General features: G+C 48.3%; 46 protein-coding genes (1 of these 46 running past the window's edge). 35 read left to right on the top strand and 11 right to left on the bottom strand.

Annotation, left to right across the window (positions count from 1 at the left end; translation table 11 throughout):
* Positions 1–760 precede the first annotated feature (760 nt).
* Positions 761–1,642, bottom strand: coding sequence for a TetR/AcrR family transcriptional regulator (locus G358_RS0122720; protein ID WP_019639553.1), 882 nt, complete (start codon positions 1,640–1,642; stop codon positions 761–763).
* Positions 1,643–1,828: 186 nt separating this feature from the next.
* On the opposite strand from G358_RS0122720, the gene G358_RS0122725 reads away from it, so the two are divergent.
* The 7 genes from G358_RS0122725 to G358_RS0122755 all read left to right on the top strand — a co-directional run bounded on the left by G358_RS0122725 (position 1,829) and on the right by G358_RS0122755 (position 11,131).
* On the top strand, positions 1,829–3,313 hold the full coding sequence (locus G358_RS0122725; protein WP_019639554.1) for an MDR family MFS transporter: 1,485 nt from the start codon (positions 1,829–1,831) through the stop codon (positions 3,311–3,313).
* Positions 3,314–3,554: 241 nt separating this feature from the next.
* Entirely contained in the window at positions 3,555–5,393 is a 1,839-nt protein-coding gene (locus tag G358_RS0122730) for a UbiD family decarboxylase (RefSeq protein WP_019639555.1), read from the top strand.
* 224 nt (positions 5,394–5,617) lie between these two features.
* On the top strand, positions 5,618–6,244 hold the full coding sequence (locus G358_RS0122735; RefSeq protein ID WP_019639556.1) for a DUF1796 family putative cysteine peptidase: 627 nt from the start codon (positions 5,618–5,620) through the stop codon (positions 6,242–6,244).
* Between the two features lie 219 nt (positions 6,245–6,463).
* A complete protein-coding gene (locus tag G358_RS0122740) occupies positions 6,464–7,219 on the top strand; it encodes a CDP-glycerol glycerophosphotransferase family protein (protein WP_157274458.1) in 756 nt (251 codons plus the stop codon).
* Between the two features lie 46 nt (positions 7,220–7,265).
* Complete coding sequence (locus G358_RS0122745) at positions 7,266–7,982, top strand: phosphocholine cytidylyltransferase family protein (RefSeq protein ID WP_019639558.1); 717 nt, start codon at positions 7,266–7,268, stop codon at positions 7,980–7,982.
* Positions 7,983–8,100: 118 nt separating this feature from the next.
* Positions 8,101–9,207 carry a DNA alkylation repair protein gene (locus tag G358_RS0122750; RefSeq protein WP_019639559.1) on the top strand — a complete coding sequence of 369 codons (1,107 nt, stop codon included), beginning with the start codon at positions 8,101–8,103 and terminating at the stop codon, positions 9,205–9,207.
* Between the two features lie 346 nt (positions 9,208–9,553).
* Positions 9,554–11,131 carry a YcdB/YcdC domain-containing protein gene (locus tag G358_RS0122755; RefSeq protein ID WP_019639560.1) on the top strand — a complete coding sequence of 526 codons (1,578 nt, stop codon included), beginning with the start codon at positions 9,554–9,556 and terminating at the stop codon, positions 11,129–11,131.
* Between the two features lie 64 nt (positions 11,132–11,195).
* Here the strand turns inward: G358_RS0122755 and G358_RS0122760 are convergent, their stop codons facing one another.
* A complete protein-coding gene (locus G358_RS0122760; RefSeq protein WP_019639561.1) occupies positions 11,196–11,768 on the bottom strand; it encodes a GNAT family N-acetyltransferase in 573 nt (190 codons plus the stop codon).
* A gap of 254 nt (positions 11,769–12,022) precedes the next feature.
* Here G358_RS0122760 and G358_RS0122765 point away from each other — a divergent pair, with 254 nt between their 5' ends.
* From G358_RS0122765 to G358_RS0122835, 15 genes are all read left to right on the top strand, one after another.
* On the top strand, positions 12,023–12,892 hold the full coding sequence (locus G358_RS0122765; protein ID WP_019639562.1) for a LysR family transcriptional regulator: 870 nt from the start codon (positions 12,023–12,025) through the stop codon (positions 12,890–12,892).
* Positions 12,893–13,039: 147 nt separating this feature from the next.
* Positions 13,040–13,873, top strand: coding sequence for a transporter substrate-binding domain-containing protein (locus tag G358_RS0122770; protein WP_019639563.1), 834 nt, complete (start codon positions 13,040–13,042; stop codon positions 13,871–13,873).
* Between the two features lie 47 nt (positions 13,874–13,920).
* Positions 13,921–14,751 (top strand): amino acid ABC transporter permease, encoded by an 831-nt coding sequence (locus tag G358_RS0122775; protein ID WP_019639564.1) that lies wholly within the window; start codon positions 13,921–13,923, stop codon positions 14,749–14,751.
* Positions 14,748–15,458 (top strand): amino acid ABC transporter permease, encoded by a 711-nt coding sequence (locus tag G358_RS0122780; protein WP_019639565.1) that lies wholly within the window; start codon positions 14,748–14,750, stop codon positions 15,456–15,458. The genes G358_RS0122775 and G358_RS0122780 overlap by 4 nt, the downstream gene beginning before the upstream one ends.
* Positions 15,455–16,207, top strand: coding sequence for an amino acid ABC transporter ATP-binding protein (locus G358_RS0122785; RefSeq protein WP_019639566.1), 753 nt, complete (start codon positions 15,455–15,457; stop codon positions 16,205–16,207). The genes G358_RS0122780 and G358_RS0122785 overlap by 4 nt, the downstream gene beginning before the upstream one ends.
* A gap of 11 nt (positions 16,208–16,218) precedes the next feature.
* Complete coding sequence (locus tag G358_RS0122790; protein WP_019639567.1) at positions 16,219–17,238, top strand: LLM class flavin-dependent oxidoreductase; 1,020 nt, start codon at positions 16,219–16,221, stop codon at positions 17,236–17,238.
* A 67-nt stretch (positions 17,239–17,305) separates the two neighbouring features.
* Positions 17,306–18,481, top strand: a complete 1,176-nt coding sequence (locus G358_RS0122795) for an amidohydrolase (RefSeq protein WP_019639568.1) — start codon at positions 17,306–17,308, stop codon at positions 18,479–18,481.
* Positions 18,478–19,632 (top strand): N-methyl-L-tryptophan oxidase, encoded by a 1,155-nt coding sequence (gene solA / locus G358_RS0122800; RefSeq protein WP_033404342.1) that lies wholly within the window; start codon positions 18,478–18,480, stop codon positions 19,630–19,632. The genes G358_RS0122795 and solA overlap by 4 nt, the downstream gene beginning before the upstream one ends.
* Before the next feature lie 21 nt (positions 19,633–19,653).
* Positions 19,654–19,872: a DinB family protein gene (locus G358_RS34630; RefSeq protein ID WP_019639570.1), complete on the top strand. Its 219-nt coding sequence runs from the start codon at positions 19,654–19,656 to the stop codon at positions 19,870–19,872.
* A gap of 316 nt (positions 19,873–20,188) precedes the next feature.
* The gene (locus tag G358_RS0122810; protein ID WP_019639571.1) at positions 20,189–21,526 is read left to right on the top strand and encodes an LLM class flavin-dependent oxidoreductase; all 1,338 of its coding nucleotides are present in this window, start codon (positions 20,189–20,191) and stop codon (positions 21,524–21,526) included.
* Between the two features lie 214 nt (positions 21,527–21,740).
* Complete coding sequence (locus G358_RS0122815) at positions 21,741–23,594, top strand: sensor histidine kinase (RefSeq protein ID WP_019639572.1); 1,854 nt, start codon at positions 21,741–21,743, stop codon at positions 23,592–23,594.
* Positions 23,569–25,077, top strand: coding sequence for a response regulator transcription factor (locus G358_RS0122820; protein ID WP_019639573.1), 1,509 nt, complete (start codon positions 23,569–23,571; stop codon positions 25,075–25,077). The genes G358_RS0122815 and G358_RS0122820 overlap by 26 nt, the downstream gene beginning before the upstream one ends.
* Before the next feature lie 187 nt (positions 25,078–25,264).
* On the top strand, positions 25,265–26,239 hold the full coding sequence (locus G358_RS0122825) for an ABC transporter permease (protein WP_019639574.1): 975 nt from the start codon (positions 25,265–25,267) through the stop codon (positions 26,237–26,239).
* A gap of 11 nt (positions 26,240–26,250) precedes the next feature.
* Positions 26,251–27,120: a carbohydrate ABC transporter permease gene (locus tag G358_RS0122830; RefSeq protein WP_019639575.1), complete on the top strand. Its 870-nt coding sequence runs from the start codon at positions 26,251–26,253 to the stop codon at positions 27,118–27,120.
* Between the two features lie 109 nt (positions 27,121–27,229).
* Positions 27,230–28,885, top strand: coding sequence for an extracellular solute-binding protein (locus G358_RS0122835; protein ID WP_026342414.1), 1,656 nt, complete (start codon positions 27,230–27,232; stop codon positions 28,883–28,885).
* A gap of 110 nt (positions 28,886–28,995) precedes the next feature.
* On the opposite strand, the gene G358_RS0122840 is transcribed toward G358_RS0122835, so the two are convergent.
* Positions 28,996–29,364: a RidA family protein gene (locus tag G358_RS0122840; protein ID WP_019639577.1), complete on the bottom strand. Its 369-nt coding sequence runs from the start codon at positions 29,362–29,364 to the stop codon at positions 28,996–28,998.
* 307 nt (positions 29,365–29,671) lie between these two features.
* On the opposite strand from G358_RS0122840, the gene treC reads away from it, so the two are divergent.
* From treC to treR, 3 genes are read left to right on the top strand one after another with little or no spacing between them, the layout of a single operon-like run.
* Positions 29,672–31,390 (top strand): alpha,alpha-phosphotrehalase, encoded by a 1,719-nt coding sequence (treC, locus tag G358_RS0122845; protein ID WP_019639578.1) that lies wholly within the window; start codon positions 29,672–29,674, stop codon positions 31,388–31,390.
* A gap of 52 nt (positions 31,391–31,442) precedes the next feature.
* Positions 31,443–33,518 carry a PTS system trehalose-specific EIIBC component gene (gene treP / locus G358_RS0122850; RefSeq protein WP_019639579.1) on the top strand — a complete coding sequence of 692 codons (2,076 nt, stop codon included), beginning with the start codon at positions 31,443–31,445 and terminating at the stop codon, positions 33,516–33,518.
* A gap of 58 nt (positions 33,519–33,576) precedes the next feature.
* A complete protein-coding gene (gene treR / locus G358_RS0122855; RefSeq protein WP_019639580.1) occupies positions 33,577–34,305 on the top strand; it encodes a trehalose operon repressor in 729 nt (242 codons plus the stop codon).
* 128 nt (positions 34,306–34,433) lie between these two features.
* On the opposite strand, the gene G358_RS0122860 is transcribed toward treR, so the two are convergent.
* A complete protein-coding gene (locus G358_RS0122860; protein ID WP_019639581.1) occupies positions 34,434–36,224 on the bottom strand; it encodes a hypothetical protein in 1,791 nt (596 codons plus the stop codon).
* A 1,223-nt stretch (positions 36,225–37,447) separates the two neighbouring features.
* Here G358_RS0122860 and G358_RS0122865 point away from each other — a divergent pair.
* The 4 genes from G358_RS0122865 to G358_RS0122880 all read left to right on the top strand — a co-directional run bounded on the left by G358_RS0122865 (position 37,448) and on the right by G358_RS0122880 (position 43,240).
* On the top strand, positions 37,448–38,887 hold the full coding sequence (locus tag G358_RS0122865; protein ID WP_019639582.1) for a 6-phospho-beta-glucosidase: 1,440 nt from the start codon (positions 37,448–37,450) through the stop codon (positions 38,885–38,887).
* Positions 38,888–39,156: 269 nt separating this feature from the next.
* Positions 39,157–39,987: a BglG family transcription antiterminator LicT gene (gene licT, locus G358_RS0122870; protein ID WP_019639583.1), complete on the top strand. Its 831-nt coding sequence runs from the start codon at positions 39,157–39,159 to the stop codon at positions 39,985–39,987.
* Between the two features lie 235 nt (positions 39,988–40,222).
* On the top strand, positions 40,223–42,109 hold the full coding sequence (locus tag G358_RS0122875; protein ID WP_019639584.1) for a beta-glucoside-specific PTS transporter subunit IIABC: 1,887 nt from the start codon (positions 40,223–40,225) through the stop codon (positions 42,107–42,109).
* A 279-nt stretch (positions 42,110–42,388) separates the two neighbouring features.
* Positions 42,389–43,240 carry a PhzF family phenazine biosynthesis protein gene (locus tag G358_RS0122880; RefSeq protein WP_019639585.1) on the top strand — a complete coding sequence of 284 codons (852 nt, stop codon included), beginning with the start codon at positions 42,389–42,391 and terminating at the stop codon, positions 43,238–43,240.
* Between the two features lie 8 nt (positions 43,241–43,248).
* On the opposite strand, the gene G358_RS0122885 is transcribed toward G358_RS0122880, so the two are convergent.
* A complete protein-coding gene (locus G358_RS0122885) occupies positions 43,249–44,442 on the bottom strand; it encodes a M14 family metallopeptidase (RefSeq protein ID WP_019639586.1) in 1,194 nt (397 codons plus the stop codon).
* Between the two features lie 152 nt (positions 44,443–44,594).
* Entirely contained in the window at positions 44,595–45,560 is a 966-nt protein-coding gene (locus G358_RS0122890) for an arsenic resistance protein (RefSeq protein ID WP_019639587.1), read from the bottom strand.
* Positions 45,561–45,773: 213 nt separating this feature from the next.
* Here G358_RS0122890 and G358_RS0122895 point away from each other — a divergent pair, with 213 nt between their 5' ends.
* Positions 45,774–46,754 (top strand): aldo/keto reductase, encoded by a 981-nt coding sequence (locus G358_RS0122895; RefSeq protein WP_019639588.1) that lies wholly within the window; start codon positions 45,774–45,776, stop codon positions 46,752–46,754.
* A 130-nt stretch (positions 46,755–46,884) separates the two neighbouring features.
* The gene (locus G358_RS0122900) at positions 46,885–47,997 is read left to right on the top strand and encodes a tetratricopeptide repeat-containing glycosyltransferase family 2 protein (protein ID WP_019639589.1); all 1,113 of its coding nucleotides are present in this window, start codon (positions 46,885–46,887) and stop codon (positions 47,995–47,997) included.
* Between the two features lie 13 nt (positions 47,998–48,010).
* On the opposite strand, the gene G358_RS34305 is transcribed toward G358_RS0122900, so the two are convergent.
* Positions 48,011–48,784: a collagen-like triple helix repeat-containing protein gene (locus tag G358_RS34305; RefSeq protein ID WP_019639590.1), complete on the bottom strand. Its 774-nt coding sequence runs from the start codon at positions 48,782–48,784 to the stop codon at positions 48,011–48,013.
* 5 nt (positions 48,785–48,789) lie between these two features.
* Positions 48,790–49,056 (bottom strand): hypothetical protein, encoded by a 267-nt coding sequence (locus tag G358_RS30710; protein WP_019639591.1) that lies wholly within the window; start codon positions 49,054–49,056, stop codon positions 48,790–48,792.
* 269 nt (positions 49,057–49,325) lie between these two features.
* Between G358_RS30710 and G358_RS0122910 the strand changes: the two genes are divergently transcribed.
* A complete protein-coding gene (locus G358_RS0122910) occupies positions 49,326–50,837 on the top strand; it encodes a glycoside hydrolase family 43 protein (protein WP_019639592.1) in 1,512 nt (503 codons plus the stop codon).
* Here G358_RS0122910 and G358_RS0122915 read toward each other — a convergent pair.
* A complete protein-coding gene (locus G358_RS0122915; RefSeq protein WP_019639593.1) occupies positions 50,834–51,694 on the bottom strand; it encodes a helix-turn-helix domain-containing protein in 861 nt (286 codons plus the stop codon). The genes G358_RS0122910 and G358_RS0122915 overlap by 4 nt on opposite strands.
* A gap of 144 nt (positions 51,695–51,838) precedes the next feature.
* Between G358_RS0122915 and G358_RS0122920 the strand changes: the two genes are divergently transcribed.
* Positions 51,839–53,536 (top strand): ABC transporter substrate-binding protein, encoded by a 1,698-nt coding sequence (locus G358_RS0122920; protein WP_026342416.1) that lies wholly within the window; start codon positions 51,839–51,841, stop codon positions 53,534–53,536.
* A 573-nt stretch (positions 53,537–54,109) separates the two neighbouring features.
* Here G358_RS0122920 and G358_RS0122925 read toward each other — a convergent pair.
* Positions 54,110–54,970: a hypothetical protein gene (locus G358_RS0122925; RefSeq protein WP_019639595.1), complete on the bottom strand. Its 861-nt coding sequence runs from the start codon at positions 54,968–54,970 to the stop codon at positions 54,110–54,112.
* 132 nt (positions 54,971–55,102) lie between these two features.
* Complete coding sequence (locus tag G358_RS0122930; protein WP_019639596.1) at positions 55,103–56,008, bottom strand: LysR family transcriptional regulator; 906 nt, start codon at positions 56,006–56,008, stop codon at positions 55,103–55,105.
* A 203-nt stretch (positions 56,009–56,211) separates the two neighbouring features.
* On the opposite strand from G358_RS0122930, the gene G358_RS0122935 reads away from it, so the two are divergent.
* Together G358_RS0122935 and G358_RS0122940 are read left to right on the top strand one after the other, a co-directional pair.
* Positions 56,212–57,219, top strand: coding sequence for an ABC transporter ATP-binding protein (locus tag G358_RS0122935; protein WP_019639597.1), 1,008 nt, complete (start codon positions 56,212–56,214; stop codon positions 57,217–57,219).
* Positions 57,220–57,221: 2 nt separating this feature from the next.
* Positions 57,222–57,671: the start of an ABC transporter substrate-binding protein gene (locus tag G358_RS0122940; protein WP_019639598.1), read on the top strand. 612 nt of this gene lie beyond the right edge of the window; only the first 450 of its 1,062 coding nucleotides appear in the window; the start codon lies at positions 57,222–57,224; its stop codon lies off the right edge, out of view.

A 57,671-nucleotide genomic window follows, 5' to 3' on the forward strand; every position in this document is an offset into this window, starting at 1 on the left:
AAGGCACTTGACAAGCTCACGCCGGAGCACGAGGCCCGGGAGCAAACGAAGGTTCGGGAGAGAATATGCGTGATTCGTTTGCACTAGGTTTGCCAAGAACTGAACGTGCGTTTCTAGCTTGCAAAAGCTCTCCTTGACGAAGGCATAACATGTGGTACCCAACCCACGGATAGCAGCGTGCCGACCGTCGCCCGCATTTTTGCTCTCGCGCCACGTGCTCAGGCAGAAAAAATAGAGGGTTTGACAAAAACGTTCATAGCAACGAATCTCAGACACTCTATTTGCGGTTTTTCCTCTGTTTGAAGCAGTAAAGACTGAAATAACGTTGCCCAGCTTCGTTACATTTTGAGAAGGGTTATTTTTACACAGATAGCGATCATCAGCTTCGTTATAAAATTTCGTTCACGTTCTGAGTCACATTTTCGATCTAAGCCCTGGGAAAGGAACAGTCTTGGATAAGAGCTATAGCTTAGCTTACACAAAGTGGATGTGCAAATACCACATTGAAGATCCGTTATGCAGCAACAAGAGCAAAAAGAAATAAACCAGTTTAACAGGTAAGTGAAAGCGACAAATAACACTGAGCCTGATCAGATTTGTGGTCAGGCTAGCATTTTTAGGCGCAGTTTGGCAACAGGGGGTTATACCCCAACAGCAAACCACCCGCCCAACGGGTGGTCATGATTCCGTTCGATATAGAGATACAGAGATATGGGGATATGGAGATTTCGATATGGAGAAATGGAGATAGGGAGAAAATTTAGCTCCCGAAAACGAGCTTTTCGATTTGCTTCAGCACCTGGCGAAGACTGTGCTCCTTTTCCATGAATCCGATCAGTGAGCGGATCAATACCGGCTTGTGCTGCTCCGCCTGCAGGGCTTCCTGGAGCAGTTCGGCGGCTTCCTGCAGCTCGGCTTTTTTGAAATTTGTAATCTGCAGCTCCGGAATGGTGGTCATAAGATCATTGAGAAGGTCAGGCAGTCTGCGGCGGGTACAGAGAGACTCTCCCTGGAGTGCTGATTGCATGTACGTATCCATATCTTCTTTTTTGAGCAGCGGAGGTCTGCTGGCCGCCTGTGTATTCGTAGCCATATCTTCCATGCAATGAACGATAAATTCTGCCACGTCGCGAAGCAGCAGCAATCTATTTTCGAATACCATCAAGAAGATGATTTCGCGAATGATCCCGTTGTAAATGAAGACAAGATCCCAGACGTTGGGTCGGACTCCTTCACCAAAAACCCGAATGAGGCTCTCGATGTTGCTTTTGAGCAGGATCGCTCTCATTTGATATAAAAATGGAGCGACCTTGCCATCAGGCGTCGAGAATTTCTTCATTTCCTGCATCATGTAATTGTTATTCAAGAAAAATTCGCATTGGCACTCCGTTTCGCGGATAAAAATTTCCTTCGAGGACAGCGATTTGTCGCTTTGGATTTGCTCCTTCCGCTCAATCATGCTTTCTTGCTGCGATATTAAAATTTCAATCAGGATGTCTTCCTTCGAGCTGAAAAAATTATACAAGGAGCCTTTGGCTACGCCGCAGTCGTCGGCAATGTTCTGGATCGAGGTAGCAAGATAGCCTTTCTCTAAAAAGAAACGCATGGCCGAATCCAAAATTTTCTGCTTGGTTACACTCAAAACCCTCACTCTTTTCTCTAAAAAATGTTTGACATTGCTTCAAATTTAAGTAGAATTATTGTATTCAATGACCAGCTGGTTTTTTTAAAAACCATGTAGTCATGAGGAGTTATTTTGTTTTCCGTATATATCCTAACATATATTTAGGGAAACCATTACAGAGAGAAATGGAGAGAAAACAAACCCATGTCCAAAGACGCCGTCAATGAACCGGCAGAGTTCTCAATTAAGTCGTTAATAGCGCCTCTGCTGGCTGTTATTCTAGGAATGATCATGGTTATTCTCGATAGTACAGTCATAAATGTAGCGATACCGAATTTGCAGGAATTTTTCGACACCTCGCTAAAGGCCATCCAATGGACGATTACAGGGTATACTCTGGCGTTGTCCGCCGTTATTCCGCTAGCGGGCTGGATGACGGATAAGTTTGGGGCGAAGAAGGTATTCCTCATTACGATTACGTTGTTTACGCTAGGCTCAGTGCTGTGCTCCTTGGCTCAGACGTCCGAGCAGCTCGTCGTTTTTCGGGTTATTCAAGGACTAGGCGGGGGGATGGTTGCCCCGATCGGCATGGCGATGGTGTTCAAGCTGGCTCCACCCGACAAGAGAGGGGCTGTTATGGGAATGCTGGGTATTCCGATGCTGCTTGCGCCAGCTTCGGGACCGATTTTATCGGGCTGGTTAATAAAGATCGCTTCTTGGCATTGGATTTTCCTGATTAACCTGCCGATTGGCATCGCCGCGATTATTGTCGGCATAAAATTCCTGCCCAAGTTTGAGAGCAAGAAGGTTCCAGGACTGGACATCCTTGGAATGATCCTGGCACCGATTGCGTTTGCCACGCTGGCTTTTGGTGTAAATGAAGGGGGAACGGACTGGTCTTCCCCGGTGACGTTAACGGCACTTCTTGTCGGAGGCATTGCGCTCATTATTTTCATCATCGTAGAATTGAATAAGAAGGAACCGCTGCTCGAGCTGCGTGTCTTCGGGTCTTCTGATTTTACCAGGGGTGTGCTTTTGTCCTGGATTGTGCAGGTCGCGCTGTTCGGAGCGATTTTGATGGTCCCGCTCTATTTGCAGAACGTAAGGGGATTTACGCCGCTGCAGAGCGGGTTCACGACGCTGGCCCAGGCGCTGGCTTCGATGATCATGATGCCGATTGGCGGAAGATTGTTTGATAAATGGGGTGCGCGTCCGCTCGCCATGACTGGCCTTACTTTGATTACCACGGCGCTGTTCCTGCTCTCGCAAATCAAGGTGGATACCTCGTTGATCATGGTTGTAGTGCCACTTATCCTCATGGGGGCAGGCATGGGCATGACGATGATGCCGCTGAATACGCATATTCTTAATTCGGCGCCGCGCAGACTCGTGAATCGGGTAACACCGTTAACCTCGGCGACGCAGCAGGTCGTTACTTCCTTTGCTATCGCCGGCTTGACGGGCTATTTAACATCTAAAATAACGACGCATATGACTGCTCCAGATACAGCCGGAGATGTCATGGCGAGCTCGACATTAGCCTTTGGCGATACTTTCTTTGTGACGGCATGCATTGCGGTCTCCGGGCTGCTTCTCAGCATTCTGCTGCGCAAGCCGCGGAACAAACCGGAAGATGCAGTAACCGAGAATGAGACGATGCCGGATGCCAAAGCGATGATTTCACATTAAGCAACACTATGCAACACTAGGCAATAATCGAACTATCGGCCCTCAAACTTTCTATCTCATAGAAGGTTTGAGGGCTTTTCTTTTTTTCGGCCCGTGTTATTTTGACATTGTTCACAAGTGAATCGGCTATTAAACTACTCCAGCCCGCTTCTGATATGTTATCATGAGGGAAGTATGAATGTTGACGCTAAAACAGCACTTGTAAGAACGAATATCTCTGGAGAATGGATGGAGTATACATATGAAGTATCGCAATTTGGAAGAATGCGTCGTTGATTTGGAAAGGCACGGACATTTGGTCCGTATTCGCGAGGAAGTAGACCCTTATTTGGAAATGGCCGCGATTCATTTGCGCGTCTATGAAGCAGGTGGGCCGGCACTATTATTTGAGAACGTCAAGGGCACGAAGTACCGGGCTGTCTCTAATCTTTTCGGAACGATCGAGCGGAGCAAATTCATTTTCCGCAACACGTGGCAGGCCGCAGAGAACGTCATCGCTTTGCGCAATGATCCAATAAAAGCTTTGAAAAAGCCGTTTCAAAGCATGAGCTCAGGCTTGGCCGCGCTTACGGCGCTGCCGTCCAAGAAGCCAGGCGGCCTGCCGTCCGGCATGCAGGAGATACAAATTTCGGATCTGCCGCAAATTCATCACTGGCCGATGGACGGGGGCGCGTTCATTACGCTGCCGCAGGTATATACAGAAGATCCGGACAAGCCGGGCATCATGAATTCCAATCTGGGCATGTACCGCGTGCAGCTTAGCGGCAACGACTATGAGATCAACAAGGAAGTCGGCATGCATTATCAAATCCACCGCGGCATCGGCATTCACCAAGACAAAGCGAATAAGCACGGGATACCGCTGAAGGTAAGCTGTTTTGTCGGCGGGCATCCGGCGCATTCTCTAGCCGCCGTCATGCCGCTGCCGGAGGGGATGAGCGAGCTGACGATTGCGGGAATGCTCTCCGGGCGGCGTTTTCGCTACGGTTATGTCGACGGCTATTGTATCAGCCATGACGCGGATTTCGTCATTACGGGCGAAATCCATCCCGGAGAGACGAAGCCGGAGGGACCTTTTGGCGATCATCTGGGCTACTACAGCCTAATTCACCCGTTCCCCGTCATGAAGGTACACAAAGTATACGCCAAGCCAAAAGCCATCTGGCCGTTTACAGTTGTCGGACGGCCTCCGCAGGAGGATACGGCGTTTGGCGAACTGATCCATGAGCTGACCGGCGATGCCGTTAAGCTGGAGGTTCCGGGCGTGAAGGAGGTACAGGCAGTTGACGCAGCGGGCGTGCATCCGCTCCTGTTCGCGATCGGCAGCGAGCGATATACGCCGTATCAGCAAGTGAAGCAGCCGGCCGAGCTGTTGACGATTGCCAATCATATTCTAGGAACGAACCAATTAAGCTTAGCGAAATATTTGTTTATTACCGCGGAAGAGAAGCAGCCGCTCAGCACATATCGCGAAATCGAATTCTTGAGCTATATCCTGGAGCGCATTGACCTTCACCGGGATATCCATTTTCATACGAATACGACGATCGATACATTGGATTATTCTGGCACGGGACTGAATACCGGGAGCAAGGTTGTTTTTGCAGCATACGGAGACAAGAAAAGGGAGCTGTGCACGGAAGTGCCGGACGGGCTGAAGGAAATTCGCGGCTACGAAAACGTCCGTTTCGTCATGCCGGGTATCGTCGCTATGCAGGGACCTGCATTCCGAGATTATACCAGCGTGAATCAGGAAATGAAGGAGCTTGCCAAGGCGATCGCGGCAAAAGGAGAATTCCCTTCCTGCCCAATGATTATTCTATGCGACGACAGCGAGTTTCTGAGCGCATCCCTGAGCAATTTCATGTGGGTGACCTTCACGCGCAGCAATCCGTCTCATGATATATATGGAGTAAACAGCTACTACGACAACAAGCATTGGGCTTGTGACAACGTCATTATCGATGCCCGCAGCAAGCCACATCAAGCGCCGCCGCTTATTCCCGACCCGTCGGTGGAGAAAAATATTGATCGCTTGTTTGTTAAAGGAGCGAGCCTTGGCGAAATAAAGATAGGATAGATTTCAGGTTGTTAATGAGCTCCCGTCTCTTTAGAGACGAGAGCTGTTTTTTGTTATGAAAGATAGGATTATATAAGATGAACTAAGAAACAACATTGTTTCAACTAATAAAGTCATGAATCTATTCTTCAAAAATATTTGTTTGCCACCCTACTAATATCTAGTTCATAGTGTGAGGCGTGCATATGATACTAGTAAGCATCATTCATAGGGAGGAATAGAAAATGAGACTTTCCGAATTACAGCGTCCATATGATATGATTATGAGCCTTGGCTATAATTGCATGACAGCGTACCAGTTGAAGAGATTATCGCTCAGAAATTTTTCGGGCCCAATCGATTGGGTAATTATCCATGAAGCAAAAGATCTTATTCGTTTATTGGACCATCGTTTTCAGGGATATATGGAGCAACAGAATTTAAAGATACTAGGCACCCATAATGGATTTTTTTCGGTTCAGGACACGGAATACAAAGCGCATTCCTTTCATGATTTTCCGTGCTCTGGCGATAATCCGGCGATTACGAATTATTATGAATTTAAAGAGAAATTGGACAGACGCACCAGCCGCTTTATGAGCTTAGCTGCCCAAGCAGATTCGGCTTTGTTTGTTCGCGAGCGCTGCAGTTATGAGGATGCGGTACGTTTGAGAGACAGCCTATCTTCCTTGGTCAAAGGCAAGACACATCTATTAATTATCAACTATACGAGGGAAGGAAGACTTGTTGAGCATAATTGGATAGATGACGGCATTTGCAGCGTAGATGTGAATCTCGATGTCGATGATGAAATTTTTCGTGATTCGTATTGGAATGATGCCTTTCGCGGTATGTCATTAATTTGTAAATGATAGGGGATTTGCCCAAGCAAAAGGGATATTCGCCAAATACGATGAATTAACACGAAGGATGTGCTGCCGTGGAGCAAAGGATCAGGGAGATGATACAATTTGCCCAGACCAATAAACTTTATAACCGTTGAAAGCGAAAGCTATACCCGTATCATCACAAGTATCGTAGAGCCGATTCGAAAATACCTGCCGGACAGTTTGATTTCGGATCGCCGGGGGTTGAAGGACGCGGTAAACGTTCATTTTTTTAACGAAGAGGAATATAGGAATGAGGTTGCCCACACTGGCATTAATGTCAGTATGTTTCATGGGATTGCAGATAAACAGATCCGTACAGGGGAACAAGTCGATTTTCATGATTATGTGTTTGTTCCGGGTCCGCTATGGGTAAACAAACTGGTGCGTGACGGAGTGGCTAGGAGCAAATTGTTTATAGTAGGTTATCCTAAGCTAGATATTTTGTTTACTACCCAGCCACCAGCCGAATCAACCAAGAAAGCCGTGTTGTATGCACCAACCCATTCTAAATCCTGTTCCTCCTATCCTGCATTCAAGGAATTTCTTAACCGCTTTCCTCCACATATTCATTTTGGTGTTTCTTTGCATCCCTATGATCAGGTTAATCCTAAAACAACCATGGAAGAGCTTCTGTCAGCTGATGTAGTTATTTCGGACACCAGCAGCATTGTTTATGAAGCCTGGGCCTTGGGAAAACCCGTCATCTTTCCTGATTGGCTTGTCAAGGAGAAAGTCATGAGGGATTGGCCAAACTCCATTTCCGCCAAAATTTATAGCGAGAAAATCGGCTACCATGCGTATAACTTTGATCATATGGTTGAACTGATAGACCTTGCTTTGATAAAAGGATTAGACGGAAGAACCAAGCAATTCATGAGGCAGATTCTCCCTCAGCAGCTAAGAGGAAAATCCGGAGAAGTCACAGCAAAGATTCTTCAGAAAATAGCTATGCTATAAATCGATGCTGTAGGGGATGGTCCTAAACATTAAGAGGAGGATACCCATGAAGGTGATCATACTTGCTGCGGGAATGGGCTCAAGGTTAAAACCGTTAACGAATCATATGCCGAAGACAATGATTACGGTAGGCAATCAAACGATGATCGAAAATATCATTCAGGGGCTAGTGGACCTTCAGCTCTCGGTAATGGCGATTATAACGGGTTACCAGCACGAAGTACTTGAGCGTTTTTTGAGGCGAAGATTTCCTAAAGTGCGGCTGCAGTTTATATATAATGATCAGTATTCAGTAAAAGACAACATTTATTCTTTTTCATTAGCGGAGGAATACGTCGGCAATGAAGAGATGTTGTGTATATGCTCGGATATATATTGTGAGCCAAAACTGCTGCTAAGAGCGGTTCAAGCGCCGTTCGATATTCTCATGGTGGATGATAAGAAAGAAATTCCTAGTGGAGCAATGAAGGTTAGCGTGGATCGTAACGGATTTATCACTAAAATCAGCAAGAAGCTCATGGTAGAAGAAAGCATGGGGGAAATCGTCGGTATTTCCAAAATATCGGCTTCCAATACGGCTTTCATTTTCGAGCGGGTCGCGACCTTTTTAGACAGAGGGATTGTAAACGTCTGGTGGCCTTATGCTATAAATGACGTCCTGGATCAAATCAAACTGCGTCCATGGTCTACAGATGGCATAGGCTGGGTAAATGTGAATACCTTCGATGATTTGAATGAGGCCATGAATATTGCTATCTATTAGGAAGAGAGCAGATGCTATATCGGTCTCTTTTTTTTGCCATCTTTTTAGTAGCAATCTGTACAGTTGTTGCTTTAATATGGTTGGAGGAACATGCATTTAGACAGGGGGGAAGTAAAGGATGGCTGAGCCGTTAAAATTAGTGTATAACGAGGAGTTTCTAAGCGGTTTCGCCGAAAAGGTGAAGCGAGTCTATAGCCCGTTTGAGGGATCTTCATTTATCGCGGATGTACTGTCTGAGCCATGGGATGAGCTAGAACTAAAAGCCAGAATACGAAAAATCAGCTCTACACTAGGACGGCATCTTCCTGGCAATTATGGAGAGGCGCTTAACGTACTGTATAAAATTGATGAGGAGTGCGTAGGGTTTCCGTATTTGTTCTTTCCCGACTTTATAGAGGTATATGGTCAGGCGGGGGAGCATTGGGAGCTCTCTATGCAAGCATTGGAACGGTTTACTTCGAAGTCGTCCGCTGAATTTGCAGTTCGCGTATTTTTGCTGCGCGAGCCCGAACGAATGTTGCGGCAAATGATGGCGTGGGCCAAACATCCCGACGAGCACGTACGCCGTCTTGCCAGCGAAGGCTGCCGGCCTCGTTTGCCGTGGGGACAAGCCTTGCCGATGTTTAAGCGTGACCCTGGCCCGATGCTTCCTTTGCTGGAGAAGTTGAAGGCCGATCCTTCATTATATGTGCGTAAAAGTGTTGCCAACAATTTGAATGATATAGCCAAGGATCATCCTTCGGTCGTTATCCAGCTGGCTCGGGAGTGGCTGGGAGACAATCCGGATACCGATTGGATCGTACGTCATGCTTGCCGCACCTTGATTCGTAAAGCGGATCCAGAAGTGATGAAGTTATTTGGTTATACGGAATCGGTGGATATAGCAGAGCTAATCACTACTGCTGCTTTGTCCATAAACGAAAATATATTGTGTATCGGCGAGGGGAGTGAGCTAAGTTACGACATTCAATTTCGTGAAGGTGAGCCAGTGCGAGCACGTGTCGAATACGGAATCGACTTTGTCAAGGCGAAGGGACAGACTTCACGCAAACTGTTCCGTTTGGTCGACAGAACCTTTCCTGGGGGAAGCCATCTAACAGGCACTAGAAAACATAGTTGGAAGGATTTAACGACCCGCCGGCATTATCCTGGGGAGCATCGAATTATACTGCTGGTAAATGGACACGAGGTTGCTTCTACGAACGTCAAGCTGGTATCAGAATAGCAGAAGGATACAATAGCCGAACGAAATTGAGCGAACCCTGTTGCTTTAGTTTTTCTGAAGTGGCGGGGTTTTTATTTTGTTCATTTTTCATGGAAAGGAGTGAGAGCAAGCCCCTAGGTCTTATTTTAGAAAAATGGGGTGTAAAAAATGATGGGGAGCTTAAAAATGTGAAAGTACACGGCATAATAAAAAGCTAAATAGTTGCAAATTTAATAGTTTGCAAGTAACATTTCTATAAAACACCAAATTACGATAAATATGCCATGCATGATAATATGTTTCGGTGTTACGGCTAAGCAGTATATTCTCAACTATGCAATAGAAATAGAAAGGAGTGCGTTGGCGAATGGATAAACATAAGCTGCGAAAAATCGCCACCAATATAATTTCCGTTCCTGAGCATTACCGGCTTGTGATGGAGGACAGCATTCCCCAAGGGAATGAGCAGGACCGCTGTTTTATTTGGGAAGATCCCGGGCAAAGTGACGATAAAATTGAAATCTCACTGGATCTGGGTAACGGAGAGCTTACAGCAATTGGTATCGATTACGCAGCAGCAGAAACGGAAGAGACGGCAAGTTCGGGTTTAATGGTAGAATGGGAGGAGACGGCAAGGCGGGGTTTGATCGCTGAAGCGGAAGCGGCTGCAGATGCTTTTGTAGCCAAGCATGCGCCGGATCCTGCTGAATATACGTGGAAATCTGTAATCGGGAAGTGTGGAAAGTTCGAGATTACATACTGCAGGGAAGCAAGCGGGCTGCCGCTCCCCGGTACGGGCTGCAAGCTGATTGTGGACGGGGCGGGGAACGTTATCGGGTATCGATTGAAAGAGCGCAGCTCCCGTAAGGTCAGCGAGCCGAAATGGCCTGCGGCGATTAAAGATAAAGAAGCTGTGCGGCAGCAAATCATAGAACAATGTCAATTGAGGCTATCGATTGTTTGTTTACATTCATCCCTGTATGAATTTGCTAGCTCTGATGTTGAACAGGACTACAGACTTGTGTACGAGCCAATCACGAGTCAGCGCTGGATAGATGCGGTTACGGGCCATGATTTGTATGAACCCGAGCATTACGTTATGCCTCCAAGCCATCCTATTGTTCCTTCGGAATCCGATTTTAATGAAATTGGGGTTGAAGATGACGTTGCGTTAAATTCCGTGAAGCCATCATGGGAACAGTTGGCGGGCGTACAGTTAGAGCATTACGAGCTCGTTAAGGAGTCGGATGATGGCGAGCGTGTGAAGTATTTGTATCAGCTGCAAAAGCAGGAGGAAGAACAGCTAGAAAGCGATGAGTTATCCGTTGATGCTTATATGAGGCGAAAATGGGGCGATTCGCTGCAAGCCTTCAAGCCATCTTCAATCATCGTTCAAGTAGAAAAAGCGACGGATCGTCTGGCAGGATTTCATCGGATGGACAGTACGAAAGAAGGCCAGCCTGCTCTTAGCAGGGAGCAATGCTGGAAGCGGGCGGAGCGGTTTTTAAACCGTGTATTTCCGGATTATAGAGCATATTTTCAACTCGAAGTCGACCAGAAGCAAGGAGAAAAGGAACTGCGGGAGCGTGAATTTTTCTATTTGCCTGTTTATATTGCCGGAATTCCGGTGAGCCATGAGCGGGCGATGATTAGTGTTAGTACGGTGTCAGGCGAAATATGTTCTTACATGGGCGTTTCCTATGAAATGATTCAGCAGTTAGCCAGTCGTCAATTTCAGCCGCTGATTTCGCCGGATGCCGCTTTAGCCCGCTATATTGAACAGTTGAAGTTGAAGCTTAAATGGCACCTGGATGATTCTGATCCAGAGGCACCAAGATTTCGCCTGTTGTATGAGCCTGCGGCCCACATTACGGACGAGCAGGGAGAGGAAAAGCCATTGCGTTTTATCGATGCGGTAACAGGCGAATGGATCTGGGGGAAGTAGCGATTAGTAGAGGGTAGGGGATTTGAGCAGATTGAGCAGATTGATGATCAGTTAATTTGGGGGATCACGGCTGGGCTAAGTCGGCAGACGCAGGAAATCCCGGGCTTTGCGTCAGCAGTGATCCAGGCAGTCCAATCCGGTACCCTTTGACAAGCGTAACTCCATTGGACGTGTCTGTTTCATAAGCACGCACAAAGCCGAGCCTTTCATACAGCTTCACAGCGGAGGACATCATGTCGGAGGTGTGAAGGTGGAGTGCTTCCGCTCCTAACAGGAACGATCTGCGGGCCGCTTCTTGAATAAGAAGCGTGGCTACCCCGCGCCCGCGGGTGGATGGCGATACGGCAAGCAGCCGCATAATCGGGGAGTGGATCCCCAATTCCGGCTTGCCGTAAGCTGCCGCCGAAGAAAGAAATAGTTGAACACTGCCGACGATTTCACCCTTGTATTCAGCCACGATGCGGGCATAAGGAGCGTTGCCGTATACCGAATTTCGTATCGAATCCCGGTACTCCTCCCACCGGGCCTGCGGCAGTTCAGGGGCATACTGCTCATATGCTTCGAGCATGACCTTCGCAACTTCCTCTCGTTCCCATTCCTGTGCATCTCGTATGATCACTTCTTCTGTGGAATTCATTTCAACCCCTCCTTGGTTTACACTCGATCGTAGTGAATGTATGAATGCCTAACGTAAAGTGAAATCAGTATACCAGCCAATTCAAACTAAACATATATGAATTTAATTATTTAAATATGAAAATTAAAATAATTTATAACGATTGACAATACAATTCAGGCTGCATAGTATTAAAATAATTTATGTCTAATTGCTGACATAAAACCATCTATATTTATTGGAATAGTAAGTTTATTGCTCGTGGGGGTGTTACTTTGAACATCGATAACATTGAGGCTTTTGTCTACATTAACCACTACGGAAGCTTTAACAAAGCAGCCGACGTTCTTTTTCTATCACAGCCAACTGTGTCAGCCCGCATCCAGTCGCTTGAGCGCGAGCTCGATTGCCGGTTGTTTGACCGTCTGGGCAAACAGGTTGTTTTGACGGACAAGGGCAGGCAGTTTCTTCCCTATGCTCAGCAAATTCTCCAAACCTATCAAAAAGGGAAGCACCTGCTTCAAACGAAACGAGCGATTTCCCACGAACTGCGAATTGGCAGCACCGTCATAGTATCCAATTATTTGATCCCCCGGCTTCTTATGTTGCTCACTCATCGCTTTCCGGATGTCAAGTTCAAGCTGGTTACAGCCCCGACCAATGAACTGGCCAACATGCTGGCGGCCAAAGAGATTGATCTTGCTTTCGTCCGCAAGCTGATGAACCCTGCCTTTCAATCTTATCCTTTCTTTGAAGACCCCATCCGTCTGTATGTGTATGAAGATCACCCGCTGGCTCTTACCGGCAGAGCATCGATTCGCGATATCCGGCGCGAGAGACTTGTATTTTTCGAGTGCGGTTCACTGGATTGGCTGCGGATACACCGGGTGTTTGAGAGTCTGGAACAGCCGCCAAACATTGTGTTCCAGGTTGATAATGCCGAAATTGCCAAGAAGCTAGTGCTGGGGAAGGCAGGAATTTGTTTTCTTCCGGAGTTATGCGCTAAGCAGGAGGCGGAAGAAGGCCGTTTGATTCCAGTGGATATTATCGAAACAGCCGGCGTTTCCCTGCAAACAAATTTGATCTCCCTTGCGGGGGAACATCATGAGTTGTTACAGTCTCTGCTGGAATTGGGCAGACAATGATCCGATTGATGAATTGCATAAATGTATAGAAAAACTCTATTAGACGCGTTTGAATAAACGCGGTAAAGTAATTGACAATATAATCCTCACTAAACACATGGGAATTATACAATTGGCAAAAAAGCGGAGAGCGAAGGGGTGGAGGTCATGAAAAAAATAAGGCTATTGGCAATTTTAATTGTTTTGGCAGTGGGGATTTCCGGATGCCAAGCAGGCACGAAGTCCGAGGTGGCAGTAACCGGCAATTCGGCCGGATCCGCCGAAGCAAAGATCAACAAAGTGGTGGTGGGTACAGGCACGGGTTTCCCGAAAGTATGCTTTGTAGATGAAAACGGAAAGTTGACGGGTTTTGATGTCGAGCTCGTTCGGGAAATTGACAACCGTTTGCCAGAGTATGAGTTTGACATCCAGACCCAGGAGTTTTCCAATCTCCTGCTTAGCCTGGAGACGAAGAAGATCGACTTCATCGCTCACCAGATGGAGAAAAATCCGGAAAGAACGGAGAAATACCTGTTTAACAAAGAGCCATATGCTCACTGGAGAAATAAAATCATCGTTGCCAAAGACAACGATAAGATTCATTCCCTGGATGACTTAAAGGGGAAAAAGGTGCTGACTGGTGCAACCAGTGCGGAGGCGCAAATATTGGAAAACTACAACAAGGAAAATAACAATGCAATTGAAATTGTTTATCAAAGCGGTACGGCGAACGATACAGTACATCAGATTACGACCGGCCGGGTAGACGCAACGCTTGGCGCAGATTTTTCTTTACCGCTCATTGACCCGCAGGGCAAGCTGAAAACAACCGGCGAGGACTTGTCGGAGGCCGATATTCTGTTCGTCTTCCGCAAGAACGACCCGGAGGAGCAGAAGCTTGCCGATGCGATAGATGCCGTCATTAAGGAACTGAAAGCGGACGGTACGCTCGGTAAGCTGAGCAAGGAATGGCTTGGCTCGGATTTTACGTCGGACCGTTGAGGTCATATATCTTTGCTTGATTAAATCAGGAGGGGAGATGAAAATCCATGGGGGCACCGTTTGATTTTACTTTTGTGCTTGACTTTTTTCCAAAGCTGGCGTCAACGCTTGGCGTTACCCTGTTCATCGTAGCTGGCTCGCTGCTGGTGGGGATGATCGTCGGAATTGTTATCGCCCTTCCCCGCTTATATCGGATACCGGTGTTAAGCACATGCTCAAAAGTTTATGTTTCGTTTTTCAGAGGAACTCCGATTTTGATTCAACTGTTTTTATTTTATTACGGTTTGCCGGAAATTTTGCAGCTGGTTCAGCTTGATCTGTCCAAAGCGCATGTCCTGGTGTTCGTCATTTTGACCTACGGGCTGCATACCGGCGCCTTTATGTCCGAGATAATCCGTGCGTCGGTGACCGCTGTGGACCGGGGGCAGGTAGAAGCTGCCTATGCCTTAGGGATGAAGGGGCATCAAGCTTTTATCCTCATTGTGGCCCCCCAGGCTTTGGGTGTGGCTGTTCCGGTATTCGCCAATACGGTCATCGCCTTGCTGAAGGATACCTCGCTTGCATTTACCATCGGAGTGATGGAAATGACGGGTAAAGCGCAGACGCTCGGTTCGATTACACAGCATTTTATTGAGGCTTATATCGCCCTCGCTGTCATTTATCTCTGCATCAGCATTACTCTGCAGAAGCTGCTGCAGCTTGCGGAGCTGCGCCTGTTGAAGCATGAGCTTCCGGACAGCAGAGATGATAGAGGCAGTAGAGACAGCGGAGACACCGAAGACAATACGGCGAGAAAGACTTTTCGGATACAGAAAAAACGGATCTATACACGGACAGCGGGAAGTATGAGAACGGAAAAAGGAGGCGCAAAGCTGTGAAAATCGATCCCTCATTTATATGGTTGGCGTTTGTGCAACTGCTCGCTGTCATTCCTACGACACTGATGATTACCGCCGTATCCGTGACGGCTGGATTTGTGATCGGCCTTGCAGCGGCAATCGTCCGCATATATAATATCCCGCTGCTAAGCCAGCTCGCCTCCGCCTATGTAACCTTTATCCGCGGCACGCCAATGCTTACGCATTTGCTGTTGATCTATTTCAGCTTGCCGGTGCTGGTGGATGCTATATGTGCCCAATTTGGCTGGGGTTTTAAATCATCCTCTATTCCGATGATCGGCTTTGCCTTTATTTCATTTTCGATTACCGCCGGAGCCTATATGTCGGAAGTGATCCGCTCTGGCCTGCTGGCCGTCAGCCGCGGACAGTTGGAGGCCGCCTACTCAGTAGGGATGACAACACCGCAGGGGCTGCGGAGGATCGTCTTTCCCCAGGCCTTGGCCGCCAGCCTGCCCAATCTGTCCAATTCAGTCATCGGCATGCTGCATGGTTCTACGCTGGCGTTTACTGTATCCGTCGTCGACATTAATGCCAAAGCGCAAATCGTTGCTGCGACGAACTGGAAGTTTTTCGAAGCCTATTTGGCAGCTGCGGCTATTTTCTGGGGACTTACTTTCCTGATCGAAAAGTTGACGGCACTGCTTGAGAAACGGATCAATCTGTACAATCGGGGTGGGGTTGCATGATTAAGCTGACGAATATTTCGAAATCATTCGGCCGCAATCAGGTATTGAAATCGATCAATCTGACTGTGGAAAAAGGCCAGGTCGTCGTAATCCTTGGACCGAGCGGCTCCGGGAAAACAACGCTGCTGCGCTGCGTGAACTATTTGGAGAAGCCAAACGACGGTGAAATAATGATTGGGGATTACAGTCTCAAATGCAAGCATGCGGCTAAGAAAGATATTCATGCTCTGCGCGAGAAGTCCGCTATGGTGTTTCAGCAGTACAATTTGTTCAAGCATAAGACGGCTCTGGAAAATGTGATGGAAGGTCTGGTCATCGTGAAGAAATTGCCGCGGGAGGAGGCGAGAGCGAGAAGCGTCGCCCTGCTTAAGAAGGTAGGGCTAGCTGGTAAGCTTGATGCCTATCCGAGCCAGCTCTCGGGCGGACAGCAGCAGCGGGTGGGCATCGCCCGGGCGCTTGCCCTGGAGCCGGAGGTAATTCTGTTTGATGAACCGACATCCGCTTTGGACCCGGAGCTTGTAGGCGAGGTGCTGGCGGTCATTCGCAAAATCGCTAAAGAAGGCATTACGATGATCGTGGTGACCCATGAAATGAGCTTTGCTCGCGATGTAGCCAACCATGCCGTATTTATGGACGGGGGCATTATCGTGGAGGAAGGCCCTCCGGCCGAGCTGTTCAATCGCCCTCGCGAGGAGCGAACGAGACAATTTTTGAAACGGATTACACCTGAGCTTAACTATCATATTTAGGAGGCAAATGCATGAGGATTACGATAAGCGTTTTGGATCAAAGCCCTATTTATCCAGGGGAGACCGCCACGGAAGCACTGGCACACACCGTACTGCTCGCTCAAAAAGCGGAGGAGCTTGGATTCCGCCGATTTTGGGTATCGGAGCACCATGATTCAGACCATGTGGCAGGCTCCTCTCCCGAAGTTCTGATCTCCCATCTGCTGGCCAAAACAAAATCGATCCGAATCGGCTCCGGAGGTGTTATGCTCCAGCATTACAGCCCGTATAAGGTGGCGGAAAATTTCAATGTTCTGGCTTCCCTTGCCCCGGGACGAGTAGATTTAGGCATCGGCCGCGCTCCCGGAGGCTTGCCGCGGAGCACGCAGGCGCTGCGGCAGGGGGCGCTGGAGGACGCGATTTTGACGAATAAAATCGCCGAGCTTGGAAAATATGTGCAGGGCCCTCTGGACAACGACCATCCGCTCGCAGGCTTGCGTGCCACCCCGCTTCCGGAAATCGCTCCAGAGCTGTATGTGCTCGGAGCTAGCACGGCCAGTGCAGAGCTGGCAGCCGGATTCGGCCTGCCATATGTGTTCTCCCTGTTTATTAACGGCGATGAACAAGCGGCGCTGGAGGCAATTCGCATCTATCGTAGCCGTTTCGAACCGGCATCATATGCTGCTAAGCCGCAAGTTATTTTAGCGCTGTCGGTAGTCGCAGCCGATACTGTGCAAGAGGCAGAGGAGCTCGCAGGAGAGCATAAGCTGTTTAAAATCCATCTGGACAACGGCAAAACGCTGACCGTAAGTACGCTGGCCCAAGCGGAGGAATTCGGACGCCAGTCGGGCGGGCACTATGCGATTCAGGAGCAGGAGCCTTTAATTGTCAAGGGAACCAGGGAATCTGTACGCAGGAAGCTGCTGGAGCTTTATCAGGCAACCGGTGTGGAGGAGTATATCGTGACTAGCAATATTCAGCCCTTTGATAAGCGGATTCGCTCCTTCGAGCTGCTAAGTGAAGCATGGGCTGAAGCTGCAGCGGAGGTTTAAACAACGGAGAAGAACGCAGAAAGTAGCTGTCTATTAACCGGATAACGAATTACGGGAGGACAACGAAATGCCAAGCGAGGCTTTATTAACAGGAATAGCGATTGAACGAATGATTGACATCCGGCGTCAACTGCATCGGTATCCGGAGCTATCCAATGAGGAATATGAAACGACGCGCCGAATTCGCGGCTGGCTGGAAGAAGCTAGGGTGCGAGTAAAGGATTATCCGCTCGCCACCGGGCTGATCGCTGAAGTCGGAGGAATTCAGGAAGGCCCTGTGATTGCACTGCGCGCCGATATTGACGCCTTGCCGATTCAAGAGAAGAGCGGCCTGCCGTTTGCGTCTTTGAATCCCGGAAAAATGCATGCATGCGGACATGACTTTCATACCGCTGCATTGATTGGCGTAGCCTTTGCTTTGAAAAAGCAGGAGAGCCGGTTAAAAGGAACAGTCAGACTGATCTTTCAGCCAGCAGAGGAAAAAGCCAAAGGCGCGAAGCTGGTTATAGACAGCGGGGCGCTTGAAGGCGTCCAAGCCATCTTCGGCATGCACAACAAGCCCGATCTGCCCGTAGGGACGATCGGTATTAAGGAAGGTCCACTGATGGCCGCTGCCGACGGCTTCCTCGTTAAGGTGGAGGGAAAGGGATCGCACGCAGCGGTCCCGGAGGCTGGAAATGACCCGATTGTAACGGCTGCCCATCTCGTTACCGCGCTACAATCGGTGGTCAGCCGAAACGTCAGTTCACTAAGCAGCGCTGTAATCAGTGTAACGAAGCTGCATAGCGGGGAGTCTTGGAACGTCATTCCTGATCAAGCTCTGCTGGAAGGAACGATTCGTACGTTTGATGATGGCGTACGATTGCAGGTGCTTAAACGATTTGGCCAGGTAGTGGATGGCGTGGCGGCCGCATTCGGCACAACGGCTTCCATACGCTGGATTGAGGGTCCGCCGCCGGTCAATAATGATGCTGCACTGGCGAAGCTGGGGCTGGCTGCGGCAGCTGACACGGGCTATCAGGCTATCACGCCGAATCCTTCGCCGGCTGGAGAGGATTTTGCTGTATATCAGCGTGAAATTCCCGGGTTGTTCCTATTCATCGGGACTGCGGGGACGCAGGAGTGGCACCATCCGGCTTTCGACTTGGATGAGCGGGCGCTCCCGGTCAGCATCAGCTACTTCACGAGACTGGCTGAACTCGCGCTGGATTATTACAGCACAGGCGGAGGTGCATCCCTATAGCTGCTATTAAAAGCTATGATGTTGTCGTGGTCGGCGCCGGTTCGATGGGCATGAGCGCCGGCTATTATTTAGCCAGCAAGGGATTGCACACCTTGCTGATTGATGCCTTTGATCCCCCGCACAGCGAGGGCAGTCATCATGGAGAGCCCCGGCTTATCCGCCATGCTTATAGTGGTGATCCTGTATATACGAAGCTGGCTATAGGCGCACATGAGCTGTGGAACGAAGTAGAGCAATTGACCGGGGAGAGTCTGCTCGTTCAGTCCGGTGTGCTCAATCTTGCAGACAGCAATCTGTTCTCCTACAGGGAACGAATAGCGCAGGTAGAGGAGCTAGCTGTTCATACGGAATGGCTGGATGCTGCTGAAATTCGCTATCGGTGGCCAGGCCTGCACATACCGGACTGGTTTGCAGCGATGTATGAGCCTGCCGCTGGTTATCTGCACAGCGAACAGTGTGTTAAAGCGTATCGCAAGCTGGCTCTGGATAAAGGGGCGGAACTGTTAACGAATACTGCGGTGCAAAAAGTAAAGGCGCGAAAAGACAGCGTAACGGTCTATACGCACAATGAAGAATATCACGCCGGGGCCGCCATCCTGACTGCAGGGGCCTGGTTCAGCACATTGTCCCCGTTTGTCCAACTGCCCATCCGCGCGGTTCGCAAAACGGTGGGCTGGTTTGAAACGAGTTCTCCGGCCTTCGATTCCGGGCAATTTCCGGGTTTTACGCTAAACGCCCGGGAAGGCAGCTACTATGGATTTCCAAGCATAGGCGACAATGGTCTCAAAATCGGCCGTCACGACACGGGTACGAGCTGGCTTCCCGGCGAGCCGCTGGCTTCGTTTGGCAGTTATGCTGAAGATGAGGCGGATTTACGCCATGTGCTTGAAAAATACATGCCGGAAGCAGCAGGAAGGCTGAAGCGGGGAGCTGTCTGTAAATACGAAATTTCACCGGATGAGAACTTTATTATCGACCGGCACCCAGTGCACCCGCATGTTTGGGTTGCAGGGGGCTTTTCCGGTCATGGCTTTAAGTTTTCCAGTGTGGTCGGGAAGCTGCTGGCGGATCTGATCGCTGACGGGCAAACCTCTTATTCGATCCAGCCTTTTTCCCTGGCCCGCTTTAACGATCAATCTGACATAACCTAGTTTGGAATTGGAGGATAACGAATGAGCGAGGTCAATATTGAAGCCTTCTTGAATACGCATGGCCAGCTGCTGGCAGCAGTAGATGGCCTAAGCGAGGAGCAGGTGAAATGGAAGCAGGCACCTGAGATTTGGAGCGTGCAGGAGGTGGTGTCGCATCTGGTCGATCACAGCATCGTCATTTCGTTCCGAATCCGCGATATTGTTGCAGGGACGTCAGCCCGGCTCCCGGCGTTCGATTAGGATGCCTGGGTTAGCGGTCAATATGCCAATGCGGGAAATACGTCGGATGTTCTGGACATTTTCCACGCGCTGCTTCAATATAACAGCTTGCTGCTTCGCCGGTTAAACAGTGGGGACCTGGCCAAGACCGGCATTAACTTTAGAGGAGAGGCCGTCAGCATCGCCGAAATCGTCGCTGGTTTTACCCGTCACGTTCAGCGGCATTTACGGCAAATTGAACGCATTAAACAAGCTGCCGCTCTAGTTTAGAGGGAAGCACAATCATCGCTATGTCTAATTAAATTGATCAATAAATTAGTCCAAAGGAGGATGGAATATGGCAAAGCAAAGACAGTTGAAGCTGGGTGCGCTTCTGCATGGCGTCGGAGGAGGAACATCGATGTGGCGGCATCCTGACGTCCTGCCGGATGCCAGCGTAAATATTGAAGTGTATAAGCATTGGGTTCGGAAAGCGGAAGAGGGCAAGCTGGATTTGATTTTTATCGCGGACGGCTTGTACATTAATGAAAAATCGATTCCTCACTTTTTAAACCGTTTTGAACCGATCACGATTTTGAGCGCTCTGGCTGGGGTCAGTAAAAATATCGGCCTTGTGGGCACATTGTCTACTTCTTACAGCGAGCCCTTCACCGTCGCCCGCCAGTTTGCCTCATTGGACATGATCAGCGGGGGACGGGCAGGATGGAACGTCGTAACCTCCCCGCTGGAAGGTTCTGCGCTGAATTATAGCAGGAAGGAGCACCCGGAACATGATAAACGCTACCGGATCGCGGCCGAATATCTCGAAGTTACCCGTGGTCTTTGGGATTCATGGGAGGATGACGCCTTTGTACGGAACAAGGAAAGCGGGGTATTTTTCGATTCCGGGAAAATGCATACACTGAATCACGAAGGCGAGTTTTTCTCGGTGAAAGGTCCGCTGAACATCGCCCGTTCCAAGCAGGGGCAGCCGGTCATTTTTCAGGCGGGTTCATCCGAGGTCGGCAGAAATTTTGCGGCAAAGCAAGCGGACGCCGTATTTACCGGCCATGAAACCTTGGAGGAAGCTGCGGCCTTCTATCGGGATGTGAAGTCCCGTGCCGTTTCGTTCGGGCGCAGTCCGGAGGAGGTGCTGATCTTCCCGGGAATCGGGCCGATTATCGGCAGCACTCCGGAGGAGGCAGAGCGCAAATATCAGGAGGTCGCCAGCCTGGTAACTATCGAAAATGCGCTGAATTATTTGGGCCGTTTTTTTGAACACCATGACTTTTCCCAATACCCGCTGGATGAGCCTTTTCCTGAGCTGGGGGATTTGGGGAAGAACAGCTTCCAAAGCGGAACCGACAAAATTAAGCAGGACGCCAGGGAGAAAGGGCTGACGCTCCGACAGGTGGCGCTTCAGTTGGCCACGCCGCGCGGGGGGTTCATCGGAATACCCGAACAGATCGCCGACCGAATTCAGACGTGGTTTGAATCGGAAGCCGCCGACGGTTTCATGATATCGGCCGCTGTGCCTAACGGACTGGAGGATTTTGTCGACCATGTCGTCCCGATCCTGCAGGATCGAGGTTTGTATAGAACCGAGTACGAGAGTGATACGCTTCGGGGCAATCTGGGACTGTCCGTACCGGAGAACCGTTACACCTCACAAAAGGCAGTATCATCCCGCCCTTAGATTAGGGACAGGCAAGGAAATAGGAAATATGTTTACCAAATTGAAGAGAAGACAGCTTGCGCTTTAAAAGAACGTTACCTGCTCTATGATGAGCAATAGGGACTTTTTGCAGCTGTGCTTCTCTTTTTTTGCCTCTGCTGCAAAAGCCGGAACGACATTGACAGAAAGAAGGAGGATTATATAAAATCGAAAGCGATTACATTGGGCAGAGGATGTGGGCATCATCTTTCGTTATTTTACGACATATCCGAGAGGATTTAACTTCCGTACGAAGCTGATTGTACTGCTGTCGGTCGTTACGCTAATCGTATCGGGGACAACGGGGTTTATCACTTATAACATCCATTTGAACATGTTTAATGAGGAGGTTAGTCGGCAGTACAGCCTGACGACGGATCAGGTTCTCGCCCGGCTCGATTCGCGCGTGAATGATATGTACCGAGTGACGGACTATATTACGCTGAACCCGGCGATCAAAAAGGCGATTAGCGAGCAAAAAGCTGGCATCGACTCCTTCGAACGGATGAAAATTGAGGATGAACTGGATGAGCAGCTGTTTCAGGTCCGGCTGGATGCGCCGGAGATTATGGGGATCCGCATCTATGATCTAAAAGGAAATGTGATTCATCTGGGCACCTATGCAAGCTCTTTTCAGCGGTTAAGTCAGACGTATCTGCATAGTATGGCTCATAAACTGGAGGGAACGGGCGGGGAATATGTGTGGAATCGCCTGGATTCGGAAGCGTCAGGGCAGCAGGAAAGTGCAAACTGGGTAATGGCAGGAAGGTTAATGCGTGCGCTGGATATGGAAACCTTCGGTGAAATGCTGATCCTGTTTCATACCTCTCTGTTCGAGTCTTACTTGAAGGATTTGCGCCAGCACCAGGATGCAGCTGCATATTTATACGATCAGAACGGTCAATTGCTGTACATTATGAATTCCGGCCTGGAGCAGGAAGCGGTTCTTCCCGCAGATCTTCGGACAGGAGACAACCGGATCGTGAAGGAGGAAGGGACCTCTTATTTGTATACGAAGCAGGTGTCTGACAAAGTGGGCTTTACGCTGATCACCAAGGTTTCTTTGAAACAGATTCAGAGCAGGGGGCAGATCATTTGGAAGGTGGCTGTCATCTCGGCGCTGGCGACGATACTATTCTCATCCCTTATTACTGCACTGATCAGCCGGAGGCTGCTTCGGCCGCTTACCAAGCTCGTGCAGGCGATGAAACGGGTGAGAGAGGGGAAGTTTGATACCCGCGTCCTAGTTCAGAACCGGGATGAACTGGATTTTCTCGGAGACAGCTTTAATCGGATGACTTCGCGGATCGAGACGTTGATCCGAGAAGTGTATGAACGGGAGCTAAGCGAGAAGGAAGCGGAACTGAAGGCGATTCAGGCACAGCTTAATCCTCACTTTCTGTACAATACGCTGGGCATGTTTTTTTGGAAATTTTATATGCTGGAAGATGAGAGATCGGCCCAACTCGTCAATTCATTGTCAGAAATGCTGCGTTATACTTTGGAACCAGTGGAGGACAGGACGACGCTGCGGGATGAAATTAATCAGATAGAGCATTATTTCCAAATTCAAAAAGCGCGCTATCAGGAAGCGTTGTTTACATACATCGATATACCCGGGGACCTGCTGGATTGCCGGATGATCCGCCTGCTGCTTCAGCCTATTGTGGAGAATGCTTTTGTCCATGCGTTCCGCGATATGAGGAGCGACCGCCGGCTGTCCATTCGAGGGTACAAGCGGAAGCGGCCCCCCGAGACGCCCGGCTCGAATGAAACGGATCTTCTCGTTCTGGAAATTACGGACAACGGTTGCGGGATGGACGCAGCAGCAGTAAGGCAAATACTGACCCTGTCCCGGCATAGGGATGCCGAGCGGCAAAGCATTGGCACGAGCAGCGTCATCCGGCGCATTGCCCTCGTTCACGGGGAGCCCTATGGCGTAGATGTGAAGTCCAAAGTAGGGGAAGGAACAACCGTGTCTTTGTACCTTCCTTATGATCTCAAAAGAAGAGAGGAGAAGGCGGATGATTGGGAAGCTGTTGGTCGTTGACGATGAAGCGTGGTTTAGAGAGGGACTCATAAAAATGATCAGCAGCGATCAGTTGGGATGGGAAGTAGTAGCGGAAGCAGCTGACGGGGAAGAAGCGCTTGAGGCTATTGCGGCTCACCAGCCCGATCTGGTCATTACGGACATTCATATGCCGGTCATGGACGGCCTGGCCTTAACCGAACGGCTGTCTGTTCATGGACGGCGCGTGATGGTCATTATTTTAACCGGCTACCGGGATTTCGAGTACGCTCAAAAAGCGGTCCGCTACGGAGCGGTAGAGTTTCTGCTCAAGCCTTGTTCGCTGGAGGAAACCCGCCGCGTGCTTCGTCAGGCGTATGAGCGGCTGCGATTAGACAGGCTGGAGCATAGGCGTTATGAATTGGAACGTCAGGTCGATCTGCTTCGTGCCGCTCTGCTCGGTCTGCCTTATGACGTCCGGACAGCAGAAGCTTACGGGCGGGAGTGGGGCGGCTGCGAATTATTCCTGCTGCAGATCCATGGCTATACCCCGGCAGGGAGAGCCTATTCCGAAAATGACACCATGCTGCTTCATTACGCGGCAGACAACATTATGTCAGAGCTGCTAATAAAAGAACAGCGCGGCGGTATCTTTACCTCCTTAAGAACGGATCAATTCATCTTTTTGCTCATGCCTAACCTGGATAACCTCCATTTTGGCCATATCGTCAAGGAAACGATCTATGAGCTTCTTGGCCTTGAGGTGAGTTGGAGGGCTGGCGGAGTCATGCAGAGTCTTGACCGATTAGCCAGTCAGTACAGCCGCATACAAACGGCCGGCGGGGAAAATGCCCATTTGAACAGCTTGAATCACGAACGTGCCGGAAGCCTGAAGGAAGAGCTCATGTCATGGCTCGTTATCGGTGATATGGCGGGGATGGAAGGAAAAATACAGGAGTATTTGGCCCGCTCTGCTCATCTCGGGCTGCAGGAGTGCCGGACGGAGATCTATACGCTGATGGTAGTGTTCTCGGAGATTTTACTGAATGATTTCAAACATTTAAACGCAGGATCGCTCGAAAACCTGGACCCCGGCCCGATCCTGCTCGCCCATACGGTGCCGGATTTACTGTCCTGGGCGAGGAGAAAGAGCAGCGATTTTATCGAGCTGTTTGAACGCTGGATGCAGGAGAAGCAGGATAATGTGGTGCTGAAGGCTATTCGTTATATCGATGAAAACTACTGCGGGGAATGTACGCTGCATGCCGCAGCCGCACATGTGCACGTGACGCCAAATTATCTTAGTAATTTATTCAAGAAAGAAACGGGGGTCGGGTTTACGAATTACGTCAGCCGTTTGCGCATCGAGAAGGCTCAGCTGCTTCTCGCGGGCACCCGCCTCCGGATGGTCGACATTGCTGAACATACGGGCTTTGACAATTCCAGCTATTTTACTACCGTTTTCAAGCAGTGGACGGGCATGTCGCCTACGGAATACCGTAGAAGGCTTGAAGAACAGGCATAAGGAGAGAAATGACGGGATTCCGGTATTGCCTATAGTTTCGTTTAACAGGTCAATTAGATCCTTTAGGTTGGCCTGTTTTTTTGTGTAGAAATTTTATACATCATCTGTGATTTCTTAAAGATAACGCTTTCATTCCTGATTACAATACAATTACGTGTTAAACAATCACGGAAGGGAGGAGTAGGGTATGAAAGCCCTCGAAGCTGCAGGGAAAGCCTCAATGAACAAAGATTATCACCCTGAAGCGAAACAGCGGATTAAAATGCAGCGGGTGCGGCGCTTTAAGGTGAACCTGCCTCTATTGATCATGTTTGTGCCTGTCATTGTCTTTTATATCACTTTTCGTTACGCACCGATAGGCGGCCTGATCATCGCTTTTAAGGACTACAATTTCTACGACGGTCTGCTGCGCAGTCCGTGGGTCGGACTCCAGCATTTTGAAACGCTGTTTCACGACGCACGGACGCTGGAGATTATCCGCAACACTCTCGTACTGAGTGTACTCAGCATTGTATTCGGGTTCCCGGTGCCCATTATCCTTGCCATCATGATGAATGAGATGAAGAACATAGCGTTCAAGCGGACGGTTCAAACCGTGCTCTATATGCCGCATTTCTTCTCCTGGGTCATTATTGCCATGATGGTCATGACGATATTTTCTTTGGAGCACGGCATCGTGAACCGGCTTGTGGAAAATATTTTCGGTGAGCCTTACGCCTTTATGTACAATAAGGGATCGTGGATCGCCATTTTCATCGGTTCCGGCATATGGAAGGATATGGGCTTTAATGCGATTATTTTTCTTGCTGCGCTGACTACTATCGATCCGAGCCTGTATGAAGCAGCTGGTATGGATGGGGCCAGCAAGCTGCGCCAGATCTGGCATATTACGATCCCGGGAATCCGCTCCACCATCATTTTACTGCTCATCCTGTCTATGGGACGCGTGATGGAGGTTGGCTTTGATCAGGTGTATATGCTGCAAAATTCAAACGTGAATGAGATTGCGGATGTGATCAGCACCTATATTTACCGGACCGGTTTGCAAGGGGCCCAGTTCAGCCTGACGACTGCCATGGGGCTGTTCGAATCTGTGGTGGCTTTCATCCTTATTTTCAGCGCTAACGCGATTGCCCGCAAATACAATGAAGGCTTGTGGTAGGAGGTACTGGAATGCGAGCATCCAAAGGGGAAAAGGTATTTTATGCTATTAACTATGTGCTGTTGACGCTGGCCGCTTTAAGCTGTATTCTTCCGTTCCTCAATGTCGTCGCCTTGTCTCTTAGTGACGCAAAAGCGGTCATGTCCGGCCAGGTGGGGCTTTGGCCGGTAAGGATGACACTGTTTTCCTTTAAAAATCTGTTCACCGGGACACCGATTCTGAACGCGTTCTGGAACAGTGTTGAAATTACGCTAATCGGGACGCTGTTAAGTATGGCAACGACGATTATGGCGGCTTACCCGCTGTCCCGCAAGCAGTTTTACTGCCGCCGCTTTTTTACGCTGGCCATGGTGTTTACGATGATTTTCAACGGCGGTCTGATCCCTACGTATCTCGTCGTGCAAAATCTCGGCCTTGTGAACAGCTACGGTGCACTATGGCTGCCCGGCCTGGTCAGTACGTATAACATGTTGATTATGCGTTCTTATTTTGAGAACCTGCCGGCAGAAGTGGATGAGGCAGCGCGCATAGACGGCTGCGGCGAGCTCGGCCTGCTGGTCAGAATAGCCCTTCCGCTGTCGAAGCCGATGTTGGCCACGATCGCTTTGTTTTATGGCGTAGGCTATTGGAATTCCTTCATGAGCGTCATGATTTATATCAATGATACCGCTAAATTCAACATGACGGTGCTCGTGCAAAATATGATTATGTCCAGCTCGGTCGTTCAGGATTTTGCCGATCCGACGATGGTGGCGAATTTGACTCCTGAAGGAGTGCGTTCCGCTGCTGTACTCGTCATGATTGCTCCGATTCTCGCCGTCTATCCTTTTCTGCAAAAATATTTCGTGAAAGGTGTGATGCTTGGCTCCATTAAGGGCTGACTTTATTAAGTGCTAACTCCATTTAATTCAAGGGAAAGGCAAGAAGATGGCTGGTTTTAAGCGTGAACCGCAGTACACATTTCCAATGAAAAGAGGGGTTATATTGTTGATGAAAAAATGGCTCGGCTTGGCCGCCGCTTTACTGCTGCTGACGAGCGTTCTGTCCGGCTGTACAGGAAGTAAAGAAGGCAAGGCGGCAGAAGGAAACAAGGAGGGCGCGGAGCCACGCGGCAGCATTACCTCCACAATTTATGACCGGGGTTCGGTCCCTAACGGGATGGGCACGATCGAAGACAATATGTGGTCCAAATGGATTAACGAGCATGGTCCGGTGGACGTCAAGTGGACCGCTGTTCCCCGTTGGGAATCCCAGGCTAAGCTTAACGTTCTGTTTGCTTCAGGCAGTGCGCCGGATCTGATTTTTGAATTCGGCACCAGCAACCGCAACGCGCTGTTTGACCAGAAGCAGATTATGCCAATCGATGATTTAATTGAAAACACAAGTGTGGAATACAAAGCGCTTTTAGAAAAATATCCGCAGCTTAGAAAAGCTGGTACGAAGACCGACGGCAAACTGTACGAGGTAGGGAGAATCAATGAAGTGTTTCCGCTCACGAGCTTCTTTATCCGCGAGGATTGGCTGGAGAAGTTAAATATGGAGGTCCCGGCAACGGAGGAGGAAATGATAGCAGTCGCCAAAGCCTTCACTGAAATGGATCCCGATGGCAATGGAATCAAGGATACATATGGGATCGGCGGACTTCAGTTTGGTGACACCGCCGGCTTGTTCAGGTATATGTATAACGCCAACTGGGTCATTACAGATAAGAATGGCGAAATCTACATTGGCCCGAATCATATGAAAGAAGCGACTGAATTCAAACGAAAGCTGTATGAAGCGGGTGTCGTCGACAAAGACTTCCTGGCGGACAAAGATGGGGCCAAGTCAAAGCAGGATTTCCTCAACGGAAAAATCGGCATGTATGCAGCGATGACGGCGGATTATACCAGCTTTGCCAGCAAGGAGCTGGACACCCTGCTGCAAAATGATCCCGGCGCCAAGCTGAAGGTCATTGCTCTTCCATCCACTTCCGTTGGGCAGCATACTATGGTTTGGAACAATCCGGTCCAGATGACCGCCGTGATTAATTCCAGGGCGAAGGACCCGGAGTCGGTGATGAAATTTATAGATTTTATGAGCCGGACAGAAGTCGGGCATGTGTTCAAAAACGGTTTTGAAGGGACGCATTATAAGAAAAACGAAACCGGATGCCCGGTAATCAGCGACCAGGAAAAATACAAAAATGAGGTAAGCTGGGCGGGGGATTATGGAATGCTGTACAGCCGCCTTGAAGAAGGAAAATGCGGTTATACGGAAACGCTCTTTAATGAGGACGTCCCTTCTCAGAAGGAGGGGCTGCGGATGTTCCGGGAAGCACGGGATGTATATATGAACCCTGAGCTTCTCGTCGGCGAAGGCGTGACTCATTCCGAGCATATGCCCCAGCTGCCCAAGGAACTGCAGGTGAAGTTCAGCAATGTAACTGCTGCCATTAACGATATTTATACCCGCTCGATTATTAGCGGCAGCAAATATACAGTGGAGCAGGCCGATGAGGATGCCCGCAAGCAGTGGGACAGCGGAGGCGGCAAAGAGATCGAGGCCTGGTACAAAGAGTGGTGGAGCACAGAGAAGGACAACTTGCTCGTGTGGGATGATTTCTATGAAATCTATGAGCAGCAGCAGGCAGAGTTCAAAAATTGAAAGTAAGCTAAATACTGTTAACAGCATCGATACTGCAAACAGCACAAGTACGAAATGGTGTACTTGGAGTGGCTGTTTGCAGTATTTTTTTGGCTAATTGCTGTATTATTTTACTTACCCTTATATGCTACTGCATCAATTTGAACTTTAAGCCCATTTGGACCGCCTTTGTGGGCAAATTCAGTGGAAATAGTCTTTCTTGCAGGATAATTCCCTTTAAATCGTTGCTTGAAAACGTTCTCCATTACAGGGATATCCCAAACATCTCTGAGCATTACATCTACCTTAACTACTGAATTCAGAGTTAGGTTTACCTTTTCCAACCTCTCGCTCATGTTATTAAGAGCGCCTTCTACTTGTTCTTCAGTTGAACCTCCAACATTTCCAACGCAGAAACTTAAAAAGATAAAATCTCCTGCTTCAACAAAACCAGAAAAAGCATTTTCTTCGTTTACTTCATACCTAATTATTTCACTCATTGGCATTTCATCTCCCTGAATGAATTGGATATAATTAACACCATCTACCATAATAGAACAAATGTTCGTAATTATCAAGCGCCAATTTTATTATTTCACATTGCCATCAAATAAAATAAATGAGTCCTTTATCGTGTCTTGTTTATCTGTTAAAAAAGATGTTTATTTATTTAGATTTTTTCCAAAAATATTAGTCCAGCAAGCAAGAAAAGGGTATTTATAATTAGAAGGTTGACAGCCTGTATATACAAGTATAATATGATAACGTGCAACCTGTATATACAAGATATGAAGGAGGGGAAGTTTCATGGAAATCATAGGAAACCTGCCTCGGGATTGGTGGAGAACGTCTACAGTTTATCAGGTATACCCTAAGAGCTTTAAGGATACGACCGGCAGCGGCACAGGCGATATCCGCGGGGTTACGGAGAAATTGGATTATATAAAAGGATTGGGGATCGACATCTTATGGCTGCAGCCGGTGTATGTATCTCCGCAAAATGATAACGGTTACGACGTGGCGGATTATTACAACATCGATCCGGCATTTGGAACGATGGAGGATTTTGATGAGCTCGTTAGGGAGCTGAAGCGAAGAGACATGCATCTGATGATCGATATCGTGGTGAATCATTCATCCACGGAGCATCGCTGGTTCAAAGAGGCGAAGTCTTCTAGGGACAATGCTTACCGCGACTATTATATTTGGAGAGATCCGGCTGCGGACGGAGGCCCGCCGAACAATTGGCAATCTAAATTCGGCGGCTCAGCATGGCAGTATGATGAGGGGACAGGCCAGTATTTTCTGACCCTTTTCGACAAGACACAAGCGGATCTGAATTGGGAAAATGAGAAGGTCAGACAAGAGGTCGTCGATTTGCTTATTTTTTGGGCTAAGAAGGGGGTAAGCGGGTTCCGAATGGATGTCATCAACCTGATTTCCAAGGAACAGACCTTCCCGATGGATGACGGCTCGATTCCGCCGGGGGATGGACGTAAATTTTACACCGATGGTCCCCGTGTGCATGAATACGTTAAGGAGTTAAACGCCAAAGTATTTGCGCCCTATAACCTGGTTACGGTGGGAGAGATGTCATCTACTACGCTGGAGAATTGCATCCGTTACTCTAATCCAGAGGAAAATGAGTTTTCAATGACCTTTAACTTCCATCATTTGAAGGTGGACTACCCTAATGGTCAAAAGTGGGAGCTCAAGCCGTATGATTTTGAGGAGCTTAAAAAACTGCTGTCCGATTGGCAAATCGGCATGCAGCAGGGCGGCGGCTGGAACGCGCTGTTCTGGAATAATCATGATCAACCGCGCGCGCTTACCCGATTTACGAATGACGGCGAATACCGGAATGAAAGTGCCAAGCTTCTCGCAACCACGCTTCATGGCTTGCAGGGGACGCCTTATGTCTACCAGGGCGAAGAAATCGGAATGCCTGACCCGAATTGGGGCGACATTTCCGAATTCCGCGACATCGAATCACTCAATATGTATGAAATCCTTTTGCAAAAAGGAAAAACACCCGAAGAAGCAGCTCATATCGTAAAAGTGCGTTCCAGAGACAATTCGCGGTTGCCTATGCTGTGGGACGACAGCGATCAGGCTGGGTTTACGACGGGGACGCCGTGGATCAAGATCGATGAACGTTATCCTCTTATCAATGCGAAATCACAGGTGGAGGACCCGGAATCGATCTATCATCACTACCGTCTGTTAATCGAGCTGCGCAAGAGCCATAAGGTATTAACGGACGGGGCGTATGACCGCCTTGATGAAGGACATCCTCAGGTTTTTGCTTATGCAAGAAGGAATACGGAGCAGACGCTGGTTGTTATTTCGAACTTCAGCGGGGAAGAGGTGCAGTTTGAGCTGCCAAAGAGGTTCGCCGCAAATCTCTCGGCTGCGCGTTCTACTGAGCTTCTTCTAGGCAATACGGAGGAAGCGCCGGAGCTGACAGAATCCGTCAAGCTGCCGCCTTATGGATCATATATGTGGATTATTAACACCATTAATTAATATTATTTAATACCATAAACTATCACTCTTAAAAAGTCAGGAGCAGATGACGATGGCGAATATAGATCGCAAAAACGTAGAGCGTATCATTGAAGCCGTTGGCGGTAAAGACAATATCGAAGCCGCAACGCATTGCGTAACCAGATTAAGATTTTCCCTTGTGGATGAAAGCAAGGTAAACTCCAAAGCACTAGATGAAAATGATCTCGTAAAAGGTCAGTTCTCAACCCAAGGCCAATTCCAGGTCGTAATTGGACCGGGTTTGGTCGATCAGGTATATAATGAAATGATTGAAATTACCGGGGGAGTGCGAGCGAGCAAGGATGACGTGAAGACGCTCGCGAGCAAGAAGCAAAATCCGCTGCAGCGGGCGATTAAGACACTAGCCGATATTTTCATTCCGATATTGCCGGCGATCGTTATGGCAGGTTTGCTGCTCGGGATTAATAACATTCTTACTGGGCCGGACATTTTCTATGCAGGCCAGTCTCTTATTGAAGTGCACCCGCAGTGGGCGGATGTTGCTTCTATCATCAACCTGATTGCAAGTACTGCCTTCGCTTTCCTGCCGGTGCTGATCGGCTGGTCCGCGGTGCGGCAATTCGGCGGAAGTCCACTGCTAGGGATCGTGCTTGGCCTGATCCTCGTCAATCCGGATCTCATGAGCGCTTATCAATATGCCGATGCCAAACTGGCCGGCACGGTACCGGTCTGGAATCTCTTTGGATTGGATGTTGAGAAGATCGGATACCAGGGGCAGGTGCTTCCGGTGCTGGTGTCCGCTTATCTTTTAGCAAAAATCGAGAGCTTACTGAACAAGCGCGTGCATGATTCGATCAAGCTGCTTGTTGTAGCTCCCGTAGCTCTTTTAGTGACCGGATTCCTTGCGTTTGTCGTCGTGGGTCCAATTACGTTTGCGATCGGCAACGTTCTAACGTCGGGGCTGGTTGGCATTTTTGACTCCTTTGCCGCTCTTGGCGGTTTGATCTACGGAGGCTTGTACTCCTTGCTGGTCATCACGGGAATGCATCATACCTTCCTGGCCGTCGATATTCAGCTCATCGGCAGCCAAGGTGGAACCTTTCTGTGGCCGATGCTCGCGTTGGCGAATATCGCCCAGGGCGCAGCGGCGCTAGCTATGATGTTCATTACTAGAGAACAGAAAGCGAAAGGCCTGGCCGTAACATCATCGATTTCTGCCTTCTTGGGAGTTACTGAGCCGGCTATTTTCGGCGTGAACGTGCGTCACAGATATCCATTCATCTTCGGAATGCTCGGTTCCGGGATTGCGGGCGTAATCTTGGCCGTCAATAATGTGCTAGCGTCTTCGATCGGGGTAGGAGGCATTCCTGGATTTTTGTCGATCTTCCCGAACCAGTGGGGCATCTTCTTCCTGGGAATGGCGATTGTACTCGTGGTACCTTTTACGGGGACACTATTGTACGGCAAATATCAGCTGTCCAGACAGACTAGCAGGCTTGCGGCGGAAAGCACGACGATGGTACCGGGTGCACAGCGATTAGCAACTGGAGCAACTGAAGCGACTGCAGTTACAGAAGCAAAAGAAGAAATGGAAACAAATGAAACCGTAAGCAGCCCGAGTCAGGCGGCAGCTCATGCTAATGTGAAGCCTGATGCAAATAAGCTAATGGTAGATATTGCGGCTCCCCTGAATGGGCAAATCGTGCCTTTGTCAGAAGTTCCTGACCCAGCCTTTGCGGAACAACAAATGGGACAAGGCATTGCCATCATTCCATCCGAAGGCAAGGTATTTGCGCCATTTGACGGAACCGTTGCTCATTTGATCAAGAGCAAGCATGCGCTGATTGTTGCCGATCCAAATGGGGTTCAACTGTTGATCCATGTTGGCATTAATACGGTTTCCTTGAAAGGGGACGGATTTACCGCCCATGTGGAAACTGGAGCTGCGATTACTAAAGGGCAGCTGCTGCTTGAGTTCGATATCGCACGAATTGAACAGGCTGGCTTTCCCGTCATTACTCCGGTGATTGTACCGGACGGACAGGACGTTATTCGTGAAATTATGGAAGTTGAAGTTGAAGGGGAAGCGAATCATAGCGGTACCCCAGTGCTGCGTGTTAAGCTTGCAGCTGAGACAGAAAACTAGAGACAGCGCCTAATGACATTGCCATAAATCATGATACAATAATGTTGGTGATCAGGTGATGAAGAACAATATATTTATGACGCTTTATAAGGATTACGCCGAACAGATTGATGCGGGGATACTCGCGGCCGGCAGCAAGCTTCCTTCGGAGAATGAGCTGGCCGCGGAGTATCAAATTTCGAGAGAGACCGTGCGCAAGGGATTGAATCTGCTCGCTCAGAACGGCTATATCAACAAGGTGAAAGGGAAGGGCTCCTTTGTGTTGGATACCGGCAGGCTGAAGTTTCCGATATCCGGCCTGGTCAGCTACAAAGAGCTTTCCGAGCGCTTGGGCAAACAAAGCCGCACTATTGTATATGCTGCCGAACGGGTTCCCGCGGGGGAGCGCATCGCAAAGGAACTGCGAATCGGGCCGGAGCATCCCGTCTGGAAGGTCATACGTGCCCGGGAAATCGATGGGGAGCGCATTATTCTGGATATCGATTATTTACTGGCCGATGTCGTCCTGGAGTTGACAAAGGATATTGCCGCAGATTCGATTTATCACTATTTGGAGCAGGAACTGCAGCTGAAGATCAGCTACGCTGAGAAAGTGATTAGCGTGGAACGCGCAACAGAAATGGACCATCGTTGCATGGATTTAAGAGATGATACGCATGTCGTTGTTGTCCGGGGGTATGTCCATCTTGAGGATACGACGCTCTTTCAATATACGGAATCAAGGCATCGTTTAGACAAGTTCCAATTTGTTGATTTTGCAAGAAGAATAAATGTGGCAGAGACTTAGTAAAACTGCACTTGAAGACCGTTTTCTGGGGGAAACGGTCTTTTTGACATACAGCTATGTGTAAACAATCTCGAATAAGAAACCCCATCGCTCTTTAAGAGCAATGGGGCTGTCAAACTCACACCAAATTAAGGCTTAGCGTTCTTCCAATAAGTATAGGCATGTACATGGGTACCTTTAAACGAAGAATATTTTAATAACTCCTGCAGCTTCACTAGCTCTTGCTCCATGTATGCCGCACCTTCCTCATAGAAGGTAATATGATTGCCTTCATGACTCGCTTTAATCTCTACCGAAATGAAAATCGGCTTGACTAGCTCATCCGCAAAGGCGATCTCTTCCTTGGTGACGGCCTCAATACTATTGGGACCCGTGGCTGTATCGCGGAAGGCCATGAGAGAGACATGATCCATACGATCAATCATCCATTTGCTTAGGGAGATGTCATCGCCAGTAACCATGTACTTATCTAGCCATACAGCCAAATCCACGCTTGCCTCAAGGTTGGAGTCTTTTTTCAGTTCACGGACAAACGTATCCAGATTAGAGGTCCATTCGGAAATAACCTGCTGCGGATCCGCCCACCACTTAGGCAGCACGTAGGGCTCGATGTCCAAGTGGATACCGTGAAAACGCTCATCACCTTCTACGGTGCGGTTATAGTTTTTAACATAATTGACTAGCTTCATGATTCTTGGCAATTCTTCTTCTAACGCCCAAGTTGGTGTGCCACCGAGGGCATGCACCTCTATTCCAGCTGCAGCTGCTTGTTTGACAAATGAAGAATACGAGCTGTACGGCTGCTGCAGATCTAGTCGGACATATAGCCAGTTCAGTTGTTTCTCGGCAGCAAAATCAAGAATGTCTCGACTGTTCTGGATTACTTCATTAGCTTCCCATATATATGTGCCTCTTACGATTTCTTCCCGCAGAACAGGATCGGCATCAGGCACACGGTCGATTGGTTCAGGTTCAGGTACGGGAACTGGCGCTGGGTCCGGTGGGTCTTGTCCATCAGGCAGCGTAGCCTCTTCTTCACTTTTGTCAGGCATGTTCTGCCAGTAGCGAATATCGTGGATTCCAATTCCTGCAAAGGATGTTTGGGAACTCAGCGTACTGGACAACCGCTCCAGCGTTTGATCCATTTGCTTTTTACTATGTCCATGAAAGGTGGTGTAGGCTTCCTGCGGCATCTCCTTGGTATTGACCGCAACGAGAACTTTTTTTCCAAGCTTATCGGCGAGTTCAAGCTCGTCTTGGGTCAGTTTGATGATGCCGTTCTCAGACTCGATTTGATTCCGGTAAGCCATCACTGTCACATGGTCAAATACGCTTATCAGCCATTCATTTAAACTGGTTCCATCCACCAGGTTGAGGTGATCAAACCAAAAGGGAATATCTATTCCGAGCTCTAACCCTGATCCGGACACTCTGCTCAGGAATGCCTTTAAATTGCTTTCCCAGGATGATATGATCTCCTCCTGTTCGGTTTCCCACTGTGCGAGCACATATGGCTCAATATCAAGATGGACACCATCGAATCGGCCCCCCGATGATACGCTATCATTATAGTTAATAACCCAATCAACAAGACCAAGCATATCTTCGCGATGCTCCAACAGTGCCCACCCAGGGTCACCTCCCAAGGCATGAACCGCAATTTGTTCCTCATGAGCGCGATTTACAAACATTTCGTATGTCTCTTTGGGAATGTGACGATTGATTTGCAGGTAAATCAGGTTTATGCCTTCATTGCGGGAGAAATCAAGAAGTTGTTCTCCTCCATCCTCAATCATTTCCGTTTGCCAAGCCCAAGTTGCTTTTACCAATGATCTTTCTCCGTAAACCGGGGATTGAAATCCAAATAGCAACAAGGTAACCATTAGGGCGACAAGCTTTTGGTAACCTTTCGCTTTCATCTTTTCCCTCCGTTCCTCTGTAAGAAAATCAATCTCTCTAGGGTGACGGGGTTATTATAGCATTGATATCAGAAAAATAGATGAGCCCATGTTCTTAGGGGACGCACCAAATCTAATGACCAAACTGAGCATATGTATAAAAAGGACTACTTCATGTTTGGGGTATTTTCACAACGAATCACAATTTGTATAATTATGTAGAATTTTGAGGCTAACTACACAGGTGTAAAGTTGCGGTTTACTGTACTGTTTTAATACAGTGTCATTATTTCTATCCTTGGCGGCTAATCTATGTATATTAAACGATTTATCGCTAATTTATCTTTTTTCTCAGCAACTATGATTACAGAGACCCAGACATATAATAAAGGAAGGGTGCCTTACGGCACCCTTGTAATGTGTCATTGTCTGATTACGAGTACGTCTTGAGGCGGTCTGCCCGAGCTCTGGATTTGAGCGATTTGAGCATTTGTAAGGTCGCGGCCTACCAAAATGAACGAAGATGTGACATTGTTAAAATTAAAATTGCTTAAGTTTGCTACATTTTGGCTGCCACGGAACACACGGAAGGATCCCTGAAAGTTAATTCGCGAGAACAATACAAGCGTTACTTGAGAGCTCTGAACAATATTTCTTAGTCTGAAGCTGGAAAGAACATTGTTGAACCGGAATGCCCCAAGATCCCGAACTGCAACACCACCACGTCTGAATACAATTCGACGACCTGTAAAATTGTTGCCAGACCATAGAGTAAGACGGATATCTCTGTTTGCCAATAATATCACTCCTTTTTTTTAGGTTGATACATTTTATGCAATAATTAATAGTGTGTAAGAGGCAAATGAAACAAGACAATGGTTTGTTTTCATATAGCAATTGCAAAATGTCTTTGCAACAAGTTCATTTTCATATTTGGGATGAACCTTTTTTTTAAAAGATATTGTTTCCCGCATGCAAATTGAAGAGTTACTGATTGTGATGTTGTTAAAAGATCACGATGACTACTGTTGACAGCTCTCTGAATTATTGATAGTCTTAAACTATATTTTTTAAACAATTCAATCTTTTAAGGGATGTTACCAGCCGGGCATAACCTGAACTCTCCTGCTTGCACTTTATGTGCATGTAGGGGGGATTCGGGTTTTTTTATATATATGGCGGTATTTTATATATAGGCGGTAGCTGTCTCATCAATTAATGACCATATTGGAAGGAGAATGAACATGTACAAATCTGCTTTTCCGGAAAACTTCTTGTGGGGTGGAGCGATAGCGGCCAACCAAGCAGAAGGCGGTTATCTGGAGGGGGGCAAAGGACTGACCTTGGTCGACTTGCTTCCGTCGGGCAGTAAGAGAAGAGACATCATGAAAGGAAATGTTCCATCGTTAGCTCCTCTGGAAGGGGAATTTTATCCTTCACATGAAGCGATTGATTTTTATCATCGTTACAAAGAGGATATCGCATTGTTCGCTGAGATGGGTTTTAAGGCGCTGCGTGTCTCGCTATCCTGGGCTCGTATTTTTCCGACAGGTGAAGATGCTGCTCCGAATGAGGCTGGGCTAAAATTCTATGACAACTTGTTTGACGAACTGCTGAAGTATAACATTGAACCGGTAGTTACGCTGGCTCACTTCGACGTGCCGGTCGCTCTGATTGAGAAATACGGCAGCTGGCGCAGCCGGAAGCTCGTTTCTTTGTTTGAAACGTACGCCAAAACCGTCTTTAATCGTTATAAAGATAAAGTGAAATACTGGTTAACCTTTAACGAAATCAACATGCTGCTTCATCTTCCTTTTTTGGGCGCAGGCCTGGTGTTTAAGGAAGGCGACAATGAGATGCAGATCAAGTATCAGGCGGCCCATCACCAGCTGGTAGCCAGCGCGCTGGCCGTTAAAGCGTGTCATGATCTCATTCCCGATGCAAAAATAGGCTGCATGCTCGCTGCGGGAAGTTTCTATCCGTATACGTGCAATCCCGACGACGTGTTCCAGGGCATGGAAAAGGACCGCGAGTCTTACTTTTTCATTGATGTTCAGTCACGGGGAGAGTACCCGGGCTATGCGAAGCGATTTTTCCGGGATCACCAGCTGAACATTGTAATGAAGCCGGGCGATACGGAAATTTTGAAGGAGAACACCGTTGACTACATCGGCTTCAGCTATTACTCCAGCCGGACGACCAGCACAGATCCGGAAGTAACCAAGAATATGACCAGCGGCAACGTATTCGGCTCTGTAGCCAACCCATACCTGGCGAAGTCCGAATGGGGCTGGACCATCGATCCCAAAGGCTTTCGGATTACGGCGAATCAGTTGTACGATCGCTATCAGAAGCCGTTGTTCGTTGTGGAGAACGGCTTGGGCGCTGTCGACGAAGTCACCTCCGCAGGAGAGATTGCGGACGACTATCGCATTGACTATTTGAAGAAGCACATCGCGGAAATGAACGAGGCTATCCAGGATGGTGTAGAAATTATTGGCTATACAAGCTGGGGACCGATCGACATCGTCAGCGCCTCTTCGGGCGAGATGAAGAAGCGCTATGGTTATATTTACGTGGACCGGGACAATGAAGGAACAGGCACATTAAAGCGCATTAAAAAGAAAAGCTTTGACTGGTATAAAAACGTCATTCAGTCCAACGGCGCAAACTTAGGCAATTAACCGCGGATTTACACGGGAGGGGCCCTATGCATTAGGGCTTTCTCTTTTTTATGATGAAAGCGTTGACAGTAATTACTCTGCAAGCTAAACTTAAATGTAATTGAATTTGTTAGGATTGTTACTGCTGCCGCAGGCAAAACCTATGCCGCAAAATGTTAGTTAGGACCGTAAGGTCTTAATTAATTTGTCGTTGCATTAGGTTTTTTTTGATGTGCCATCATAAGGAAAGGTGCAGTTGATATTTTGACAGGTGAAAAGGACGGGGGAATATGAAAATAGCCAAAGTCATCAATAACAATGTCATCAGCGTTTTTCAGGCGGACGGTACGGAATTAGTAGTCATGGGCAGGGGGCTTGCATTCAAGAAAAGGCCTGGCGACGACGTAGACGAAAGCCAAATTGAAAAAGTGTTTGCGCTGAAAAACAAGCAGACTTCTGCCAATTTTAAAATGCTTCTTCGCGAAGTTCCGATTGAGCTTGTCGTCATTGTGGAGGAAATTATTCAATACTCCGAACAGCAGTTGGGTAAAAAACTGAATGAGAATATCTATGTCTCGCTGACCGACCATATAAATTTTGCGGTGGAAAGGCAGCAGAAGGGATTGGAGATTAAAAATGTCTTGCTGTGGGAAGTTAAACAGCTGTACAAAGAGGAATTCCAGATCGGATTAAGAACACTGGAGCAAATTAAGCAAAAGCTGGGCATTCAGCTCCCTGAGGACGAAGCTGCCTTTATCGCCATTCACCTGATCACTGCGGAAATGAATGAAGAAGTTAGTACGACGATGAATATCACTAAATTTATGCAAAGCATTATTAACATTGTTAAATACCATTATAAAACGGAATTTGACGAGGATTCCCTGAGTTATTTCCGGTTTATAACGCATTTGAAGTTTTTTGCGCAAAGGGTATTTAACGGCAAGCATTACGACAACAACTATGAAGCTCTGTATAAGATGATTAAGGAGAAGCACCAGGAAGCAGCGGCCTGCACCGAAAAAATTAAATTGTTTGTGGAAAAGGAGTATGATCATCAGCTTACCAGCGAGGAAATGCTGTATTTAACCGTACATATCGAACGGATCGTAAGCCGTTAACAAGCAGAATTTTCGACAAAATCAGATATGTGTTGACAAATGATTTAAAGCGTTATATTCTATAGTCACCAAAATATCATAACAACACAACTAGGATTGTTACTGGTTATGCAGGCAAAACCTAAGTAGTGATAAATAGGACTTCACTGTCTACTATTTATCATCTGCTTAGGTTTTTTGTTTGCCTGAAGAATGCAAAAAATGCATAAAAAACTAAAATGTGGAGGTGCTGTAGATGAGTTATGAGAAGTTGGCAAAAGAAATTATCCAGGGCGTTGGCGGTGAGAAAAATGTCGCCAGCCTCGTCCACTGCGCAACGCGCCTTCGTTTTACGCTGAAGGACAATGCCAAAGCAGATAAAGCGAAGCTAGAGAAGACGGACGGAATTATTACGGTCAAGGAAAGCGGAGGGCAGTTTCAGGTCGTAATTGGCAATACTGTTCCTGAGGTTTACAATGCGATCGGAAAAATATCCAACCTCTTGAATGATTCCAAATCTGAATCAGCCGGACAGAAAAAAGGCGGGAAATTTGGACTGGGAAGCGTGGTTGATGTAGTTTCCAGCATTTTTGCCCCCCTGCTTGGCGTGATGGCAGGAGCCGGTATTCTGAAAGGATTGCTGCTCATTGCCAGCAACTTCAACTGGCTGGACAAAGACGGTACCACTTATACGATTTTGTTTGCGGCAGCGGACAGTCTGTTCTACTTCCTGCCGGTGCTGCTGGCGATTACAACAGCAAGAAAGTTCGGGGCGAATATGTTTACAGCGGCGACCATTGCTGGTGCATTGCTGTATCCTTCGATCATCGGGCTGAAAGATGCGGGGTCTGAAACGAACTTTTTTGGCATTCCCGTCGTTATGATGAGTTATTCCTCCACGGTCATTCCGATTATTTTGGCGGTGATCGCGATGAGCTATTTGGAGAAACTATGCAATCGCTATATTCATGAGAGCGTTAAAAACTTTGTTACACCGCTCATTTCTTTAGTCGTTATATTACCGCTTACTCTGATTGTGTTCGGTCCGTTCGGCGTTTATGTCGGTAACGGCATTGCAGACGGATTGCTCGCTGTATTTTCTTTCAGTCCATTGCTTGCAGGGGCGATTCTCGGCGCAGGCTGGCAGTTGCTTGTCATATTCGGAGTACACTGGGGATTGGTACCTGTCTTCATTAATAACGTGGCGGTTTACGGAAAAGACAGCATTAAGCCTCCAGCGACCGCTTCGGTCTTTGCACAAACGGGTGCGGCCTTTGGTGTCATGTTAAAAACGAAAAATAAAAAGCTGAAAACACTGGCAGGCTCCACAACGCTTTCCGCTCTGTTCGGAATTACGGAACCAGCGGTCTACGGGGTAACGCTCCCGTTGAAACGACCGTTCATCGCGGGGGTTATCGGCGGAGGTGTCGGCGGGGCAATTATCGGCCAGGCAGGTACGCAGGCATTTGCCTCTGGCGCTCCAGGACTACTGACTTTGCCCATTTTTTATGGTCCCGGCGGACAGGGGTTTCCAGGCCTTATACTAGGAATCACGGTGGCGTTTCTCCTTTCGGCAATACTGACTTACATTTTAGGTTTTGAAGATCCCGTAGAAGAAGACGACAAGCCGAAAGAAGAGGTAAAGGCGGGAGCCGAGCAAGAAAAGTCCGCGAACAAACCTGACGCGGTCGCTTTAAGTCCAATGAGCGGAACGGTAGTCCCGCTGACAGAGGTACCTGACCCGGCCTTCTCTTCAGAAGCAATGGGCAAGGGGATTGCGATAGAGCCTGACTCGGGCAGAGTAGTCGCTCCTTTTGATGGAACGGTCACTGTAGCTTTTAAGAAGAAGCACGCTCTGGCTGTCGTATCGGATGAAGGCGCAGAAATTCTCGTTCATGTAGGGATTGACACAGTAAAGCTGGATGGCCAGTTTTTCACCTCCTACATTCAGGAAGGGGACCGCGTTAAAGCGGGTCAAGTGCTGCTCGAATTTGATCTGGAACAGATCCGTCAGGCGGGGTATCATACGGTAACTCCGATCATCGTCACAAATACGCCGGATTATAAGGATGTGCTGTCGCTCAAGCAGGGACAAATCCGCGAGCAGGATGAACTGCTGCATGTCATGGGCAGCGGAAGCTAGAGCCAAGTTTAAGGCTCAAACGATATATTTATTGATTTAATTGGCATAAAGGTATCGTATAATGTAGCATTACTAAGAGACAGAACGGCCGTTTTCCTTGAAAAACGGCTGTTTTGCCGTTGTCTGGCCAAGAAGAATTGGGGAAATGAAAGTCTCATTTCCTGTTTCTGTATAATTTTATGCTGGTCATCGCTAACCCTCTTCAGTTACAATCATCTAAAGTGTGGTTAATATGTTGAATTTAGGAAGGACTATAAACAATTTTAGGAGTAAATAAATATGACAGTAAATGTAGATGTTTTCAAGGTTTTTACGAGCTCGCCGGATGAGGGGAATTCAGCAGGCGTAATAGCGTATAATGGCGAAACAACGGAAGAGATGCTGGACCTGGCGAAGTGCTCTGGTACGTCGATTACAGTATTTGTACATATCAGCAAGGACCAGGCAGAGGCTGCGTCATTGCGTTATTTCTCACATGAAAAGGAGCTGGCATTTTGCGGCCACGGTACGCTTGCAGCGGGCGCTTTTTTAATGAACAAGCTTCAGAAGAACGCACTTCAAGTTACATATGGATCAGCATCCCGCCTCGAGATTAGTAAGTCTTCAGACGGCAGCATTTATTTCCGAACGCAAAGAGGGGAAACTTTAGAGCTGATCCCGGATAAGAACGAAGTAGCCTCCATGTTAGGGGTGCAGCCAGATTATATAAGTATGGAGGCGCCGTTTTGCGTAGGCACGATAGGATCTCCGAAACTGATGGTGCCTTTTCGTACACCTAAAGAGGTTGATCAAATTATCCGCGATGATGAAAAAATAAAAAAGTGGAGTGAGGACCACAAAGTGAACGGCGTATATGCCTATTCCTTTATGGGAGGAGAGAGCGAAAGCAGCACACCAGTCCAAATATATGCCCGTGGTTTTAATCCCTTATTCGGCATCGCTGAAGATGCAGCTACCGGAGTGGCCGCAGGTGCGTTAGGCGACATTCTCGCACGGACTGGAAGCGCAGCCTCATTCATCTTTCATCAAGGCAAGCATGTTAATGCCGCAAGCGAAATAAGAATTGAAATTAAACCGCAATATGTGGAAATTGGCGGCCAGGCCGTCTTTTTAGGTCCAAAGCGTTGTTAGTTGCTGCGCTATTCTAAATACAAGCTGGCGAGAAGGATGCCAAGGCTTTCTTCATAGATTTCGTCGAATTGCCCCAGCGGCAAAGGATTGACGCCTCTCCCGAGTTCAACCGTAAATCCAGGGCGCCGCCAGTCTTGAATGAACCAATCTTTATATCCTGCATAGCTTTCTATATTTCGTATAGGTTCGTAGCCGCTTACTCTGGCGAATTCATTGACCATCGTCTCTGCATAAGGCGGCTCCAAGCCTTGAAAGCCCCAGTATATGACTTTGCCTTGGGTATGAAAAGCCAGCACATAGGCAAAGTTGCTTTGCCGCGTCAATTCAGCCATAGCTATCGCTTCCGGTTCGGTTAACGGTGCCGTACCGGAGTAATCCCGCGGTCCAGGTTGTTTAGGATTTCTGGCGGCTTCACGTTCCCAAAGGGCCGGGAATTGGTCATTTAGATCGACACCGCGAATGTTTGCCTTCCATCCTTGAAAATTAGTGCTGCCGCCGTTGTATGCCAATACATTGCTGCGGAAAGGCTCTTCCACCGGCAGACCGTTAATAACAAGGTCTACGCCGTCAGGATTGACCATCGGAACGATGGATAAAGTAACTGCCTCATAATAAGGAAACATATAGAGACCCCGAATGTCTGTTCCGTTCGTCAATGCAAGCAAATATTCATTCAAAAATCGGATCAGCACCGGCGTTGTAATCCATTCATTGGCATGAAATGAGCCGTTGACATGAACATATTTGTTTCCTTGTCCGATTCTGATTTCCGGGATAGCTTTACTCATGGCAGATGCCCCGATGCTGCGTTGTCTAATAAAGGGATAAACCTCGATTAGGCGATTGAGGTCGAAGCGAAGCGCCTGCGAATCGTAAGGCTTCTTCACATCAACGACGAACCAGGTAACTCTGAGCGGAAGCCGAAGCTGCTGCCCGACGGTTAAATTGTTGGGATTTACCGATTGATTCAGCAAAAGAAGCGCATCGAGAGAAAATCCCCGCTCTCTGGACAGCTTCCAAATGGAATCTCCAGGCTTCACTTGATAATTGCTAAGCAAAAAACCAGGGATGTTCACTTCCTGTCCCACATTTATATTTGCGACGTCCAATCCAGGATTTGAATCAATGATCAGACGTAAAGGCATATTAAAAAGCTGGCTATAATACCACAACGTATCCCCTGACCGCACTCGGATCTGCACACTCCATACCCCCTCACAACGATTCACTCTATTACAGCTTATGAAGGAGAGGATACGCTCCATGCTTTACAGATGTATTTTTATATATTCACACACGATTTGCTCTTGCCATTCAGTTTAGTCACTCAGCACATTGCATGCAATGTTCCAATCTAACGTTCGCGCATGAGCACATGAGGGACGAAACGGATATAGAAGAGTTCACCGATTAGCTCTATCATCGTTTGAGTTACGATAACTGCTGATACGACACCTCTTAGCGTTTCAGGAAGAGCAAGAGCAGATGGCAGAACGACAAGCGAGTTGCGTGTCCCCGCACTGAATATCAGCGCCCGGCCAGCTCTGGCATCCAGCCGGAATAGGGCCGAAACAAGACGTGCAGCCACTGGCGTGATGATCATATAGGCTGCATATAAAGGAATGACCTGGCCTACATATTCCAATGAGCCGTACAGCTTAGCGATTTGTGATGCCACAATAAGGAATAAGGTCAGAGCCATAAACGGAACAGGAAGCCAAGCCGCAGCATGGAGGGCACGTTCCCCTTGAGGCTTATGCTTTGACCACCACTGGGTAAGCAGGGCAAACATCAATGGAATGATAATTAAGCTTATGAAAGCTTCAGCGAACGGTCCTGCGCTCACTATGCCAGACGCCTGATCCCCCATGAAAAGCCATAAATAAAGCGGCAGCAGCAGCATTTGGCTTACGAAGAGCAAGGGGGTCGAGGTTAAAATAAGCTTTTCATCTCCCAGGCCAAGATGTGTAAACACGATGACATAATCTATGCAAGGCGTTAATAGAACGAGCAGCACGCCTAACAATAAAGCTGGATCACCGGGCAGAAAACGGACAAGCCCCCACACAATCAGAGGGACAGCTAGGTAGTTCGTAAGCAGTAAGGCGTAGATAAATTTTCGATTTCTAAAAGCGTCCTTGAGCCGGAAAAAGGGGATCTGCGTAAACATCCCATACATTAGAACCGCAAGCACGAACGAGATAAAGCCATCCAGGTTCGAGCTAAATTCCGGCAGCCAAACGCCAACTCCAGCGGCAATAATCAGCGTTGCTACATAAATCCATACTTGATTCTTATCCATTTGTTCTCTCGATATCATGAAATCTCCCTATCTCCCATAATGCAAACTTTCTCTTCATATTAGCATAATTGGATATGGGAGATATGAATACACATTGGTCAAAGACATTCATCAAAGAACATGCTTCTTCGCTTGACTTGGAGCGAACTCCAAGTGTAATAATGTTGGAAAGTGAATTCAATAGGTAAAATCAATCATAAGTAAATTCACCTGAAAGCGAGGAAGAACGAGATGGATTATGTGAAGTTAGGGAATACCGGGTTAGACGTATCCAGGCTTTGTCTCGGCTGCATGGGCTTTGGCGTGGCGGGGCGATGGATTCACCCATGGGTGCTTGATGAAGAGCGCAGCCGTCCGGTGATTAAAAAAGCATTGGAGCTGGGCATTAACTTTTTTGATACGGCGAATGTGTATTCCGATGGAACAAGCGAGGAAATCGTGGGACGAGCCATAAAGGATTACGCTAACCGGGATGAAATCGTCCTTGCCACGAAAGTATATTTCCAAATGCACGAAGGCCCGAATGGCTCAGGGCTCTCCCGCAAAGCCATCATGAGTGAAATTGACAAAAGCTTGAAGCGGCTCGGGACAGATTATGTAGACCTCTATCAAATTCACCGCTGGGATTACACTACGCCGATTGAAGAAACGATGGAAGCGTTGAATGACGTTGTTAAGGCCGGAAAAGCGAGATACATCGGCGCTTCAGCTATGCACGCTTGGCAGTTCCTGAAGGCGAACTATATCGCAGAACGAAATGGCTGGACCCGGTTTGTTTCCATGCAGAATCATTACAACCTGTTGTACCGTGAAGAGGAAAGGGAAATGATGCCGCTTTGCCAGGAAGAAAAAATCGGTGTGATTCCTTATAGTCCGCTCGCCTCAGGCAGATTAACACGAGATTGGTCGGAAACGACGCACCGTTCTGAAACCGATCAGATTCAGAAATCCAAGTACGACGCGACGGCAGATGCCGATAAAATGATCGTAGAACGTCTTGCTGCCATTGCGGAGGAGCGGGGTGTTCCCCGTGTTCAAATCGCGCTTGCCTGGCTTCTACAGAAAGAGCCGGTTACAGCACCAATTATCGGTGCAACGAAAGTATCGCATCTCGAAAATGCGGCAGCTGCACTTGCAGTAAAGCTGACACCTGAGGAAATAGCCTCACTTGAAGAACCGTATATACCTCATCCTATCGTAGGTCATAAGTAAAATTGTAATGCACTCTCGATTACCTTGAATGTTACCAAGTAATCGAGGGTGCTTTTTGCTGTTTGTGCTGAACAATTTGATAAGCAAGTCATAAACTAATTAGAAATAAATGAAGCGGAGGTGGATAGGCTTGGCCACGATAAGCCTTTGCATGATTGTAAAGAATGAGGAAGATACCATAGCGAGATGCCTCGCATCTGTTCAAAATATCGTAGATGAAATAATTATTGTAGATACGGGTTCTTCCGACAATACCATCGAAATTGTCAGCGAATTCACGCCCAATGTATATCATTTCCAGTGGATTGATGACTTTGCAGCAGCAAGGAATTTTTCCTTTAGTAAAGCGGCCATGGATTACATTTTATGGATGGATGCCGACGACGTTCTGTCCGAGGAAAATGGCCTAAAGCTTCTTCTTCTAAAGAATTCACTTGGCGCATCGATTGATTCGGTCATGATGAAGTATATTCTCGCTCGGGATGAGTACGGCAAACCGAATTTTAGCGTCAAAAGGAATAGGCTTGTCCGCAGAGAAAGAGACTTCAAATGGAAAGGATTTGTTCATGAATATCTGGAGGTCGGCGGCAATATTATTGATTCCGATATTGAGATAGAGCATCATAGCATAACGGAAACCACTACCGACCGTAATCTTAAAATATACGAGAAACACTATGCAGAAGGAGAACATTTCTCGCCACGGGACTTGTATTATTTTGCAAATGAGCTGTATGATCATGGCTTCTATAAAAGGGCGCGAAGATTTTATCTCCGTTTTTTAAGAACTGGCCAAGGGTGGGTTGAGGACAATATTAATGCCTGCGGAAAGGTGTCCGATTGCTGTCATTTCTTGGGGGAGCATGTCAAGTCTTTGGATTGGGCATTTAGGTCATTCCACTATGATGCTCCCAGGGCAGATCATTGTTGCCGAATCGGATATTATTTCATGCAAAAGAAACAATGGGATCGGTCAATCTACTGGTACAAAACGGCTACTAGCCTAGATCTGCCCAAAGAGATGCAAGGATTCATTAATTACGCATGCTGGACATGGCTGCCGCATCTGCAGCTTTGTGTATGTTACTCCAATATCGGAGAGTATGAATTAGCGTACGAGCATAACGAATTAGCGAGAAAATATCGTCCCACTGATCCGCAGATTATGCATAACAAGGAATATTTGGAGACGGTCCAGCCTTCTTTGAAGCAAGGCGTTACAACTTCTGAAGTAACGCCTTGATCTGGATGAGTGGTTAAATATTAATATCCGCAGCAGTAATTGCTCCATGATTAATGGTAATCGTTTGGCCGCCTGACAAGGCGTTGCCTGTCGCCTGTAAAGTGTACGTATGCGTACCTGTAGGCGGAGCTTCATCGCAAGTGGTAAAAGCGGTGGTAATCGGGCTGTTGGCGGACACAGGCGTATCGCTTGCCGTATCAATAACTGTAGTGCCATCGCGAAGAATCGTAAAAGTAATCGTCGGGTTGGCCGAGCTTGGCGTCCAGGTCGCGGAAGCCACTAGCCAAACTGTGTTAGTTGGTGCAGCTACATTGACTGTGACGGTTCCCAACGTTGCTGTCGGCGCCTCTGCGGTTAGGGTAATACCGCTAAATCGCGTACAGTCAAATGATGCGAAAATTCCAGCTGGTCCCGTAGCGCCAGTAGCGCCTGTGGCTCCTGTAGCCCCAGTGGCACCTGCAGCCCCGGGTGCACCTGTAGCTCCTGCTGAACCTGTAGCCCCCGTAGCGCCTGCAGCCCCAGTGGCACCTGTTGCACCAGGTATTCCCGGAGCTCCATTCAATCCTGGAGGTCCTGTTACCCCCATAGCTCCAGGGATACCCTGGGCTCCGGCAGGTCCTGCAGGCCCTGTAGCCCCCGTAGCCCCCGTAGGCCCAACGGGTCCTGCCGGGGCTTTGACGACAATTTTTGGCGGCGGACAAACAAATTTTTTCTTCACCACAAATCGCTTTTTCCCTCTTCTAATCCGGCATATCGGTTTTCTCATTCTACTGTGGCTGATATTCAATGGGTTTACACCTCCTGTTTTGCTATATCGTATGGCAAACATGGAGATGCGGAGTGGACGATTGTATCGTAGACTGAAGCGGATTTACTCCAGCCTAGTCCATTTTTAAAAGCAACAGGAAACGTAGTCAGCGTTTTCATGGAGACAAGCACTGCTTCGTCAAGCTGATCTTCCTCTTCTTCGATTGCGCTCAACTGGCTGATCAGGTCATCGCCAGGCTGCTCGCGTTTCTTGCCGACAAGCCGTGCGGTGTATTCGACGAAAGCCCGCATATGTTCATCGACCCCGGGTTCGCGCCGTCCAGGGATTATTTCCGCTTTTAATGCTAAATACAATCATAGTTTCATAGTTCAAGAGTCAGATTTGCTAAAAATGACCGACAACCTGTTGATGTTTTACTAGTCAAAACGCTGAAAACAGAAAGTTAAAGTCTATATCATGCTATGCGCGTGACTTGAAAATCAAGGTTAATCTCCTATTCGTGAACTACAATGAACATCGAGCATTTAAAAATTTCGGTATGAATAGGAGTGCAGCATTGATGCAGTATGCCAATCCCGTAATCCCCGGATTTTATCCCGACCCCAGCATTTGCCGGGTGGGCGACGACTACTATTTGGTGACAAGCTCGTTTGAATATTTTCCCGGAGTCCCTATTTTTCACAGCAGAGATCTTGTAAATTGGCAGCAAATCGGACATTGCCTTACGTCAAAGCGCCAGCTGCCCCTTGCAAATGCATGGAGCTCGGGCGGAATCTTCGCACCGACAATCCGCTATCATGACGGTTGGTTCTATATGACGACGACAAACGTCAGCAGTATCGGAAATTTCTATGTAAAAACTACACAGCCCTCCGGGCCGTGGTCTGACCCAATACCGGTGGCGCAGAACGGCATAGACCCGTCGCTGCTATTTGATGATGACGGCCGTGTATTCTTTCAATCGACCCGTACAGGCGATCAGGGGGACGGTATTTACCAATGTGAAATTGATATCGAAACAGGGAGCATGATGTCAGAGAGCCGCCTGATCTGGGAAGGGACAGGGGGAGCGCACCCGGAGGCGCCGCATGTGTACAAAATGAAAGGCTATTATTATTTAATGATCGCCGAAGGCGGAACCGAATACGGCCATATGGTGACGATCGCCAGAAGCACCGATCCGTACGGTCCTTATGAGGCCTGTCCGAATAATCCTATTCTTTCGAACAGGAGCATGAAGAGCAGCATACACGCGACGGGTCATGCGGATCTGGTCCAGATTCAGGACGGCAGCTGGTGGAGTGTTTGCTTAGGCATTAGACCTGTTTCTTACCCGATGAGACATCATCTTGGAAGAGAAGTTCTCCTCGCCCCAGTGGGCTGGACGGATGACGGCTGGCCGGTCATTGGCAATGGAGGCCGGATCGAGCCCGTCATGGACGCGCCGCTGCTGCCTGAAGTCCGGTGGCCGGATTGGCCTGTCCGAGATGACTTCAACCATACACAGTTGGGGTTGGACTGGACGTTCCTTCGAAATCCGGAGCCGGAAAGCTGGTCATTGGAGGAACGCCCAGGGTATTTGACGCTGCGTGGAAATCAGGCGTCTTTGGATGATGCCGGTTCTCCAGCCTTTGTCGGCCGCAGGCTGTGCCACTTCTCCTGTCATGTTGCTGCCGCGATGGAATTTGAACCGATGAACGAGGGGGTAGAAGCGGGCTTAACTGTTTATATGAATGAAAAGCATCATTATGATCTTGCTGTAAGATCCATTGAAGGACGGAAAATGGTTGTTTTCCGCCGGACTGTTGGTTCGCTAAGGGTAGAGGAGATTCGCGATTGTCCGTTAGGGCCGGTGGTGCTTAACATAGAAGCTCAGCCCGATAAATTTGAGTTTTCGCTTCGCACCTATCAGTCCGGCACTATTGAAATGGGATGGGGGGAGACTCATCTGCTGTCTACCGAAGTGGCAGGCGGCTTTACGGGCGTATTTATCGCGATGTATGCCGTTAGTGAAACGAAACAAGCTACGCCTGCGCTTTTCGATTGGTTTGATTATAAACCGCTCGATTAACGATTTATCCGGTAGGATTTTGGCGAGACGCCATATGTTTTCTTGAATAACCGCGCGAGATAATTGCTATCATTAAACCCGCATTCATACGATATTTCCGTAATCGGCAGAGATGTCTGTTTTAATAGGGAGCATGCCCGTTCTAAACGGAGCCGCTGCAGATAAGCCATCGGCGTCGTTTGGTAATAGTCCCTAAATATGCGGTTCAGGTGCCTCACAGAAATATTCGATCTCGCTGCAATTTCCTCCAGGGTAATCGTCTCGAGATAGTGATCTTCAATATAGGAGATCGCATTCGCTAAATGCATCAGGCTGCTGTCCAAGACTGTCTCCTGATTGTCATACTGCCTGGACAAGTAGACGACGAGTTCCATAAACCGGGAAGCCAGCATCGTCTGATAGCCTTGGAGTTTCATGCGGTATTCTTCGACCATAACAGAGATGAGTGATGAGACATACTCAAGACTGGATATGGACATGTTCAGCTTGCTTTTGTAGGCATGGATATGGCGATAGAACGGTTCTAAAATGAACAGCGCCTGAAAGCCGTTAGAAGTCTTTAGATCTGGACCGGCAGTTCGCAGCATCTCCGGTTTAAACATAATGTTGCAAATTTTAAAATCGACGGGGTCTTTAAAGCCATGCGTAGTTCCGCCGTTTATGACAAAAACATTGCCTTTCTTGATAAATGACGCCTCGTCATTGACAATATGGGTCGAGTTCCCGTTTAACACGATAACAAGCTCGGAGAAGTCCATATGCTGATGAAGAGACGTATCCGCTTCATGTCCGCCGTATTGAATAAAAAAGGGGAACTGCGCGTCTGTCGTAAACCAGTTTAAATATACATTGCTCAAGAAATACCCCACCTGACCAAGATTCCTTAATGTCTATATCATGCTATTGCATGACTTGAAAATCAAGGTTTTGGCCTAAATCTGAAACTAAAATAATGAATGAGCAAGTAAATTCCTTATAACATGAAGGGGGAAATCATGGACATGAAAGGGAAAAGAACAAATAAACTTGCAGCTCTGATTGTTAGCGCTATGCTCCTCATATCTGCTGGCTGCAGCAGTTCAGGAGACAGTGCCGTCAATTATGAGACCGGCAAGGATGAGACGAGTCCGATTACGTTTACCTTTTTCGGCGCTGACGCAAGCCCCAACTGGAATAACATGCAGGATGATGTAGGGAAAGCAATCACGGCCAAAACTGGCGTTACGCTTGAGGCGGAATACGATGTCGGCAGCGGCGGCGGACAAAACAAAATCGCTTTAATGGCAGCCAGCGGACAATATCCGGATCTGATTTACGCAAAAGGGGAGCTCGGAGCTCTCATAGACGCCGGCGCTATTCTCGATTTAACCGATCTCATCGACAAACATGCTCCTAATATAAAGAAGGTCATGAGCGAAAACATGAACCGGATGAAATACAGCAATGACGACCCGGCGATCTACGCCATTCCCACCAATGTCGGAGTCGGTGAGCAAATTTTTGACGCCACCAGCGGTTTTCAAGTTCAACTGCGTGTGTTGAAGGAGCTTGGCTATCCGGAAATCAAAACGGTTCAGGATTTTGAAAACGTACTCAAGGAATACGCAGCGAAGCATCCGACGACCGATGGACAACCTACTATTCCGCTCACACTGAATGCCGACGATTGGAAGATCATGATTACGGTAACGAATCAAGCGGCTTTCACAACGGGCATCCCTGGCGACGGTGAATATTACGTAAATCCGGATACCTATGAAGCTATGCTTCACTACAAACGGCCGGAAGAGAAGGAATATTTCCGCTGGCTGAACCACATGTATAATGAAGGCTTGCTAGATAAAGATTCCTTTGTACAGAAAGAAGACCAATATAAAGCGAAAATCGCCAGCGGACGCGTGCTCGGCCTTACCTCTGTGAAATGGGAATACCAGGACGCCGAGAATGCCTTGAAAACGGCGGGCAAAGAGGAGTATACTTACGGACATTTTCCCGTGACGATGGGTGAGCAGTACAAGGATCACACTATGCAGTCGATCGGTGTCGACGGCTATGGCATTAGCATCACTACGGCATGTAAAGATCCGGTACGCGCGATCAAGTTCATCGACTGGCTCTCTTCGGACGAGGGCCAAGTTCTGAGAAACTGGGGGATTGAAGGCAAGCATTACAACATAGAGGATGGCAAACGCGTTATTCCCACGGATGTTCTTAACCAAAAAGTAAATGATGCCACCAATTTCACCAAGCAAAGCGGCATTAATCTGTATCCCATCTTCGGGGTTCGCTATGGTGACGGCGTAAAAGATTCCACGGGCAATTACTACACGACCAACTTCCCGGAACAGATCATTGCCGGCTACTCGGATGCCGAGAAGGAAACTTTGGCCGCGTATAACGCCACTACCTGGAAGGATCTTTTTCCTAGCAAAGATGAGTTTCCCGTTAAAGAGTGGGGGGCCTTGTACAATATGCAGGTACCGACAGACGGGGATTACCAAATCATTTATAAAAAAACGCAGGATATCGTGCGCAAACGGATTCCCGAAGCCGTATTAGCTAAATCCGGCGATTTCGACAAAATCTATGATGCATTCATCGCTGAATTGAACCAGGTCGGCGCCGAGAAGATGGAGCAAGAATACACAGAGCTTGTAAAAGCGAGGGTCTCGCTCTTCACGGGAAAAGATGTTCAATGAGTCCCTTGATCTTCATAGCGAGGTTTGGGGGGATGGAATTTGTGAATTGGTGAAACGGATGAATTGATGAAACTGATGAATTGATGAATTGATGAAACTGATGATATTGGTTGAACTCGTAGGACTGTTCACCCACTAACGGACAGGAGATCCGCTATTTGTTGAAATAGGCCCTCTTTCGCTATGCTTACGGACCCTGGTTCCGTTATTCGACCAAATTTACGGCAGTAATCAGGTTTTCGGGATCAATAGCGGAACGTAGGTCCGTTAGCTCTCAAGATTCCTCGTTATTTCACAAATAGCGTCGCCTGTGTCCGTTAGGATAGCAAATATCCCGTTGCCCACTCAGCTATCCAAGCCAGCTGCACAGCCACACAGCACCCCAAGCCACACATCAACCCAAGCCACACAGCAACCCAAGCCGCCAGCCTCCCAAGCCATACAGTCGGCAATCAGCTACCTCGCACCAGTAATGCAAATGTGTAAAGAAGTTGGACGGAAAAATGAGGTATTGTTGCAGCACCGTTTTCCGTCCAATTTTGATTTTAGGGATTTATGAACAGCAGCCTCTACTTAATACCGTTCCAGCACCAAATTTGTCTTGAGTGAGTCGGCTGGCACGAGCCACCCCTTGCTTTCCAGCAGCTGCAAAAGTTGCTCGCGTCCCGATGCTGCCGTCTGATACTGATCGGTTTTGAATGAAATCTCCACAATATTCTCTGTTCCATTTCCATCCGCGCTGACAATGGGCCACAATTCAATCGCCGTCTCTAGGCCTTCGAAGGTCCCGCTGTATTTGCTTACCAGAACAGGGCCATGCGCATAGGCCTGCTTCAATGCGGCTGTTCCCCAGCCGGGAGCATTGGTTTTATCCAGCTTGCCAGGAATGCTGCTTACCAGCATTTCCAGCGCATCCTTGCTGCTGGGCAAAGTCAGCCCTGTAGATGCCGATTCATCCTTATTATTCGAGAAACTGAGCGTTTGCTTGCTGTATCCCCAGTCGATTTCCGCCTCATAATTCGTATCTGCCGCGCTGAACCCTTCACGGTTGGCTTGGTCCAAAGCGGCGGTGATATTTCCGTTCGTCACGGCGTACCGTTTTTTGTAGGTCATTTCGTACTTCTTTTTATCCTCTTTTTTGCGGAAGCGCACATTCCAGCCCGAATCGTTCAACGATAGGGATGCTGTATCGAAGTATTCCACTAGCATTCGTGCAGCCGGCTCCTCCATATGAAAAATATCCTTCACTTGATCCCGCAGCGTAAGATCATCATTCAATACAAGATCGGAGTTCAGCAGAAATTTAACTTCGTACGTTGGAACGGCATTGGCTGCGGCTTCTACCGTGGCAGGGGCCTGCCAGCTTGCAGACAGCATAACCGCACTTAATGCGGCAGTTATGAATGTTTTGACCGTTTTCACTTTTAACTTCATCATTTCAGCTCCTTTAATATGGAAATATGTGGTTCGTTATCTACTGTAAGGGTGTATTGTCAAACCCAAATCAACAGAATGGAGCGCTCAAGTTAAAAAAAGCACAATTAAATCTTGGCAGGCCAAGAGAGATTATTGGATGGCTTGCCGCCACTGATCGAGAAGCTGAATGAATGCGCTGCTGGTTGCCGGCATATAGCGGTCTTGATTCGTTATCGCATATACCTGGCGTTCGGCCGGTAGGCCGGGAACCGGCCATATCCGCAGCAGCCCCCGATTCGCTTCGGATTGAACTGCCATCCGCGAGATGAAGGAGATATGCTCGCCGAGCATAACCGCCTGCTTGATGGCCTCCAGTGAATCGAGCTCCAGCCTGGAGAAGGGGCTGATGCCCCGCTGTTCCAGCCACTGATCCGTAATGCGCCGCGTACTGGACTCGTTGCCGTGCAGCACGAAGGATGAAGCGGCAATCAGTTCCGGCGTCCATTCGGCGGCTTCCGCAAACGGATGCGCAGGGGAGCAGACCAGAACAAGCTCGTCCTTGCAGAGCGCTTGAGCTTTCAGCGAGGCATGGCGAAAGGGACCGGTTGAAATAAGGCCGGCATCGATCTGATGGGAATGCAGCATTTGTGTGACAGCTGGCGCTGTTTTGACGGTTAGCGAGATGTTTATGCCTGGATAAGATTTGGTAAAAGAATCGAGTATGACCGGCAGGATGTAGGTCGCAGGCACATAGCTGGCTCCGATGGACAGCGTTCCCTGCCGCAGTGTGCCAAAATCGTTAACGACCCTTTGCGCTTCCGCCGCAAGGGCATTGATTTTAGCCGCGTAATGAAGCAGGGCATAGCCGGCATCCGTCAGAATAATACGTCCCATGCGGGCATCAAACAATTTGACGCCAAAGTCGCGTTCCAGATTTTTCATATGAAAGGTAACTGTGGGCTGCTTGAGTCCGAGCAGTTCGGCTACCGTGGTAATTTTATGGTGCTTCTCCAGCAGCTCGACAATTTGCAGCTTCAATAAATTAAGATTCCTCACTGGAAGATCCCTCCTTGGTTCTCGATGAGCCTGTTCTCTATATAGATTTAATCTATGAATGTAAAAGCTGTTCATTGAAATAATTAATTTTCGTTTTACATAACGGTAATACTGTCCTGCACTCCCCCGGGTAGACTGGTTAATGTAGGAACGTCAGAGCAATGAGACGTGCCAAAAGCTGAACAAGGAAGGGAATCATCAGAATGGATTTGAACATACGCGGCGTGAGCAAAAGCTTTGGCGGAAATATGGCGCTGCATCCAACGGACTTAATCATCCGCCAGGGAAAGTTCACGACGCTGCTCGGACCTTCGGGCTGCGGTAAAACGACACTGCTGAGGCTCATCGCCGGTCTGGAGCGGCCGGATACGGGGAGCATCAGCTTCGGCGAGGAGATGCTGTACAGCGAGGCGAGAGAAGTACCGCCTCATCGGCGCGGCTTCGGGATGGTATTTCAGGACTTTGCGCTCTGGCCGCATATGACCGTCTTTGAAAATGTGGCCTTTGGATTAAGGGCAACCGGTCGCAAGAACGGGATTCGCGACAGGGTGATGGAAGCACTGGGCAAGGTCAAACTGAGCGGCATGGAGCAGCGGTATCCGCACCAGCTGTCGGGCGGGCAGCAGCAGCGGGTGGCCTTCGCGAGAGCGGTCGCCACGCAGCCGAAGCTGGTTCTCTTCGATGAGCCGCTCAGTGCGCTCGATGCGGTGCTGCGGGATGAAATGCGTCTGGAAATGACGTACCTGGTGCGGGAAATGGGGTTAACCGCTCTGTATGTTACGCATGATCAGATCGAAGCGATGTCCATGTCGGATGAGGTGATTGTCATGCATAGCGGACAAGTGCTGCAGCAAGGGGCGCCGGAAGAAATCTACAATCAGCCGAAGCATCCGTTCGTCGCCCGTTTTATCGGGAAATCCAATTGGCTAAAGGGCGGACAGTCGATGTTCAGACCGGAGCATATCCGGTTCCAGCCCCAACCAGGCGAAGAGGTTCAATCCTATGCTGCCGCGGTTACGCAGGTCAGCTATGTTGGCGACAGGTATGAGGTGAGATTGAAGGCGGACGAGGCTGCCGAGCCATGGCTGGTTTATTGTCCGGAGCGGTTGAAAGAAGGAACAGAGGTAACCATCTATCTGGCGCAGCACTGCATTCACCGATTGAACGGGAGCTATCATTCGATTCAAGAAAACGAACCAAAGGGGAAATGATGATGTTAAACTTGACACGCAATGCATGGAAAAAAGGGAGCGCACTTGTGCTGACTCTAGCGTTAGGAACCGCATTGGCCGGCTGCGGAAGCAGCAGCACCGCTCAAGATACAGCATCTCCAGCAAGTGCGGAGAACAAGCCTGCGCAAGCGGCAGACAAGACACTTACCGTATATACAGCAGGCCCGGAAGGCTTGGCGAACAAGCTGATCGAGGAGTTTCAAACCCAAACCGGCATCAAAGTAGAAATGTTTCAAGGCACAACCGGCAAAATTCTGGCCCGTCTTGAAGCAGAGAAGTCCAATCCGGTAGCCGATGTCGTTATTCTGGCCTCGCTGCCATCTGCTCAAGGCCTTAAGAATGAAGGCTTGACGCTGCCATACCCAGAAGCTAAAAATGCGGACAAGCTGAACAAAGATTGGTCTGACCCGGAAGGCAACTACTTTAGCACC

This window comes from Paenibacillus fonticola DSM 21315 (assembly GCF_000381905.1).
GTDB lineage: Bacteria > Bacillota > Bacilli > Paenibacillales > Paenibacillaceae > Fontibacillus > Fontibacillus fonticola.

What these genes read in the sequence shown, in the direction of transcription:
- G358_RS0122730 (WP_019639555.1), top strand. Translation starts at nt 3,555, where the DNA reads ATGAAGTATCGCAATTTGGAAGAATGCGTCGTTGATTTGGAAAGGCAC.
- G358_RS0122925 (WP_019639595.1), bottom strand. Translation starts at nt 54,970, where the DNA reads ATGAAGTTAAAAGTGAAAACGGTCAAAACATTCATAACTGCCGCATTA.
- G358_RS0122760 (WP_019639561.1), bottom strand. Translation starts at nt 11,768, where the DNA reads ATGAATTCCACAGAAGAAGTGATCATACGAGATGCACAGGAATGGGAA.
- G358_RS0122865 (WP_019639582.1), top strand. Translation starts at nt 37,448, where the DNA reads ATGTACAAATCTGCTTTTCCGGAAAACTTCTTGTGGGGTGGAGCGATA.
- G358_RS0122775 (WP_019639564.1), top strand. Translation starts at nt 13,921, where the DNA reads ATGGGGGCACCGTTTGATTTTACTTTTGTGCTTGACTTTTTTCCAAAG.
- treR (WP_019639580.1), top strand. Translation starts at nt 33,577, where the DNA reads ATGAAGAACAATATATTTATGACGCTTTATAAGGATTACGCCGAACAG.
- G358_RS0122910 (WP_019639592.1), top strand. Translation starts at nt 49,326, where the DNA reads ATGCAGTATGCCAATCCCGTAATCCCCGGATTTTATCCCGACCCCAGC.
- G358_RS0122830 (WP_019639575.1), top strand. Translation starts at nt 26,251, where the DNA reads ATGCGAGCATCCAAAGGGGAAAAGGTATTTTATGCTATTAACTATGTG.
- G358_RS0122825 (WP_019639574.1), top strand. Translation starts at nt 25,265, where the DNA reads ATGAAAGCCCTCGAAGCTGCAGGGAAAGCCTCAATGAACAAAGATTAT.
- G358_RS34630 (WP_019639570.1), top strand. Translation starts at nt 19,654, where the DNA reads ATGAGCGAGGTCAATATTGAAGCCTTCTTGAATACGCATGGCCAGCTG.
- G358_RS0122820 (WP_019639573.1), top strand. Translation starts at nt 23,569, where the DNA reads ATGATTGGGAAGCTGTTGGTCGTTGACGATGAAGCGTGGTTTAGAGAG.
- G358_RS0122840 (WP_019639577.1), bottom strand. Translation starts at nt 29,364, where the DNA reads ATGAGTGAAATAATTAGGTATGAAGTAAACGAAGAAAATGCTTTTTCT.
- G358_RS30710 (WP_019639591.1), bottom strand. Translation starts at nt 49,056, where the DNA reads ATGCGGGCTTTCGTCGAATACACCGCACGGCTTGTCGGCAAGAAACGC.
- G358_RS0122795 (WP_019639568.1), top strand. Translation starts at nt 17,306, where the DNA reads ATGCCAAGCGAGGCTTTATTAACAGGAATAGCGATTGAACGAATGATT.
- G358_RS0122890 (WP_019639587.1), bottom strand. Translation starts at nt 45,560, where the DNA reads ATGATATCGAGAGAACAAATGGATAAGAATCAAGTATGGATTTATGTA.
- G358_RS0122750 (WP_019639559.1), top strand. Translation starts at nt 8,101, where the DNA reads ATGGCTGAGCCGTTAAAATTAGTGTATAACGAGGAGTTTCTAAGCGGT.
- G358_RS0122810 (WP_019639571.1), top strand. Translation starts at nt 20,189, where the DNA reads ATGGCAAAGCAAAGACAGTTGAAGCTGGGTGCGCTTCTGCATGGCGTC.
- G358_RS0122860 (WP_019639581.1), bottom strand. Translation starts at nt 36,224, where the DNA reads ATGAAAGCGAAAGGTTACCAAAAGCTTGTCGCCCTAATGGTTACCTTG.
- G358_RS0122895 (WP_019639588.1), top strand. Translation starts at nt 45,774, where the DNA reads ATGGATTATGTGAAGTTAGGGAATACCGGGTTAGACGTATCCAGGCTT.
- treP (WP_019639579.1), top strand. Translation starts at nt 31,443, where the DNA reads ATGGCGAATATAGATCGCAAAAACGTAGAGCGTATCATTGAAGCCGTT.
- G358_RS0122735 (WP_019639556.1), top strand. Translation starts at nt 5,618, where the DNA reads ATGAGACTTTCCGAATTACAGCGTCCATATGATATGATTATGAGCCTT.
- G358_RS0122935 (WP_019639597.1), top strand. Translation starts at nt 56,212, where the DNA reads ATGGATTTGAACATACGCGGCGTGAGCAAAAGCTTTGGCGGAAATATG.
- G358_RS0122745 (WP_019639558.1), top strand. Translation starts at nt 7,266, where the DNA reads ATGAAGGTGATCATACTTGCTGCGGGAATGGGCTCAAGGTTAAAACCG.
- G358_RS0122790 (WP_019639567.1), top strand. Translation starts at nt 16,219, where the DNA reads ATGAGGATTACGATAAGCGTTTTGGATCAAAGCCCTATTTATCCAGGG.
- G358_RS0122770 (WP_019639563.1), top strand. Translation starts at nt 13,040, where the DNA reads ATGAAAAAAATAAGGCTATTGGCAATTTTAATTGTTTTGGCAGTGGGG.
- G358_RS0122920 (WP_026342416.1), top strand. Translation starts at nt 51,839, where the DNA reads ATGAAAGGGAAAAGAACAAATAAACTTGCAGCTCTGATTGTTAGCGCT.
- G358_RS0122880 (WP_019639585.1), top strand. Translation starts at nt 42,389, where the DNA reads ATGACAGTAAATGTAGATGTTTTCAAGGTTTTTACGAGCTCGCCGGAT.
- G358_RS0122835 (WP_026342414.1), top strand. Translation starts at nt 27,230, where the DNA reads ATGAAAAAATGGCTCGGCTTGGCCGCCGCTTTACTGCTGCTGACGAGC.
- treC (WP_019639578.1), top strand. Translation starts at nt 29,672, where the DNA reads ATGGAAATCATAGGAAACCTGCCTCGGGATTGGTGGAGAACGTCTACA.
- G358_RS0122875 (WP_019639584.1), top strand. Translation starts at nt 40,223, where the DNA reads ATGAGTTATGAGAAGTTGGCAAAAGAAATTATCCAGGGCGTTGGCGGT.
- G358_RS0122785 (WP_019639566.1), top strand. Translation starts at nt 15,455, where the DNA reads ATGATTAAGCTGACGAATATTTCGAAATCATTCGGCCGCAATCAGGTA.
- G358_RS0122725 (WP_019639554.1), top strand. Translation starts at nt 1,829, where the DNA reads ATGTCCAAAGACGCCGTCAATGAACCGGCAGAGTTCTCAATTAAGTCG.
- G358_RS0122755 (WP_019639560.1), top strand. Translation starts at nt 9,554, where the DNA reads ATGGATAAACATAAGCTGCGAAAAATCGCCACCAATATAATTTCCGTT.
- licT (WP_019639583.1), top strand. Translation starts at nt 39,157, where the DNA reads ATGAAAATAGCCAAAGTCATCAATAACAATGTCATCAGCGTTTTTCAG.